The organism is Pseudomonas sp. ANT_J12 (genome assembly GCF_008370045.1).
GTDB lineage: Bacteria > Pseudomonadota > Gammaproteobacteria > Pseudomonadales > Pseudomonadaceae > Aquipseudomonas.
Genome location: NZ_VOBN01000012.1, coordinates 115,343 through 173,013, shown reverse-complemented (window position 1 = coordinate 173,013; position 57,671 = coordinate 115,343). Strand labels below are relative to the sequence as shown.

Below are 57,671 nucleotides of genomic sequence, written 5' to 3'. Positions count from 1 at the left end.
TGTTGGCGAGGTCGAAGGTCAGATCGAAGAGATCGGCACGGTTAAAACCACATTGCTGACCGACGAGGGTGAGCTAGTCTCTCTCTCCAATCGGATCCTCCTGGAGCAGCATGTGAGTAGCCGCTAACCCGGCAAACCCTGCTAATGTATGCCGCCGCAAAGTGCCCTGTAAGGGCTGCGGCGGACATTGACCTGACTGTCGGCCCGACTTGTTTTGAATAAAGCTCAATCGCTCTCCACGCGCTACGACCCCCGCGAGCTCTCTGATGAGGAGTTGGTCGCGCGCTCGCATACCGAGCTGTTTCACGTAACACGCGCCTATGAAGAACTGATGCGGCGTTACCAACGAACATTATTTAACGTCTGTGCGCGGTATCTTGGGAACGATCGCGACGCAGACGATGTCTGTCAGGAAGTGATGTTGAAGGTGTTGTACGGCCTGAAGAACTTCGAGGGGAAATCGAAGTTCAAGACGTGGCTCTACAGCATCACGTACAACGAATGCATCACACAGTATCGGAAAGAACGGCGAAAGCGTCGCTTGATGGACGCGTTGAGTCTGGACCCCCTCGAGGAAGCGTCTGAAGAAAAGGCGCCGAAACCCGAGGATAAGGGTGGACTTGATCGCTGGCTGGTGTATGTGAACCCGATTGACCGTGAAATTCTGGTGCTACGATTTGTCGCAGAGCTGGAGTTTCAGGAGATCGCAGACATCATGCATATGGGCTTGAGTGCGACAAAAATGCGTTACAAACGTGCTCTAGATAAATTGCGTGAGAAATTTGCGGGCGTTGCTGAAACTTAGTTCAGCGCAAATATCTCTTACGTGTAGGCAAGTTCTGATAGACTTGCCGCCGAGTTGTCCCCCGGTTTGCGGGACTGCTTCACAATCACCAGATGGGGATTTAACGGATGAAACTGAAAAACACCTTGGGCTTTGCCATTGGTTCTCTTATTGCCGCTACTTCGTTCGGCGCGCTGGCACAAGGCCAAGGCGCAGTTGAAATCGAAGGCTTCGCTAAGAAAGAACAATTCGACAGCGCTCGTAACTTCAAGAACAACGGCAACCTGTTCGGCGGTTCGGTTGGTTACTTCCTGACCGACGACGTTGAACTGCGTCTGGGCTACGACGAAGTGCACAACGTGCGTTCCGACGACGGCCGTAACATCAAGGGCGCCAACACCGCTCTGGACGCTCTGTACCACTTCAACAACCCGGGCGACATGCTGCGTCCGTACGTATCGGCTGGCTTCTCCGATCAGAGCATCGGTCAGAACGGCTCCGGCGGTCGTAACCGTTCCACCTTCGCCAACGTTGGCGGCGGTGCCAAGCTGTACTTCACTGACAACTTCTACGCTCGTGCCGGCGTTGAAGCTCAGTACAACATCGACCAGGGCGACACCGAGTGGGCTCCAAGCGTCGGTATCGGTGTGAACTTCGGTGGCGGCTCCAAGCCTGCTGCTGCTCCAGTTCCAGCACCAGCTGAAGTCTGCTCCGACAGCGACAACGATGGCGTTTGCGACAACGTTGACAAGTGCCCGGACACCCCAGCCAACGTAACTGTTGACGCTGACGGCTGCCCAGCAGTTGCTGAAGTTGTTCGTGTTGAGCTGGACGTGAAATTCGACTTCGACAAGTCGGTAGTCAAGCCTAACAGCTACGGCGACATCAAAAACCTCGCTGATTTCATGAAACAGTACCCATCCACCACCACTACTGTTGAAGGTCACACTGACTCCGTCGGTCCTGACGCTTACAACCAGAAACTGTCCGAGCGTCGTGCAAACGCCGTGAAACAAGTTCTGACCAACCAGTACGGTGTTGAATCGTCCCGCGTTCAGTCTGTTGGCTACGGCGAATCCCGCCCAGTTGCTGACAACAAAACTGAAGCTGGTCGCGCTGTAAACCGTCGCGTAGAAGCGCAGGTTGAAGCTAAAGCTAAGTAATTAGCCCGCAGCTCAGGAAAAGCCCGGCTTAGGCCGGGCTTTTCTTTGCCTGCGATTTGAGTTTCCGCTTGGGTTCGTCGTCGCTTTTAAAAGATCGCAGCCTGCGCCAGCTCCTACAGAGCGGTATGCCGAACCCATGCAGGAGCTGCCAAAGGCTGCGATCTTTTGATCTGATCACCGGCCGCCACCGCACCAATCACCAGTATCGCTGGGCTCTTGAGCTCGAAGCTGTGGGCATCCTCTTCCATGGCTGTCAGATCGCTCCGACATTCGCGCTGCTGTGGCAGTGAAGCGTTTTCAATCATCGCCACCGGCGTATCCGCTGCCATGCCACCGGCCAGCAGTTGCTCGCGGATCTCACTCAGCTTCGCCACGCCCATGTAAATCACCAGTGTCGTGCCACCCTGGGCCAAGGCTCGCCAGTTCAGGCTGCTGTCGTCCTGAGTGTGGGCGGTGACCAGTGTCACGCCGCGTGCCACGCCGCGCAGGGTCAAGGGGATATCACATTGCGTCGCCCCCGCCAGTCCGGCGGTGATGCCATTGACCAACTCGACCTCCACCCCGCGCTCGCGCAGCCACTGCGCTTCTTCGCCGCCGCGGCCAAAAATGCATGGATCACCGCCCTTGAGTCGCACCACGCACTTGCCGTGGCGGGCATAACGCAGCATCAACCGATGAATGAAGGCCTGAGGCGTCGAGCGACAGCCGCCGCGCTTGCCAACCGCAATGATCCGCGCACCCGGGCAGTGCTCCAGCACTGCTTCGTTGACCAGGTCATCGATCAGCACCACATCCGCTTCCCTCAAGGCCCGAACCGCTTTGAGGGTCAGTAATTCAGGGTCGCCGGGACCCGCACCCACCAGCCAGACTTTTGCGCTCATCGTATTTTCCTCACGAGATAACGGCGACTGGCTGCGCAGTGGCAGCCAGCAGACGCTTGATTTCCGGGACGCAGGAACCGCATTGCGTGCCACAGCCCAGTTCTTGTTTCAGGCCCTGCAGATCCAGGCCACGGCTGATGCCGGCGCAGACCGCGCTTTGGCTGACATTTTTGCAGTTGCACAGGGTTTTGTGGCCGGCGGCCGGCGCGTCGACGTTGCCCGGCGGCGCGCTCAATGGCGCCAGCAGCCAACGCCGCAATTGTTCGTCGGCCCGACCTTCGAGCCAGAGGCTTTGCAGCCAGTGCTGGGCGAGGGTTTCACCCGCCAGGCGAATCGCGGTGATCCGGCCGTTCTCGATGCGCACCCGTTTGCCGATGGCGCGCCGAGGATCGTCGTAAGCCAAAACAGGCCCGTCGTTAAGCCCAAGACACTGATCGATATCACGCAGCAATTGCGCATCGGGCGGCGTGGCGCTGGCAGCGCGTATCAGCAGCGCCGGGCGCTCACGGCCGGCCAGACTGAGGCTGACGTAGGAAAACGCCTCACAGAGGGGGCGTAGCGTCTCGAAATGTTGTTGAACATCGCCCTCGATCAAGGCGAAAAGGTGCCAGGGCAGTTGCACCGGTTCCAGGCGCACGCCGCTGTGTTTGAGTTCCGGTTGTTTCGACAAGGGGTCGAATGCCGGCTGAGTGATCCCGTTGACGCCACCCTTGAGAAAACGGTCGCCCCAATGCATGGGCAGAAACGCCTGCCCCGGACGCACGCTGTCGTCACTGCCGACGGCCACGATCACCGCGCCACGACGGCTTTTCAGGCTGACCAGATCACCGGGTTGCAGTCGATGCCGGCGCAGTTCATCCGGGTGCAGGCTCAACACGGCTTCGCTGACATGACCGAACAATTGCGCGGCGGTGCCGGTTCGGCTCATGCCGTGCCATTGATCGCGCAGGCGGCCGGTGATCAAGGTCAGCGGGAAACGCGCATCGCGCTGCTCCTTGGCGGCACGGTACGGGTCGGCGATGAACTGCGCACGACCGCTGGCGGTCGGGAATACCCCGTCCAGGTACAGCCGCGCCGTGCCTTCGCTGGCGCCGGTGGGGAAGGGCCATTGCTGCGGACCGAGCCGATCCAGCAGCGCGTGGCTGATGCCGGACAAGTCCAGATCCCGGCCTTGGGTCAGTTGCTTGTACTCATCGAATACCTGGGCCGCCGTATCAAAGGCAAACAGACCCGGTTGTGCAGGGCGCAGACGTTTCTCCAGGCGTTGTGCGAAATCCACTGTGATTGCCCAATCCGACCGCGCTTCACCGGGTGGGCGAATGGCCTGGCGGACGTGGGAAATTCGCCGCTCGGAATTGGTCACCGTGCCGTCCTTCTCCCCCCAGCTCGCGGCGGGCAGCAGCAGGTCGGCGAACGCCGCGGTTTCGGTGGTGCGAAAGGCTTCCTGCAACACCACGAACGGGCAGGCCTCCAACGCTGCGCGTACGGCAGTCTGGTCCGGCAAGGATTGCGCGGGGTTGGTGCAGGCGATCCACAGCGCCTTGATCTGGCCACTGCGCACCTGTTCGAACAACTCGATCGCCGTAAGCCCGGTGTTCTCGGGCAATTGTTCAACCCCCCAGTACGTCGCCACTTCGGCACGGTGCTCGGCATTGGCAGCTTCACGATGACCCGGCAGCAGGTTCGACAAGCTGCCGGTTTCCCGCCCGCCCATGGCATTCGGCTGACCGGTCAGGGAGAAAGGTCCTGCGCCGGGACGACCGATTTGCCCGGTGGCCAAGTGCAGATTGATCAGTGCGCTGTTCTTCGCGCTGCCAGCGGTGGATTGATTCAGCCCCATGCACCACAGCGACAGAAAGCTCGGCGAAGTGCCGACCCATTCGGCGCACTGCTGCAGTTGCTCAATGCCAATCCCGCACAGTTGCGAAACCATTTGCGGGGTGTAATCACGTACCAGGTTTTTCAGCTCCGCCAGGCCTTCGGTGTGGGCCTTGATGAAGTCGCGATCGACCCAGTCTTCCCACAACAGCAGGTGCAAAATCCCATGGAACAACGCGACATCGGTGCCCGGCAAAATCGCCAGGTGCAGGTCAGCCAGATCGCAAGTGTCGGTACGACGTGGGTCGATGACGATGACTTTCATCAGCGGGCGGCGGGATTTGGCTTCTTCCAGGCGTCGGAACAGGACCGGGTGGGCGTAGGCCATGTTACTGCCGACGATCATCACGCAATCGCTCAGCTCCAGGTCTTCGTAGCTGCACGGCGGCGCATCGGCGCCCAGGCTGCGCTTGTAGCCGACCACTGCCGACGACATGCACAGCCGTGAATTGCTATCGATGTTGTTAGTGCCCACCAGCGCCCGCGCCAGTTTGTTGAAGGCGTAGTAGTCCTCGGTCAGCAACTGCCCGGAAATGTAGAACGCCACGCTGTCCGGGCCGTGTTCGGCGATCGTTTCAGCAAACACTTGGGCGGCGTGATCGAGGGCGGTGTCCCAGTCGGTGCGGCCACGGGCCAGGCCTTTGCCCAGGCGCAGTTCCGGGTACAGCGCCCGGGCGGCGAGGTCGCCGGTCAGGTGCAGGGTGGAACCTTTGCTGCACAATTTGCCGAAGTTGGCCGGGTGCGCCGGATCGCCGCTGACGCCAAGGATACGCTCGCCGTCATGCTCGATCAGCACACCGCAACCGACCCCGCAGTAGCAGCAGGTCGAGGCGGTGATTTGGCGGTTCATCAGCCTGCATCCCGCAGCGACAGCAGCACCCGACCATTTTCCACCCGCGCCGGATGGTGATGGGCGCAGCCAACATCCGGCGCCTGGGCTTCACCGCTTTGCAGGTCGATCTGCCAGTTGTGTAACGGGCAGGCGACGCGTTTGCCGTAGATCAAGCCCTGGGACAACGGCCCGCCCTTGTGCGGGCAGCGGTCATCGAGTGCGAAAACCTCATCGTCGCTGGTACGAAAAATCGCGATGTCACCTTTCGGCCCGGCGATGATCCGCGAGCCGAGGGTATTGATCTCTTCCAGTGCGCAGATATCCAGCCAGTTCATGCCAGCACCTCCAGGTTTTTTACGGGGATGACGTCGAATTCCTTTTTCAGAAGCGGCTGTTCCAGGCGTTCTTTCCACGGGTCCTGTTCGAACGACAGGGAGAATTGCAGGCGATCATTCAGTGCCTTGCGCCGTTCCGGGTCTTCCAGCACGGCTTTCTTGATGTGTTCCATGCCGACTCGTTGCAGGTAGTGCACGGTGCGTTCGAGGTAGAAAGCTTCCTCCCGATACAGCTGTAGGAAAGCGCCGTTGTATTCGCGCACTTCTTCCGCGGTTTTCAGCTTGACGAAGAATTCGGCGACTTCGGTCTTGATCCCGCCGTTACCGCCGATGTACATCTCCCAGCCCGAGTCCACGCCGATAATTCCTACGTCCTTGATCCCCGCTTCCGAACAGTTGCGCGGGCAACCGGAGACGGCCAGTTTCACTTTGTGTGGCGACCACATGTTGAACAGGTCGTGCTCGAGTTCGATGCCCAGTTGCGTCGAATTCTGCGTACCGAAGCGGCAAAACTCACTGCCGACGCAGGTTTTCACGGTGCGGATGGATTTGCCGTAGGCGTGGCCGGACGGCATGTCCAGGTCTTTCCAGACCCCCGGCAGGTCCTGCTTCTTGATCCCCAGCAAGTCGATGCGCTGGCCGCCCGTGACCTTGACCATCGGCACGTTGTACTTGTCGGCGACGTCGGCAATCCGCCGTAACTCCGACGGATTGGTCACACCGCCCCACATCCGCGGGACCACCGAGTAGGTGCCGTCTTTCTGAATGTTGGCGTGGGCCCGTTCGTTGATCAGTCGCGATTGCGGGTCGTCCTTGGCTTCGCCTGGCCAGGTGGAAATCAGGTAATAGTTGAGCGCCGGGCGACAGGTGGCGCAGCCGTTGGGTGTGCGCCAGTTCAGGTAGCTCATGGTGGTGGCGATGGTCAGCAGATGTTGTTCGCGGATGGCCTGGCGAATCTGCCCGTGATTGAGGTCGCTGCAGCCGCAGATGGCTTTTTCGCTTTTCGGTTTGACGTCCGCTGCGCCGCCGACGGTGTTGATCAGGATCTGCTCGACGAGGCCAGCGCAGGAACCGCAGGAACTGGCAGCCTTGGTGTGTTTTTTTACGTCGTCGACGCTGAACAACCCATGTTCCTGAATCGCCTTGACGATGGTGCCTTTGCACACGCCGTTGCAGCCGCAGACTTCGGCGGTGTCGGCCATGCTCATGGCTTTGTCCTGGCCCTGATGTCCTACGTCGCCGAGTGCGTTTTCGCCAAACATCAGGTGATCGCGGATCTCACCGATGGCGTGATTCTCACGGATTTGTCGGAAATACCAACCGCCATCTGCCGTATCGCCGTACAGACAGGCGCCGACCAGCACGTCATCCTTGATCACCAGTTTTTTGTAGACCCCGCCGATCGGGTCGGACAGGGTGATGGTCTCGGTGCCTTCGCCGCCCATGAAGTCGCCGGCGGAGAACAGGTCGATGCCGGTGACTTTCAATTTGGTTGAGGTCACCGAGCCTTTGTAGGTGGCGAAGCCCAGCTGTGCGAGGTGGTTGGCGCAGACCTTGGCCTGTTCGAACAACGGCGCGACCAGGCCGTAGGCGATGCCACGGTGGCTGGCGCATTCACCGATCGCATAGATGCGCGGGTCGTAGGTTTGCAGGGTGTCGTTGACCAGAATGCCGCGGTTGCACGGGATGCCGGATTTTTCCGCGAGTTCGGTGTTGGGGCGAATCCCGGCGGCCATCACCACCAGGTCGGCGGGAATGATGTCGCCGTTCTTGAACTGCACCGAGCCGACCCGGCCATTGCCGGCATCGTGCAGGGCCTGGGTCTGTTCGCAGAGGCGAAAATGCAGGCCACGGACTTCGAGAGCGGTTTGCAGCAATTGGCCGCTGGTTTTGTCCAGTTGCCGTTCCATCAACCATTCGCCGATGTGCACCACGGTGACGTGCATGCCGCGCAACATCAGGCCATTGGCGGCTTCCAGGCCCAGCAGGCCGCCGCCGATCACCACGGCGTGCTTGTGGGTTTTCGCGGTGTTGATCATCGCCTGGGTGTCGGCGATGTCACGGTAGCCGATCACGCCGTGCAAGGTGTTGCCGGGGATCGGCAGGATGAACGGGGTCGAGCCGGTGGCGATCAGCAGGCGATCGTACTCGGCTTCGGTGCCGTCTTCGGCGATCACCCGGCGCTTGATCCGGTCGATCTCCACCACTTTGCGGTTGAGCAGCAATTTGATGTTGTTGCTCAGGTACCAGTCGAGATCGTTGAGCACGATCTCTTCGAAGGTCTGTTCACCAGCCAGCACCGGCGAGAGCAGGATGCGGTTGTAGTTGGTGTGGGGTTCGGCGCCGAAGACTGTGATGTCGTACAGCTCGTTGCTCAGCTTGAGCAGTTCCTCCAGGGTACGAACCCCGGCCATGCCGTTGCCGATCATCACCAGTTTTAGTTTTTTCATCAGGTTCTCCGGGAGCTCAGACTCGCCTCATCAGGGCTTTCAGGTCGTGCTCGACAAATTTCGCGCAAACAAAAAAAGGCGTCCCGCTAGTTGCCTAGCGAGGACGCCTTTGTCCTGGTCCCGTTCTCTCGGGAAGCACAACCTTCGTCGTTGAAGGCTGGGCTTTATGTATGGTGGGAAAGGTAATGCAGTGGTTGTGCCAAGTCGTTCAAGGCTTAGTTTGGCCGGGCTCATGATGGGGGGGCAGGATCAAAATCTATAGTTGTGCACCGATTCGAGGCGAATCGCCCGGTCCTGGGGCAAATGAAACGTGTGGCGAGGGATCGAGTCAGGATGAGTGCAATGCCAGAACCAGCAACAGCACATTCACCCCCAACGACATCAGCGCCAATGTCCGCCAAACCTTCAACGGCTCACGCTCCAGCAATGGCCGGGGACGCACACTCAAACTCCGCCGCTCCCCCTGTTCCAGCAACAACAACCATTCTTCCGCCGTTTCAAAACGCTGCTGCGGATCAACCGCGACCGACCGCTCCAGACTCAAAGCGATCCACTCCGGCAGGTCCGGCCGATAGCGACTGGCACTGACCGGCACACCAAAGCGCGGGCGCTGAAAGGCTTCGATTTCACCATAGGGATAATGCCCGGTCAGCAGGAAATACAGGGTCACGCCGACCGCATACAAATCCTGTTGCGGCGTTGGCGCAACCCCGTGAAACGCTTCCGGCGCGATATGGCTCGGCGTGCCCGGCAGGGCGGAGGGCTGGTCTTCGGACAGGCCAGGGCAGTAGGCGAGGCCGAAGTCCAGCAAGCGCAGCTCACCGTCGTCCCCCAGCAGCAAGTTCTCCGGCTTGATGTCGCGATGCAGGATCTGTCGTCGATGCAGCATCCCAACCGCCCGCAATAGGCGCTCGGCCACATCCAGCCACTGGGGCAGCGGCAAGGGGCCGACATCGGCGTACAACTGCGCCAATGTCGATCCGGAATATTCCCGCATCACGTAGTACAAATGCTGACGCTGACTGGCGGCATGGACTTCAGGAAAATGCCGCCCGGCCACCCGTTTGAGAAACCATTCCTCCGACAGCAATGCCTGCCCGGCCAGGTGATCGTCGTGCAAATGCCCGGGCAGGGTTTTCAGCAGCCAGGGTTGTTGTTGCCCGTCCCGCACCCGATACAGCAGCGATTGCTGGCTCTGCCCAAGAAGGCATTCCACCTGCCAGCCTTCAAAGGATTGCCCCGGTTTCAGCGCGGGCGGCAGGGGCCATTGCTGCAAATGAATCAGCGCATCGCCAATGCTCGTTTCACCGAGGGCATCGACCCGCACCAGCAAGGCGCTGGCGTTGTCCTGGCTGCCGGCCAGGTGCGCGGCGTTGACCAGGGTCTTGGCGGCGCTATCAAGATCGGGTTGGTCGCGCAGAATCGCCGCAATGGCGGTTTCACCCAGCACCGCCCAGACCCCATCGCTGAGCAGTACGAAACGCTCATCCAGACGAAGTTCGCCATCGAGAAAATCCAGTACCAGATGCTGATCCAGGCCGAGGGCGCGCTTGAGCACATGTTGCATGCCTTGCTGCTCCCAGACGTGATCCTCGCTGATCCGCTGCAACTGATCGGCGTGCCAGCGATACACCCGACAATCTCCCACATGAGCCAAGGTAAAACGCCTGCCGCGCATGACCAAAGCACTGACGGTGGTGAGCAGCGGCTGCCCACCGCCGTTAGCCTGTAACCAGCGATTCTGTGCGGATAACAGGCGATCCAATGCCTGGGCCACGCCCCAGGTTTCCGGGGTGGCGTAGTAGTCCAGCGCCAATGCCTGCAAGGTCGAACGGGCGGCGAGGCCGCCGTCGGCGCATTGGCTGACACCGTCGGCGATGGCAAACAGATAACCCTTGCTCGCCGCCAGCGCCGGGGCCGGCGTGACCAGGCGCAGGGCGTCTTGATTTTCCGCGCGGGGGCCGATGGCGCTGGCTTCGGCGAAGCTCAGTTGCAGGCTCATGGAAGCCTCAGACCCGCGCCGCCGTGACGGCGGCCGAACCCCAGGTGGTTCTCCAGCGGCGTTTCACACCGTACAAACCGAACCAGGCCAGCACGCCGAGGCTGGCGAACAACCACAAGGCCAGTTGATAGCTGCCGGTGCTCTGCTTGATTGCGCCCATGCCCGCCGCGAGGGCGAAGCCGCCGATGCCGCCGGCCATGCCGATCAACCCGGTCATCACGCCGATCTCCCGACGAAAACGCTGTGGCACCAGTTGGAACACCGCGCCGTTACCGGCCCCCAACCCGAGCATGGTGCAGACGAAAAGTGCCAATGCCGCGTAGGAACTCGGCAAATTGAACCCGACGGCCGCAATGCAGATCGCCGCCACCGTGTACATGCCCAGCAAGGTGCGAATGCCGCCAAAACGATCCGCCAAAGCGCCGCCTAATGGCCGCATCAAACTGCCGCCGAACACGCAGGCGGCGGTGTAGTAACCGGCGGTGACCGGGCTCAGGCCATATTGGTCGTTGAAATAGCCGGGCAGGGCGCTGGCCAGGCCAATGAAGCCACCGAAGGTCACGCTGTAGAAAAACATGAACCACCAACTGTCACGGTCGCCAAGGGCCTTGAGGTAGTCGGCCATGGACTTGGCTTTCGGCCGTTCCGGAGCGTTTTTCGCCAGCCATGCGAACACGATCAGGGTCAGGATCAACGGGATCAGGGCGAAGCCGAACACGTTGCTCCAGCCGAACGCGGCCGCCAGCACCGGGGCGATCAGCGCCGCGAGAACCGTGCCCGAGTTACCGGCCCCGGCGATGCCCATGGCCTTGCCTTGATGCTGCGGCGGATACCATTGCGACGCCAGCGGCAAGGCGACGGCGAAGGACGCCCCGGCCATGCCGAGGAACAGGCCGAGCACCAGCGCCTGTTCGTAGCTGTGGATCCCGAGTTTCCAGGCACCGAACAGTGCACAGATCACGATGACCTGGCCGATGATGCCGGCGGTTTTCGGTGACAGGCGATCCGCCAGCAGGCCCATCACAAAGCGCAACACCGCGCCGGCCAGAATTGGCGTGGCCACCACCATCCCGCGCTGTTGGGTGGTCAGGTGCAGGTCGGCGGCGATCTGCACCGCCAGTGGGCCGAGCAGGTACCAGACCATGAAGCTCAGGTCGAAATAGAGGAAGGCCGCAAACAATGTCGGGGTATGGCCGGATTTCCAGAAGCTTGAATTCATCGCGCACCTCAGCTGTTAAGCGTCTCGAGAAGGAGTCATGAGCTTGCAGGTGGGGCGCCGCCACGGCCGCACCACCGGCCCCGGTCTCTGGGGCCAAAACGAAAAAACGCCGCCACCGGATCCGCCATGGGCGAATGAGGTGAGCGACGTCTTTGTCGTAGGTGGGGCAACCGCCGTTGGTTACCTGTACAGATTACTTAGCGAGATCTGTGCCAACAGCCGGGACCGAGTCGCGGCCATTCGCGGGCAAGCCTCGGGCAAGCCTCGCTCCTACAGGACTTCGGCGAATTCAAATGCTGTGAACGACACAAACCCTGTAGGAGCGAGGCTTGCCCGCGAAGGCGTCCTTCAGCCGAGCAACTCACTCATGGCAATAATCTGCTCCGCCACCTGAATCAACTTCTGCTGGCGGCTCATGGCCTGGCGCCGCATCAGGGTGTAGGCCTCTTCCTCGCCGCAGTCCTTCATCTTCATCAACAAGCCTTTCGCCAGTTCAATGCGCTTACGCTCGGCCAGTTGCTGATCCCGTGCATGAAGCTGGGCGCGCAGGGCCTGGTCGCTTTCGAAACGGGCCATGGCCACGTCGAGAATCGGCTGCAAGCGTTGTGCGTGAATGCCTTCGACGATGTAGGCACTGACCCCGGACTTGATCGCCTGGCGCATCACACCGGGGTCGTGTTCGTCGGTGAACATCACGATGGGCCGGGGTTGATCACGCGTGACCAATACCACTTGCTCCATCACATCGCGGCTCGGTGACTCGGTATCGATCAGGATTACGTCCGGGCGCACCGTTTCGACGCGTGTGGGCAGGTCGATGGTCAGGCCGGATTCGTCGATCACCTCGAACCCGGCCTCGGTCAGGGCGGCTTTCAGTCGTCCGACTTTCTTGGCCGTGTCGTTGATCAGCAGGATACGCAACATATTCGCAGTCTCCCGTCAGCGGCTGGCGAGCAATGGCGAGCTGTCGCTCATGGCGTGCAGTGTGAAGCCTCGGGCATAGCCGGCCGGGTCTGAGCCGTCCCAGACTTTGCCGTCGATCAACTGACTGCTGCGCATCTCCTGACCCCAGGCCGCAACGCCGACTGCCGTCGCCGCCTCGCGATAGAGATCCAGTTGCTGGACCTTGCGCGCGACGCCGAGGTAATCCGGATCTTCACGCAGCAAACCCCAACGGCGGAACTGGGTCATGAACCACATGCCGTCGGACAGGTAAGGCAAATTGACCTCGCCGCCACCATGGAAGCGCAGAGCGTGCGGGTCTTGCCAGCGATGGCCCAGGCCATCGGCGTAATCCCCCAGCAGACGCGGTTCGATGCAATCCAGCGGCGCATCGAGGTACTCGGGCGCGCTCAACAATTGCGCAGTACTGCGGCGGTTTTCGGGGCTTTCCTCAATGAAACGGCTGGCTTCGAGGATCGCCATCACCAGCGCCCGGGCGGTGTTGGGGTATTGCTCGACAAAGGCGCGGGTGCAGCCGAGGACTTTTTCCGGGTGGTCGGGCCAAATGGTCTGGGTCGTCGAAATGGTAAACCCGAGATCCTGTTTAACCGCGCTGGCGCACCACGGCTCGCCGACGCAGAAACCGTCAATCCGCCCGGCTTGCAGGTGCGCGACCATTTGCGGCGGTGGCACCACCACGCTGTCGACATCCTGCAACGGATGAATGCCCTGGCTCGCCAGCCAGTAATACAGCCACATGGCATGGGTGCCGGTCGGGAAGGTCTGGGCGAACGTCAGTTTTGGACGAGTTTGGTGCACGTGCCGGTGCAGTGCTTCAGGACCGGTCACGCCCAGCGCTTGCAAGCCGTGGGACAGGTTGATGCTCTGGCCGTTCTGATTCAGGCCCATCAGCACGGCCATGTCGGTGGGGGCAACGCCGCCGATGCCCAGGTGCACGGCGTAGATCAGGCCGTAGAGGCTGTGGGCGGCGTCGAGTTCGCCGCTGACCAGTTTGTCCCGCAGGTTGGCCCAGGATGACTGGCGTTTGAGGTTGAGGGTCAGGCCATAGGGTTGGGCGAAACCCTGGGTGGCGGCGACCACTACCGAGGCGCAGTCGCTCAGGGCCATGAATCCTACGTTGATCGCGGATTTTTCCGGGGCATCGCTGCCGTTGACCCAGGCCAACGGGCCGACTGTGGTTTCATTCATCGCTAAACACCTTGCAAAAAAAAGCGTCGCCCCAGGCCCCCGCGTGAGCAGAACCGGGTGACGACGCCATCGTCTGTCGACTCATCCCGTCGTTGGCATGAGTGCTGATGCCTTTGTCGGTGCAAGGCATATGCCATCGAGCGTTGATTTGCGTGTGCGCCTCGCTTGCGACCCCGATGCCCGGCTATAATCGCCGCCTCATTTCGCCGCCATTCGAGTCAAACCCGCCCATGTACACCCTGGCCCGTCAGCTGTTGTTCAAACTTTCCCCGGAAACCTCCCACGATCTGTCCCTGGACCTGATCGGCGCGGGCGGGCGTTTGGGCCTCAACGGTTTGCTGTGCAAGGCGCCGGCGAAAGTGCCGGTGAAGGTCATGGGCCTGGAGTTCCCGAACCCGGTGGGTCTGGCGGCCGGCCTGGACAAGAACGGCGCGGCCATCGACGGTTTTGCCCAGTTGGGTTTCGGTTTTGTTGAAATCGGCACCATCACCCCGCGTGCGCAGCCGGGTAACCCGAAACCACGGATTTTCCGCCTGCCGGACGCCGAGGCGATCATCAACCGCATGGGGTTCAACAACCTCGGCGTCGATCACCTGCTGGCCCGTGTTGCCGCCGCCAAATACAAGGGCGTGCTGGGCATCAACATCGGCAAGAACTTCGATACGCCGGTTGAGCGTGCGGTTGACGACTACCTGATCTGCCTGGACAAGGTCTACGCCCACGCCAGCTATGTGACGGTCAACGTCAGCTCGCCGAACACCCCGGGCCTGCGCAGCCTGCAGTTCGGTGATTCGCTCAAGCAATTGCTCGCCGACCTGGCCCAGCGCCGGGCCGAACTGGCCTTGCGCCACGGCAAACATGTACCGCTGGCGATCAAGATCGCACCGGACATGACCGACGAAGAAACCGCGCAGGTGGCACAAGCGCTGATCGAAACCGGGATGGACGCGGTGATCGCCACCAACACCACCCTGAGCCGGGTTGGCGTCGAAGGCCTGGAGCATGGCGACGAGGCGGGCGGCCTGTCCGGCGCGCCGGTTCGCGACAAGAGCACCCATACCGTGAAGGTGTTGGCGGCAGAGTTGGCCGGCCGTTTGCCGATCATCGCCGTGGGTGGTATCACCGAAGGCAAGCACGCGGCTGAGAAAATCGCGGCGGGTGCGAGCCTGGTGCAGCTGTATTCGGGCTTCATCTATAAAGGCCCGGCGCTGATTCGTGAGTCGGTCGACGCCATTGCCGCTCTGCGCTGAACCTCGGTGGGAGCGGGCTTTTGTGGCGAGGGGGCTTGCTTGTGGCGAGGGAGCTTGCTCCCGCTGGGCTGCGCAGCAGCCCCAACCCGGTCAACGCGGTATGTCAGGCAAAACGCGGTGGCAGGGTTTACGACTGCTGCGCAGCCGAGCGGGAGCAAGCTCCCTCGCCACAAAAGCAGTTCGCAGCAATTTTGTGTATCAGGCAGGCATAAAAAAGGGCACCTCGAAGGTGCCCCTGGGCCGAAGCCCGCCGTCCGGATGGGACGTGCGTGGTTAAGGTGTTACGTAATCAGGTGATTGTGTTGCAGTGTCAGGCCCTTTGTTAGCCAACGGCGTGAAGTTCGTTGAGTCTATGGATTCCCGCAGTGCCGGTCATACCGTCCCAGTTGTCGCCGCGTCCTTCGCGCCAGCCGTTAATCCAGGCTTGGCGTACCGACGGTAGAGTAAATGGGCAAAGCTCACGGGATTTGCCACCAACGCCATATTGATATCCGCGCAAAAATGCTCTTTCCAACGGATCACGCTTAAGTCTTCTCATAGGGTGTTGCCCTCACTTGTTGACTGTATTTATCGCGTCGACCTCAATCGAGGTCTGGCAGAAATTCTCTGCCGTTGGCGGCTCGCTGCCGGCGTCGCGAGCCAAGGTGTTGACGCCGTTGCGACGTCAACCTGTGTTGAGTTCTAACCAATAGGTCACATCGAGGGAATGATCGTTTTGTCATAAGAACGTAACCATAAAGATGGTATGGCCATAAGTAACACGATGTTTGTCCCGTGTTTATTGGTCAAACCCCGGTATGATCAGCCCCGCGCTGTATGACGGGGTAATCCTTTAGTGAGAATGACCCACGTTTGCGCTGGGGTACTATTCGACGAAGGGTCGCTTTATGACATTTTGTTGCTTCAACTATTTTATCTGCCCTGACATCTAAGCTCTTTTAACCCGAGCAGTCAGGGTGGGACGGCACACCTTCGTGCCACGCGGGCGCTCTTTTAGAAAAGCGCCTGATTGAAAACCGGACCGGCAATGCGTTGTCGGTTCACTCAGCCAAAGGCTTTGAAATTCCAATGTCCGATCAATTCGAAATCTTCCTCACTTGCCCCAAAGGCCTTGAAGGCCTGCTCATCGAGGAAGCCGTCGGGCTTGGCCTTGAAGAAGCGCGTGAGCACACCTCGGCCGTGCGCGGCATGGCCACCATGGAAACCGCTTATCGCCTGTGCCTGTGGTCGCGTCTGGCGAACCGGGTGCTGCTGGTGCTCAAGCGGTTCCCGATGAAGGACGCCGAAGACCTGTACCACGGCGTGCTCGACATCGAGTGGCAAGACCACATGCTCAATGACGGCACCCTGGCCGTCGAGTTCAGCGGTCACGGCTCGGGCATCGACAACACCCACTTCGGCGCCTTGAAAGTCAAAGACGCCATCGTCGACAAACTGCGCACCCCGCAGGGCGACCGTCCGTCCATCGACAAGCTCAATCCGGACCTGCGCATTCACCTGCGCCTGGACCGTGGCGAAGCGATCCTGTCCCTCGACCTGTCCGGCCACAGCCTGCACCAGCGCGGCTATCGCTTGCAGCAGGGCGCGGCGCCGCTGAAGGAAAACCTCGCGGCGGCGATCCTGATCCGTTCCGGCTGGCCACGCATTGCGGCCGAAGGCGGCGCGCTGGCTGACCCGATGTGCGGTGTCGGCACGTTCCTGGTAGAAGCCGCCATGATCGCCGCCGATATGGCGCCGAACCTGCGCCGCGAGCAGTGGGGCTTCACCGCCTGGCTCGGCCACGTTCCGGCGCTGTGGAAAAAACTCCACGAAGAAGCCACCGAGCGTTGCGCCGCCGGCCTGGCCAAGCCTCCGCTGTGGATTCGCGGCTATGAAGCCGACCCACGCCTGATTCAACCGGGCCGCAACAACGTTGAGCGCGCCGGCCTCAGCGAGTGGATCAAGATCTACCAGGGCGAAGTCGGCACCTTCGAGCCGCGTCCGGACCAGAACCAGAAAGGCCTGGTCATCTGCAACCCGCCGTACGGCGAGCGTCTGGGTGACGAGGCGAGCCTGCTCTACCTCTACCAGAACCTTGGCGAGCGTCTGCGCCAGGCCTGCCTGAACTGGGAAGCCGCCGTGTTCACCGGCGCCCCGGACCTGGGCAAGCGCATGGGCATCCGCAGCCACAAGCAGTATTCGTTCTGGAACGGCGCGTTGCCGTGCAAGTTGCTGCTGATCAAGGTCACCCCGGATCAGTTCGTCACCGGCGAGCGCCGCACTCCGGAACAACGTCAGGTCGAGCGCGAGCAGGCTGAAGTCGAAGTCGCTGACAACGACGTGGCGCCGGGCAAGTACGAGAAGTACAACAAGAACGGCAACCCGATCAAACCGGCCCCGGTGGTGATCGAGCAACCGCGCTTGAGCGAAGGCGGGCAGATGTTTGCCAACCGCCTGCAAAAGAACCTCAAGGCTCTGGGCAAGTGGGTCAAGCGTGAAGGCATCGACTGCTATCGCGTGTATGACGCCGACATGCCGGAATACTCGATGGCCATCGACCTGTACCAGGATTGGGTCCACGTCCAGGAATACGCCGCGCCGAAGTCCATCGACCCGGAAAAAGCCTCGGCCCGGATGTTCGATGCCCTGGCCGCCATTCCTCAGGCCCTGAACATCGACAAGAGCCGCGTGGTGGTCAAGCGACGCGAGCGTCAGAGCGGCACCAAGCAGTACGAACGCCAAGCGGCACAGGGCAAGTTTGTCGAGGTCAACGAAGGTGGCGTGAAGCTGTTGGTCAACCTCACCGACTACCTCGACACCGGGCTGTTCCTCGACCACCGGCCAATGCGCATGCGTATCCAGAAAGAGGCGGCCGGCAAGCGTTTCCTCAATCTGTACAGCTACACCGCGACCGCCAGTGTGCATGCAGCCAAGGGTGGCGCGCGCAGCACCACTAGCGTCGACCTGTCGAAAACCTATCTGGACTGGGCGCGTCGCAACCTGTCGCTGAACGGTTTCTCCGACAAGAACCGTCTGGAGCAGGGCGACGTGATGGCCTGGCTCGATGCCTGCCGTGACGAGTTCGACCTGATCTTCATCGATCCGCCGACCTTCTCCAACTCCAAGCGCATGGAAGGCATCTTTGACGTGCAGCGTGACCAGGTGCAATTGATCGACCTGGCCATGGCGCGCCTGGCCCCGGGCGGGGTGTTGTACTTCTCCAACAACTTCCGCAAGTTCGTGCTGGAGGAGAACCTCACCACCCGTTATGCGGTCGAGGAAATCACCGACAAGACCATCGATCCGGACTTTGCCCGCAACGGTAAGATCCACCGCGCCTGGAAAATCACGGCCCGCTGACACCTGACCTGATTGGATCCACAGAGCCTTGATTTTTAAAGGCTCTTGGATTCTTTTCAGGGCTGGTCAAATTAGTGGCTAATAGCTATAACTCAACTCATGGCCAATGGGCTTTTCCGGCACCTGGCGTTTTGAGTTGCGTTTTATGTCGTTGCACGCCGTGCGCCCCAAGATCCTGGGCTTTATCAGCGAAGACGTCTCGGCCTGGTTGGTCGCGATGTTGGTATTGCTCGCTGGCGGGATTCTCACGGGGTTGCTGGCCTGGTCCACGCTGAATCTGTTTCATCATCAATTACGGCAACGCTTCCAACTGCTGGCCAGTGAGCGCTACAGCCGTATCGAAGAACGTTTCGAAGATCAGGAGCAGCGCCTCGATGGCCTGCGCCGGTTCTTTGCCAATTCCGAATCGGTGTCTCGCGCCGAATTTGACGGTTACACCCAACCTTTATTGCATCGCACCCAGGCGTACTCGTTTGCAAAACGGGTGTCCGGCGATGAACGTCCGGCGTTCGAGCAAGAGGTGCGCGCCCAGGGGCTGAGCGACTTCTCCATCCGTGAGCTCAATGTGGCGGGCGAACTGCAACTGGCGGCAGAACGCGATGAGTACGTGGTGGTGCTTTACAGCCAGACGCAAAGTCGACTCGGCTCGCCGCTGGGCTACGACTTGCTCGCCCAGCCGTTGCGCCGTGCCACCCTGGAACGGGCGGATGCGAGCGGTGGCATGGCGGTTTCGCAACCGATGCATTTAGTGAATGTTGAACCGGCCTATGCCCGCGGTGTGCTGCTGGTGGCGCCGGTGGTTCCACGTGAAGGCCTGCAAGCGCCGACGACCAAGCCGTTCGGCTACGTCATGGCAGTGATCAGCATGCGCCAGTTGCTGGCCGACGGATTACCGGAGGCCGGTCACGATTACCTGACGGTGCGCATTCTCGACCTGTCCACCAACGATCAACACGAAGTGCTGTACGAATCGGCGAAGCCTCCAGCCGTCAGTGACCTGTCCGCGAGCCGCTTGCTGCGCCTGGCCGACCACGACTATCAAGTGGACATCCAGCCCAGCGAAGCCTTTGTGCAGGCCAACCACTCTTCGGCGAGCAGCCTGGTGGTGCTCGGTGGTTTGCTCAGTCTGTTGCTCAGCGCCTTGCTCTACGTACTGGTCAGCCAGCGCCAACGGGCATTGAAAATGGTCGAGCAGCGCACCGAGGAACTGCGCGCCCGCGAGCAGGAATTGCGCGGCACCCACGGTCAGTTGCGCGGCGTGCTGAATGCCGCGACGCAGGTGGCGATCATTGCTACCGATCTGCGCGGAGTCATCAGCACCTTCAACGCCGGTGCCGAACACATGCTCGGTTACACCGCAACCGAGGTGGTGGGGCACATGACCCTGGAAAACCTGCACTTCCCCCGGGAGCTCGTAGCGCGCTCGGCGGAGCTGAGCGCGCGTTACGGCAAGTTGATCCCGACCTGCCAGGCGATGCTGGTCGAGGGCGGTGAAGAGGGCGGTCACGAAGCCCGGGAATGGACCCTGATGCGCAAGGATGGCAGCCACCTGACGGTGAACATGCTGGCGACGCCGGTGCTGGATGAGCAAGGGCTGTGGGTTGGGCACCTGGCGATCTGCATCGACATCACCGAACGCAAGCGTGTCCACGAAGCCCTGGCGGCGCGGGACTTGTTGCTGAAGAAACTCAGTGCCCATGTGCCCGGCGGCATCTACCAGTTCAAGATGGAATTCGACGGACGCTTCAGTGTGATCTATGCCAGTGATGGCATCCGCGACATCTATGAGCTGGAACCGGATGTGTTGCTGCTCAACGCCGAAGCGATCTTCACCCGGATTCATCCACAGGATTCGACCCGGGTCCGCGCCTCCATCCGCGCCTCGGCCGATACCCTCAGTCCGTGGCGCGAGGAATACCGCGTGCAACTGCCGGTGGGCGGATTGCGCTGGGTCCGTGGCGAGGCGACCCCGGAGGAACTGCCCGGCGGTGGTGTGCTGTGGCACGGCTACATCTCGGATATCTCCGATCTCAAGCGAGTGGAAGAAGAGCTGCGGGCGCTGTCGGTGACCGACTCTTTGACTGGCATTCACAACCGCCGCTACTTCCAGGAACGCCTGACCATGGAAATGGCCCGGGTCGAACGCGGCGGTGGCGAGTTGTCGGTGATCATGCTCGACATCGACCATTTCAAACGCATCAACGACCAGCACGGCCACGCCGTGGGGGATCGGGTGTTGCAGGCGGTGTGCGAGCGCATTGGCCATCGCCTGCGCCGCACCGACGTGTTCTGTCGCCTGGGCGGCGAGGAGTTCATGGTGCTGTGCCCGGACATCAATGGCGAACACGCCCATGTCCTGGCCTTGCAGTTGTGGCAAGCGTTGCGCAGCTCACCGATCGACGGCGTCGGCACGGTGACCGCCAGTTTCGGGATTGCCAGTTGGCAGGTCGGCGAGGGCGCGGATGCGCTGTTGCTGCGGGCGGACTCGGGGGTGTATGCGGCGAAGCAGGCGGGCAGGGATCGGGTTGAGAACCAGCGCTTGTAGGAGCAAGGCTTGTTGATGATCGTTCCCACGCTCTGCGTGGGAATGCCTCAATGGACGCTCTGCGTCCGCTTTGGGACGCGGAGCGTCCCTGGCTGCATTATCACGCAGAGCGTGGGAACGATCAGGTAGAGAGTTACAACACCGAAGCGGTCGCCGGGACTTTAGGCTGGCGATACAAATCCAGCAGCACCTGATCCAGCACCGAAGACGCGCCAAACGGTGCCTTGTCGTTGAGAATCGCCACCACCGCCCAAGTGTTGCCATTGATGTCGCGGCTGAAGCCGGAAATCGCCCGTACGGTATTCAGCGTGCCGGTCTTGATGTGGGCTTCGCCGCGCATCGCGGTGGTCTTCAGGCGTTTGCGCATGGTGCCGTCGGTGCCGGCAATCGGCAGCGAACTGATGAACTCGGCGGCGTACGGGCTGCGCCACGCGGCTTGCAGCATACCGGCCATCTCACGGGCACTCACCCGTTCGGCGCGGGACAGGCCGGAGCCGTTCTCCATCACCAAGTGTGGCGCGGTGATGCCTTTCTGGGCCAGCCACTGGCGCACCACCCGTTGGGCGGCTTTGGCATCGTCACCGTCGGCGTCGTTACGAAACCTCTGGCCCAGGCTCAGGAACAGTTGCTGGGCCATGGTGTTGTTGCTGTATTTGTTGATGTCGCGAATGACTTCCGCGAGATCCGGCGAGAAGGCCCGGGCCAGCACCTTGGCATCTTTTGGCGTCGATCCCAGCACATCCTTGCCCTGGATGCTGCCGCCCAGTTCTTTCCAGATGGCCCGCACCGCACCGGCGGTGTAGGTCGCGTGGTCGAGCAGCGACAGGTAAGTCTGCGAGCTGCAACCTTCGCCCAACTGGCCGCCAACGGTCACGGTCACGCTGCCATCGGGCTGGGTCACCGGGTTGTAGCGCACGCCACCGGTGCATTGTTTGGAGTTGATCGCCTTGACCTGATTGTCGATGTTAATCGTCGCAATCGGCGGCTCCACCGACACCAGCACCTTGCCATTGTCGTTGCGCGCCACAAAACGCAGGGCCTTGAGGTTGACCATCAGCGAGTCAGGCTTGACCAGGAACGGCTTGTTCTCGTCATTGCCATCGTCATTGAACTCGGGCAGTTGCGGCTGCATGAAGAAGCCGCGATCGAGCACCAGATTGCCGGTGACCTGGGTCACGCCATTGGCCCGCAGGTCGCGCATCAGCAGCCAGAGTTTTTCCATGTTCAGCTTCGGATCACCGCCACCCTTGAGGTAGAGGTTGCCGTTGAGGATGCCGCCGCTCAGGGTGCCGTCGGTGTAGAACTCGGTTTTCCACTGGTGGTTGGGGCCGAGCATTTCCAGGGCCGCGTACGTGGTGACCAGTTTCATGGTCGAAGCCGGGTTGACCGAGACGTCGGCGTTGAAAATGGTCGGGGTGCCGGGGCCGTTCAGCGGGAGCATCACCAGGGACAGGGCGTTGTCCTGCAACTTGCTGGCCTTGAGGGCCTTTTCAACGTTGGGTGACAGCGCGGTATTGATCGGAGCGGCAGAAATCGGGAGCGCCAGAGGCAGGAGAAGACCGGCGAGTAGCAGTGGGCGTAAAGATTTGATCATGTGAAATAAAACCCTGCAGTCGAGGGGAAAAAAGGTGAGGGCATGAAGATAAAATCCCCCGGTGGTCATGAAAGTGTCGGCATTATGCCCCAAGGTGTAACGGCTTGTGCCGTGCTCGGACCTTCTAATCCGCTATTTTTTTACCGACGGTAGGTTGGCCACTACCGTGGAACGGGCAATTGGCGCCTTAAACTGCTAAAGTGCCGCCCGTTATTACTTATGAGGATTGTTCCAATGGCGACTAACCGTTCCCAGCGTCTGCGCAAAAAACTGTGCGTCGATGAATTTCAAGAGCTGGGTTTCGAACTGAACCTGGATTTCAAAGAAGATTTGGCTGATGAAGCCATTGATGCTTTCCTCAACGCGTTCCTGAAAGAAGCGATGGAAGCCAACGGTCTGGGTTATGTTGGCGGCGACGACTTCGGTCTGGTTTGCCTGCAGAAGCGCGGCTCGGTGTCCGAAGAGCAGCGCGTTGCAGTTGAAGCCTGGCTCAAAGGCCGCAGCGAACTGACTGAAGTCACCGTCAGCCCGCTGCTGGACGTCTGGTACCCGGAAAAGCCGATCAATCCGGTAGCTTGATGTCATGAAAAACGGCGACCCACGGGTCGCCGTTTTTTTACGCCTGCGATTTGTAGGTGTATGGCTTGGGCTGGGATGTTGATCATGGGAATGCCTTCGCGGGCAAGCCTCGCTCCTACAAGGGATCACGCCGAACCTGTAGGAGCGAGGCTTGCCCGCGAAGAGGCCCTCAAGCCTTACGCCAATTCAAAATCACCAACGTCAACACCCCCGCCACAATCCCCCAAAATGCTGACCCGATGGAAAACAGCGTCAGCCCCGACGCCGTCACCATAAACGTCACCAACGCCGCTTCCCGCTCCTTCACTTCGCTCATGGCGATGCTCAAGCCATTGATGATCGAGCCGAACAACGCCAGCGCCGCAATCGACAGCACCAGTTCTTTCGGCAACGCGGCAAACAACGCCGCCAGCGTCGCGCCGAACACCCCGGCAATCCCGTAGAAAATCCCGCACCAGACCGCAGCGGTGTAGCGCTTGTTGCGATCTTCATGGGCGTGCGGGCCGGTGCAGATTGCCGCGCTGATCGCCGCCAGGTTGATGCCGTGGGAGCCGAACGGTGCCAGCAGCAACGAAGCGATGCCGGTGGTGGTGATCAGCGGCGAGGCGGGTACGTCATAGCCGTCGGCGCGCAACACCGCGATGCCGGGCATGTTCTGCGAGGTCATGGCCACCACGAACAGCGGGATGCCGATGCTGATGGTCGCCGCCAGGGAGAAGTGCGGCGTGGTCCAGACCGGCGTCGCCAATTCCAGATGGAAACCGCTGAAATCCAGCAACCCCATGAACCCGGACAGTGCGGTGCCGATCAACAGCGCGGCAAGCACGGCGTAGCGGGGCGACAGGCGCTTGACCACCAGATACGTGAAGAACATTCCCAGCACGAGGGCAGTGCGGTGCTGGGCGGCGACGAAAATCTCGCTGCCGATCTTGAACAGAATCCCCGCCAGCAACGCCGCCGCCAGCGAGGCCGGGATCTTTTTCACCAGCCGTTCGAAACTGCCGGTCAAACCGCAAATGATCACCAGTAGCGCGCAGGTAACGTAGGCACCGATGGCTTCGCCGTAGGTCACACCGCCCAGGCTGGTGATCAGCAACGCCGCGCCGGGGGTCGACCAGGCGATGGTGATCGGCGTGCGGTAGCGCAGGGACAGGCCGATCGAACACACCGCCATGCCGATGGAGATCGCCCAGATCCACGAGGAAATCTGCCCGCTGCTCAGGCCCGCTGCTTGTCCGGCCTGGAACATCAGGACCAGGGAGCTGGTGTAGCCGGTCATCATGGCGATGAAACCGGCGACGATGGCCGAGGGTGACGTGTCGGCCAGGGGGCGCAGTTGCGTTTGCGTGGCGTCGTTCATGACAGCGGTGTTCCTTGTTCTGATAAAAAAGCCCGGAACAACGCGATCCCTGTAGGAGCGAGGTTTGCCCGCGAAGGCGTCGTGTCAGTCGATATCAATGTTGAATGAGACGACGCCTTCGCGGGCAAGCCTCGCTCCTACAAAGGATGGCGTTCAGGCGGATTCTGCGTTCAAGCCTAAACTCAAATGTAACGCACCGTTGCAATACAGCCGAGGCCGCAAACAGCCATACAGTCGTGTTGCCACCATCCATTGTGTACAATCGCGGTGTTTTTTACGCGATACTTGCCAGCGACCCACTGTGCCGTATTACAGTCACGGTCTATTCGCCGCAGTTCTCCCGACTCGAGTGCCCATGAACGAACAGTTGCAGCCCCTAAAGAAACAACCGCGAGCAGGCAAAGCCGGCCGCAGTGGTACCCAGGACGATATTGTCTACGCGCATATCTTCGAGGCCATCCTCGAACAGCGCCTGGCGCCCGGCACCAAGTTGAGCGAAGAAGCGCTGGGGGAAATTTTCGGGGTCAGCCGCACCATCATTCGCCGCGCGCTGTCGCGCCTGGCCCATGAAGGCGTGGTTTTACTGCGACCGAACCGTGGCGCGGTCGTCGCCAGCCCGAGCGTCGAAGAGGCCCGTCAGGTGTTCCTCGCCCGTCGCCTGGTCGAACGAGCGATCACTGAACTGGCCGTGCAGCACGCCACCACCGAGCAAATCGCCGAGTTGCGGCAGATGGTCAACGACGAACGCGACAGCTTCTCCCGTGGCGATCGCGGCGCCGGTATCCGTCTGTCGGGTGAATTCCACCTGAAACTGGCCGAAGCGGCGAAGAATGCGCCGCTGATCAGCTTCCAGCGCAGCCTGGTGTCCCAGACTTCGTTGATCATCGCCCAGTACGAAAGCGGCAACCGCTCGCACTGTTCCTACGATGAACACACCCAGTTGATCGACGCGATCGAAGCGCGCAACGGTGAGTTGGCGGTGGATTTGATGATGCATCACATGGATCACATCGACAGCAAACTCAACCTCGACGAAGAAAGCGCGTCGGATGATTTGCATGCGGTGTTCTCGCATTTGTTGCAGACCAAGAAGCCGGGGCGGTCGACCGCCAAGCTCTGATAGACCGAGGCGCGGCCTTCGCGGGCAAGCCTCGCTCCTACAGATTCAGCGTGATCCGTGTAGGAGCGAGGCTTGCCCGCGAAGGCGTCCTCAAAGACACAAAAAATCCCCCGCAACCATCGATTGCGGGGGATTGATCGTTCCCATGCTCCGCGTGGGAATGCCTCTAGGGACGCTCCGCGTCCAGTGACGCGGAGCGTCACGGGCTGCATTCCCACGCAGAGCGTGGGAACGATCGGTACGAACAAACCTTACCGCTGATGCACCAATTTCCCCGCCGCATACGTCTGCAACACCGTCCGGTCATCCCCCAGCGTCATCAACACAAACAACGTCTCGGCAATGTTATTGGCCTGCTTCAAGCGATAGCTGAGCAACGGCGTGGCGTTGTAGTCCAGCACCAGGAAGTCCGCATCGGTGCCGGCATGCAACGTGCCGATCTTGTCTTCCAGCCGCAGCGCCCGCGCACCGCCCAGGGTCGCCAGGTACAGCGACTTGAACGGGCTCAACCGCGCGCCCTGCAACTGCATGACCTTGTACGCTTCGTTCAAGGTTTGCAGCAGCGAGAAACTGGTACCGCCGCCCACATCCGTACCCAAACCGACATTCAACTTGTGCTTCTCAGCCATCGGTAAATTGAACAAACCGCTGCCGAGGAAAAAGTTCGACGTCGGGCAGAAGGCGATCGCCGAGCCGGTTTCCGCCAACCGCGCACACTCGTCGTCGCACAGGTGCACGCCGTGGGCAAACACCGAACGCTCGCCCAGCAGTTGGTAGTGGTCATAGACATCCAGGTAGCCCTTGCGCTCCGGGAACAGTTCCTTGACCCATTCGACTTCTTTCAGGTTTTCACTGATGTGGGTCTGCATATACAGGTCTGGATATTCGCCGAGCAACTGGCCGGCGAGGGTCAGTTGTTCCGGAGTGCTGGTCGGGGCGAAACGTGGGGTGACCGCGTAGTGCAAGCGGCCCTTGCCGTGCCAGCGCTCGATCAACGCCTTGCTTTCGACATAGCTGGATTCGGCGGTGTCGGTCAGGTAGTCCGGCGCGTTGCGGTCCATCATCACCTTGCCGGCGATCATCCGCAGGTCAAGTTGCTCGGCGGCTTCGAAGAACGAGTTCACCGATTGCGGATGCACGCTGCCGAACACCAGCGCGGTGGTGGTGCCGTTGCGCAGCAGTTCCTTGATGAAAATGTCCGCCACTTCATGGGCGTGGGCCTTGTCGGCGAACTGGCTTTCGCACGGGAAGGTGTAGGTGTTGAGCCAGTCCAGCAGTTGCTCGCCATAAGCGCCGACCATCCCGGTTTGCGGCAAATGGATGTGGGTGTCGATCAGGCCCGGGGTGATCAGCGCGTCCTGGTAATGGGTGATCTCGATGTCCGCCGGCAGGGTCGACAACAATTCGGTGGCATGGCCAATGGCGCTGATCTTGCCGTTTTCGACCACCAGCAAACCGTCTTCGAAATACTCATACGACGCTTCGATCCCCACTTCGGCAGGGTCGGCGATGCTGTGCAGGATGGCGGCGCGGTAGGCTTTGCGAGTCAAAGGCATGTTCGTTCTCAGTTTGTGGCTTGGCTGCGCCGTGAAGCCGGCAGCAGTTTGGCAATCGATGATCCGGCGCTGGCGGTTTGCTGGCCGAAATTCGCGTTATAGGTGGCGATGATTTCGCCGGCGATGGAGATGGCGATTTCCACAGGCAACTTGCCTTTGACTTCGCCGATGCCCATCGGGCAGCGCATGCGTTGCAGCACGCTGCTGTCAAAACCGCGGTCGCGCAGGCGATGTTCGAACTTCACCCGTTTGGTCTTCGAGCCGATCAGGCCGAAGTAGGCGAAGTCGTTGCGCTTGAGGATCGCGGCGGTGAGTTCGAGGTCGAGCTGGTGGTTGTGGGTCATGACGATGCAGTAGCTGCCGACGGGCAGGTCATCGATTTCATCCACAGGCTCTTCGGCGACTATTTTACGCACGCCGTGGGGGATCTGTTCCGGGAACTCCGCTTCCCGGGAGTCGATCCAGCGCACCCGGCAGGGCAGGCTGGCGAGCAGCGGCACCAGCGCGCGGCCGACATGACCGGCGCCGAACACGGCGATTTGCGCCTGGACCTGGCCCATCGGTTCGAACAGCAACACCGTCGCGCCGCCACAGCACTGGCCGAGGCTGGCGCCGAGGCTGAAGCGCTCCAGGTGCGTGTCCTGCTTGCCGCTGGCGAGCATCTCGCGGCCGATCTGCATGGCCTTGTATTCCAGATGCCCGCCACCGATGGTGTCGAAGGTCTGGGTGGCGCTGATGACCATCTTCGAACCGGCATTGCGCGGTGTCGAGCCGAGCTCTTCGATGATGGTCACCAACACGCAGGGTTCACCCTGGGATTGCAGGTCGGCGAGGGCGTCGATCCAGTTGTACATATTCACCTCGACATCTGTGTTGTCTGTTCGGGCCTCTTCGCGGGCAAGCCTCGCTCCTACGGGAATGGTGATGTTCGCAAGATCACCGTAAACCTGTAGGAGCGAGGCTTGCCCGCGAAGGCCACGCCTCGGTCCTTAAAGCGAAGCCAACTCCGCCGGCTCAGCCTCGACAGCCTTCGCCGCTTTCAACTGCCGCATCTGCTCACACCCCCACAACACCCGCTCCGGGGTCGCCGGCGCATCGATCTTCGGTTGATGCTTGTAGTCGCCCAGACTGGCGACGGCGTCCTTGATCGCACACCACGAGGCGATGCCGAGCATGAACGGCGGCTCGCCCACAGCCTTGGAATGGAACACCGTGTCTTCAGGGTTCTTGCGGTTCTCCACCAGCTTCACCCGCAGGTCCAGCGGCATGTCCGCCACGGCCGGGATCTTGTAGCTCGCCGGGCCGTTGGTCATCAGTTTGCCTTTGTTGTTCCACACCAGTTCTTCCATGGTCAGCCACCCCATGCCCTGGATGAAACCGCCCTCGACCTGGCCGATGTCGATGGCCGGGTTCAGCGAGGCGCCGACGTCGTGCAGGATGTCGGTGCGCAGCATTTTGTATTCGCCGGTCAGGGTGTCGACGATCACCTCGCAGCACGCCGCGCCGAAGGCGTAGTAGTAGAACGGGCGCCCCCGGGCCTGGCTGCGGTCGTAGAAGATTTTCGGGGTCTTGTAGAACCCGGTGCTGGACAACGACACCTGGGCGAAATACGCCTGCTGGATCAGCGCTTCGAAGGTCAGGATGTGATCGCGAACGCGTACATGGCCGTTGTGGAACTCCACGTCTTCTTCGCTGACCTTGTACTGGCGGGCAGCGAATTCGACCAGGCGTTTCTTGATGATTTCAGCGGCGTTCTGTGCGGCTTTACCGTTGAGGTCGGCACCGCTGGAGGCGGCGGTCGGCGAGGTGTTCGGCACCTTGTCGGTGTTGGTCGCGGTGATCTGCACGCGGTCCATTTCCACCTGGAACACTTCGGCCACGACCTGCGCGACTTTGGTGTTCAAACCCTGGCCCATTTCGGTGCCACCGTGGTTCAAATGGATGCTGCCGTCGGTGTAGACGTGCACCAGCGCACCGGCCTGGTTGAGGAAACTCGCAGTGAAGGAAATACCGAATTTCACCGGGGTCAGCGCCAGGCCTTTTTTCAGGATCGGGCTGTTGGCGTTGTAGCGACGGATCGCTTCGCGGCGCTCGGCGTACTGGCTGCTTTCTTCCAGTTCGGCGGTCATCTCTTCGAGCATGTTGTGCTCGACGGTCTGGTAGTAATGGGTGACGTTGCGCTCGGTCTTGCCGTAGTAGTTGGCCTTGCGTACCGACAGCGGATCGAGGCCCAGATGCCGGGCAATCGCGTCCATCACTTCTTCGATGGCAACCATGCCTTGCGGGCCGCCGAAGCCACGGTAAGCGGTGTTCGACGCGGTGTTGGTCTTGCAGCGATGACCGTTGATGGTCGCATCGCCCAGGTAATAAGAGTTGTCTGCGTGGAACATCGCACGGTCGACAATCGACGCCGACAAGTCCGGCGAGCAGCCGCAGTTGCCGGCCAGTTCCAGGGCGATGCCGTGCAGGCGACCGGTGCTGTCGAAGCCGACGTCGTACTCGACGTAGAACGGGTGACGCTTGCCGGTCATCAACATGTCTTCGACCCGCGGCAGGCGCATCTTGGTCGGCTGGCCGGTGAGGTGCGCGATCACTGCGCACAGGCACGCCGGGCTCGCGGCCTGGGTTTCCTTGCCGCCAAAACCACCGCCCATGCGGCGCATGTCGACGACGATTTTGTTCATCGACACGTCCAGTACTTCGGCGACCAGTTTCTGCACTTCGGTCGGGTTCTGGGTCGAGCAGTAGACGATCATCCCGCCGTCTTCAGTGGGCATCACCGACGAGATCTGGGTTTCGAGGTAGAAGTGTTCCTGGCCGCCGATGTGCAGCGTGCCCTGGATGCGATGTTCAGCACTGGCCAACGCGCCGGCCGAATCACCGCGTTGGTGAGTGTGGCTGTCGAGCACGAAGTGGCGCTTTCTTAACGCTTCAACCACGTCCAGAACCGGTTCCAGATCTTCGTATTCGATGATCGCGGCCATCGCGGCTTTGCGTGCGGTTTCCAGGTCTTTGGCCGCGACGGCAATCACCGGTTGGCCAACGAATTCCACCGTGTCGATGGCCAGCAATGGATCTCCCGGCAGCAACGGCCCGATGTCTTTCAGGCCCGGCACATCTTCGTGGGTGATGGCGATGCGCACGCCTTCAAAGGCGTAGCAGGGCTTCGTATCAATGCTGATGATTTTCGCGTGGGCGCGGTCCGACAGGCGTGCATACACGTGCAGCTGATTCGGAAATTCCAGGCGGTCATCGATGTACTGCGCTTCACCGGACACATGCTTGGCGGCGCTGTCGTGCTTGACGCTGCGGCCGACACCGGTGGTCAAGTCCTTGGCGAACAGTTCAGCCAGTTCGGCTTGGGTCTTCTCTACAGCGTGATGATTAGACATAAGCGGTCACCCGAGTCTCGATGTGCGGTGTTTGCAGTTCGATGAAGTATTTTCGCAGCAGGTTTTGCGCGCTGAGCAGGCGGTATTCCTTGCTGGCGCGGAAGTCCGAGAGCGGCGTGAAGTCTTCGGCCAGGGCGGCGCAGGCACGTTCGACCGTGGCATGGTTGAACGGCGCACCGAGCAGGACGGTTTCGCAGTTTTTTGCGCGTTTCGGGATGGCCGCCATGCCGCCGAACGCGACGCGGGCATCGGCGATAACACCGTTGTCGATGCGCAGGTTGAACGCGGCGCAGACAGCGGAAATGTCATCGTCCAGGCGCTTGGAGACCTTGTAGGCGCGGAACAGTTGTTCGGCACTGGCCCGGGGCACAATGATCTTTTCGATGAACTCGCTTTCCTGACGCGCAGTGACCCGGTAATCAATGAAGTAATCTTCCAGCGCCATCGTGCGGCGGGTCTCGCCTTTGCACAAAACGATCTGCGCGCCCAGGGCAATCAGCAGCGGTGGCGAGTCACCGATCGGCGAGGCGTTGCCGATGTTGCCGCCCAGGGTGCCCTGGTTGCGGATCTGCAACGAGGCGAAGCGTTGCAGCAATTCGCCGAAGTCCGGGTATTCGCTTTTCAGCGCGTCGTAGCAATCGGAGAGGGCAGTCGCGGCGCCGATTTCCAGGCGATCGTCGAAGCGTTCGATGCGCTTCATCTCCGCGACGTTGCCGACGTAGATCATCACCGGCAGGGTGCGGTGGAACTGCGTGACTTCCAGCGCCAGGTCCGTACCGCCGGCCAGCAGCCGGGCCTGTGGATAAGCGTCGTAGAGGTCGGCCAGATCGGCGACGGTCAGCGGCACCAGGCAGCGCTTGTCGCCACTGTTGAGTTCGCCGATGTCGGTGGGGGCGATGGCTTTGAGGCGGGCGATGGTGTCGGCCTCGCGCGCGTCGAACTGGTCCGGTTGCTTGCCGCAGCAGGATTGTTCGGCGGCTTGCAGGATTGGCCGATAGCCGGTGCAACGGCAAAGGTTGCCGGCCAGCGCTTCGTGGGCTTTATGGGCGTTCGGTTCGTCGCTGTTCTTTTGCAGGGCGAACAACGACATTACGAAGCCGGGGGTGCAGAAGCCGCATTGCGAGCCGTGGCACTCGACCATGGCTTTTTGCACGCTGTGCAGTTCGCCCTGGTGCTTGAGGTCTTCGACGCTGATCAGTTGTTTGCCGTGCAGTGACGAAACAAACGTCAGGCATGAGTTGAGACTGCGATAGCGAATGTGTTCGCGGCCGTCGTCATCCGTCTGCAATTCGCCGACCACCACGGTGCACGCGCCGCAGTCACCGCTGGCGCAGCCTTCTTTGGTGCCGGGTTTGCCCACATGGTCGCGCAAGTAATTGAGCACGGTCAGGTTCGGGTCCAGGGCGTGCTCGCTACGGAGTTCCTGGTTTAGTAAAAACTGGATCACGGAAGGCCTCGCAGACTCATTATTGTTGTTAACCGATTTGAACCGAATTTATCAGGTCTGACTTTTCGGTCAATGATTTTCTGACTTAAAGGTCAGGAAAAACCGTTTTGTCGATCAACAGCGCGTTTCAACAGTATTGACCCTCACGCGCTAGCCTGCTTTTTGCTTAATTCGTGCCAAAAACCGCCGGGTGGGCACTCCGCCATGACGTACCAATTGCGCTACACTGCGCCGCTTGTGCAGATCGAAGAGTTTGAAGGACAACCATGACGTTCAAGGCGCCGGACAGCCTCGCCGAGCAAATTGCTCACCACCTCGCCGAACGCATCATTCGCGGCGAAATGAAGCCGGGAGAGCGCATCCAGGAACAGAAGGTCACGCTGGCCCTCAATGTCAGCCGCGGTTCAGTCCGTGAGGCTTTGCTGATCCTCGAGCGTCGCCACCTGATCGCGATCCTGCCGCGACGGGGCGCCCATGTCACCGAACTCACCGCGCACAAGGTCCAGAGCCTGTGCACGCTGATGAGCGAACTCTATATCTTGCTCGGCAACGCCGTGGCCAACGGCTGGCAAGTCCAGGCCGACCTCGCGCCGTTCGTGCAGATCCAGCAGCGCCTGGCCGCCAGTTACGAACGCCAGGACATCCGCACCTTTGTCGACGACAGCTTCAGCGTGATGCGCGCTGCATACCCGTTCGCCAACAACCCGTACTTGCAGGAAACCGTCGAGAATCTGCAGCCGGCCATGAGCCGCGCGTATTTCCTCGCCCTGGAACAGCGCAAGGCCGAGATGAGCGAATTCCTGGAGCTGTTCGAGCGCCTGCTCGCCGCCGTGATCGCCCGTGACTATCCGCAGATTCGTGAAGTGCTGACGGCGTATGCCCAGCGCAGCTGCGATCTGGTGGTTTCCGCCCTGACGGTCGCTTAAGCGTGCGGCTCAAGTGCATCAAACTGGCGGGGTTCAAATCCTTCGTCGACCCGACCACGGTGAACTTCCCCAGTAACATGGCGGCGGTGGTCGGGCCCAATGGTTGCGGCAAGTCGAACATCATCGATGCCGTGCGTTGGGTGATGGGCGAGAGCTCGGCCAAGAACCTGCGCGGCGAGTCGATGACCGACGTCATCTTCAACGGCTCCACCAGTCGCAAACCGGTGAGCCAGGCGAGCATCGAACTGGTCTTCGACAACTCCGACGGCACCCTGGTTGGCGAATACGCCGCCTATGCGGAAATCTCGATTCGCCGCAAAGTGACGCGCGACAGCCAGAACAGTTACTTCCTCAACGGCACCAAATGCCGTCGTCGTGACATCACCGACATCTTCCTCGGCACCGGCCTGGGCCCGCGCAGCTACTCGATCATCGAGCAGGGCATGATCTCCAAGCTGATCGAAGCCAAGCCCGAAGACCTGCGTAACTTTATTGAAGAAGCGGCGGGGATCTCCAAGTACAAGGAGCGCCGGCGCGAGACTGAAAACCGCATCCGCCGTACCCACGAAAACCTCGCCCGCCTGACCGACCTGCGCGACGAGCTTGAGCGTCAACTTGAGCGCCTGCATCGCCAGGCCGAGTCGGCGAAGAAGTATCAGGAATATAAAGGCGAAGAACGTCAGCTCAAGGCGCAACTGTCGGCCCTGCGCTGGCAGGCGTTGAACGAGCAGGTGGGTCAGCGCGAAGCGATCATCGGCACCCAGGAAATTACTTTCGAAGCCTTGGTCGCCGAACAGCGCAACGCCGATGCGGCGATTGAACGCCTGCGCGATGGTCACCATGACCTCTCCGAGCGCTTCAATCTGGTGCAGGGGCGCTTCTATTCGGTCGGCGGCGACATCGCCCGGGTCGAGCAGAGCATTCAGCACGGCCAGCAGCGTTTGCGCCAGTTGCAGGATGATCTGAAAGAAGCCGAGCGCGCGCGCCTGGAAACCGAGTCGCACCTGGGCCACGACCGCACCTTGCTGCTGACCCTCGGCGAAGAGCTGGACCAGCTCACGCCGGAACAGGAAGTCACCAGCGCCGCCGCCGAAGAAGCCGCCGCCGCGCTGGAAGAATCCGAAACCACCATGCACGGCTGGCAGGAGCAGTGGGACACCTTCAACCTCACGGCCGCCGAGCCCCGTCGTCAATCGGAAGTGCAGCAGTCGCGGATCCAGCAGCTGGAAACCAGCATGGAGCGTCTGGCCGATCGGCAGAAGCGTCTGGGCGAGGAGCGCGCGTTGCTCTCGGCGGACCCGGAAGATGCGGCGATCATGGAACTCAGCGAGCAGCTCGCTGAATCCGAAGCGACGCTTGAGGATTTGCAGACCAGTGAACAGGCTCAGGTCGAACGGCTTGAACAACTGCGTCAAGAATTGCAGCACGCGCTGACGGCGCAGCAACAGGCCCAGGGTGATTTGCAGCGGCTCAACGGACGTCTGGCGTCCCTTGAAGCCTTGCAACAAGCCGCACTCGATCCGGGCACCGGCACCGCCGAATGGCTACGTGAACAGAATCTGGCGGATCGTCCGCGCCTGGCCGAAGGCCTGAAGGTTGAAGCGGGTTGGGAGCTGGCGGTGGAAACCGTGCTGGGCGCCGACCTGCAAGCGGTGCTGGTGGATGACTTCGGCGATTTCGATCTGGCCGGGTTTGCCCAGGGCGATTTGCGTTTGCTCAGCCCCGCCAGTGATGGCGTGCGCGTGGCGGGCAGCTTGCTCGATAAAGTCGAGGCGCAGATTGATCTGTCGCCATGGCTGGGGCAGGTCAAACCGGTCGAAAGTCTCGAACAGGCCTTGGCTTTACGCGGTCAATTGGCGCCCGGCGAAAGCCTGATCAGCCGCGACGGTTACTGGGTCGGCCGGCACTTTCTACGGGTGCGTCGCGCCAGCGAAGCGGAAAGTGGTGTACTCGCCCGAGGTCAGGAAATCCAGAATCTGGGCATCGAGCGCGAAGAGCGCGAAGCCACGGTCGAAACACTGGAAACCGAACTGCAAAACCTGCGGGCGCAACAGCGTCAGCAGGAGAGCGGTCGCGAACATTTGCGCCGTTTGCTGCAAGACGAAGCCCGTCAGCAAGGCGAATTGAAAGCCCAGTTGTCCGCCGGTAAAGCCAAGGCCGAACAACTGACCCTGCGCCGTACCCGTCTCGATGAAGAACTCACCGAGCTGGGCGAGCAGCGGGCGCTGGAACACGAAAACATCGGCGAAGCGCGCCTGCAATTGCAGGAAGCCCTCGATGCCATGGCGCTGGATACCGAGCAACGGGAGTTGCTGCTGGCCCAGCGTGACAGCCTGCGCGAACGTCTTGATCGGGTGCGCCAGGAAGCCCGGCAGCATAAGGATCACGCCCATCAATTGGCGGTGCGCCTGGGTTCGCTCAAGGCGCAGCACGATTCCACGCGTCAGGCGTTGGAGCGGTTGGAGATGCAGTCCGAACGCCTGACCGAGAAGCGCGAGCAACTCAGTCTGAATCTGGAGGAGGGCGAGGCACCGCTGGAAGAACTGCGCCTGAAACTCGAAGAGTTGCTCGACAAGCGCATGACCGTCGACGAAGAACTCAAGACCGCGCAAATGGCCATGGAAGATGCCGACCGTGAATTGCGTGACGCCGAGAAGCGTCGTAATCAGGCCGAGCAGCAATCGCAATTGATCCGCGGCCAACTCGAACACCAGCGCATGGAATGGCAAGCCCTGACCGTGCGCCGCAAAACCCTGGAAGATCAGTTGCTGGAGGACGGCTACGACCTCCACGGCGTGATCGCGACCCTGGTGGCCGAGGCCAACGAGAAAGAGGCCGAGGAAGAGCTGGAGCGCATCGCCGCGCGCATTGCGCGTCTGGGCGCGATCAACTTGGCGGCCATCGACGAATACACGCAACAATCCGAGCGTAAACGTTATCTGGATGCGCAGAACGACGATTTGGTGGAGGCGCTGGACACGTTGGAAAACGTGATTCGCAAGATCGACAAGGAAACCCGCAACCGCTTCAAAGATACCTTTGATCAGATCAATGCCGGAATTCAGGCACTTTTCCCAAAAGTTTTCGGTGGAGGCAGCGCGTATTTGGAACTGACGGGCGAAGATCTACTCGATACAGGGGTAACGATCATGGCGCGGCCGCCAGGAAAGAAGAACAGCACCATCCATTTGCTCTCCGGTGGCGAAAAAGCCCTGACCGCATTGGCCCTGGTTTTTGCGATCTTCAAGTTGAACCCGGCGCCGTTCTGCATGCTTGATGAAGTGGACGCGCCACTGGATGACGCTAACGTTGGACGCTACGCACGGCTGGTCAAAGAGATGTCGCAGACGGTGCAGTTCATCTACATCACCCACAACAAGATCGCCATGGAAATGGCCGATCAACTGATGGGGGTGACGATGCACGAACCGGGTTGCTCACGCTTGGTGGCAGTGGATGTCGAGGAGGCGATGGCGATGGTGGAGGCCTAGCGGCCAGCCGCAAGTTGCAAGCTTTAAGCTGCAAGTTGACACGGCTTGCCCCTTGGAGCTTAAAGCTTGTAGCTGCGAAGGCTTTGGTCGTGCTAGTTTAATGTCAATTTTTCGTATACGTGGGCAAAACGCCTGTCAGAACATAGAGTTGGCGCCACGTTTTAAAGCGGTTTGCACAGTGTAAACCCCTTATTTTTCAGCATTTTTTATAGAGGCACGGGATTACATGGAAATCGGTCTGCGCGAGTGGCTGATCGTCATCGGCATTATTGTCATTGCCGGTATTCTTTTCGATGGCTGGCGTCGCATGCGCGGCGGCAAGGGAAAACTTAAATTCCGTCTTGACCGAAGTCTGTCCAACCTGCCGGACGAGGACACCAGCGCCGAGCTGTTGGGCCCGCCTCGGGTGCTGGATACCCATAAAGAGCCGCAACTGGACGAGCACGATCTGCCGTCGGTGAGCATGCCGGCCCGGGAGCCCCGTGAGTCGGGTTCCAAGCGCGGCAAGCGTGGCCATAACGAACCGTCCCAGGGCGACATGAACCTGAGCCTGGACCTGGACGGCGGCCCGAGCTTCAGCAGCCGTGACGACGACTTCCCGGATGACACCAAGTCCTCGCCTTCGGTCAGTGACAAGGAACAACCGCAAGCCGAAGAAGTGCTGGTGATCAGCGTGATCTGCCGCGACGCTGCCGGCTTCAAGGGCCCGGCGCTGTTGCAGAACATCCTGGAAAGCGGCCTGCGTTTCGGCGAGATGGATATTTTCCATCGCCACGAAAGCATGGCCGGCAACGGCGAAGTGCTGTTCTCCATGGCCAATGCGGTCAAGCCGGGCATTTTTGATCTGGACGACATCGACCATTTCAGCACCCCGGCGGTGAGCTTCTTCCTCGGACTGCCAGGCCCGCGCCATCCGAAGCAAGCCTTCGACGTGATGGTGGCCGCGGCACGCAAGCTGTCCCAGGAGCTGAACGGCGAACTGAAAGACGATCAGCGCAGCGTGCTGACTGCCCAGACCATCGAGCATTACCGTCAGCGCATCGTCGAGTTCGAACGTCGCGCATTGACCCAAAAACGCTAAACCGGAAGGGTGGAACACATTTTGTGGCGAGGGAGCTTGCTCCCGCTGGGCTGCGAAGCAGCCCCAAAACCATCCGACGCGTTGCAGCGGTGCAGGATTTACGGCTGCTTCGCAGCCGAGCGGGAGCAAGCTCCCTCGCCACAGTGTCCATAGCTTTAAGCTACTGTATTTAGAAGATTGAGCAGCCTCGGCTGTTCTTTTGCTTTATGAGAGAACACCCATGACCGCCGCCAAAAACCGCATTCTAGAGCTGCGCGCTGAGCTGGATCAGCACAACTATCGTTATCACGTGATGGACGAGCCGAGCATTCCGGACGCCGAATACGACCGATTGTTCCACGAGCTCAAAGCCCTCGAAGCCGCCAATCCCGAGCTGATCACCAGCGACTCGCCGACCCAGCGTGTCGGCAGCGCGGCGCTGTCGGCGTTTACCCAGGTGCGCCACGAGGTGCCGATGCTCAGCCTCGGCAATGCCTTCGAAGAAACCGACATGCGCGAGTTCGATCGCCGGGTGACCGAAGGCCTGGACCTGCCGGCCGGTGACCTGTTCGGTGGCGGCGCGGCGGTGGAATACAGCTGCGAACCCAAGCTCGATGGCCTGGCGGTCAGCCTGTTGTATCAGGACGGCGTGCTGGTGCGCGGCGCCACCCGCGGCGACGGTACTACCGGCGAAGACATCAGCGTCAACGTGCGCACTGTGCGTAACATCCCGCTCAAGCTGCACGGCACTGGCTGGCCGGCGACCCTTGAAGTGCGCGGCGAAGTGTTCATGTCCAAGGCCGGTTTCGAACGGCTTAACGCCACGCAACTGGAGGTCGGCGGCAAGACCTTCGCCAACCCGCGCAACGCCGCGGCCGGCAGCTTGCGTCAGCTGGATTCGAAGATCACCGCCAACCGCCCGCTGGAATTCTGCTGCTACGGCATCGGCCAGATTTCCGCTGACATTGCCGACACCCACATCGGCAATCTCAAGCAGCTGCAGGTTTGGGGCATGCCGATCAGCCATGAAATGAAACTGGCCCATGGCATCGATGAATGCCTGGATTACTACCGCGATATCGGCGAGCGCCGTAATGCGCTGGGCTATGAAATCGATGGCGTGGTGTTCAAGGTCAACAGCATTGCCTCGCAACGTGAGCTGGGTTTCCGCGCGCGCGAGCCGCGTTGGGCGATTGCTCACAAATTCCCGGCAATGGAAGAACTCACCGAGTTGCTCGACGTGGAGTTCCAGGTCGGCCGCACCGGTGCCGTTACGCCAGTGGCGCGCTTGAAACCGGTGAAGGTCGCGGGCGTGACCGTGGCCAATGCCACGTTGCACAACATGGATGAAGTCGCACGTCTGGGCTTGATGATCGGCGATACGGTGATCATCCGCCGCGCCGGCGATGTGATTCCGCAAGTGGTGCAAGTGGTGCTTGAGCGCCGTCCGGAGAATGCGCGGCCGGTACAGATTCCTGAAAAGTGCCCGGTGTGCGGCTCCCATGTCGAGCGCACGCAACTGGTCAAGCGCAGCAAGGGCCGCGAGACCGTCAGCGAAGGCGCGGTATATCGCTGCGTCGGTCGCCTGGCCTGCGGCGCACAACTCAAGCAAGCGATCATCCATTTCGTGTCCCGTCGCGCCATGGACATCGAAGGCCTGGGCGACAAGAGCGTCGAGCAACTGGTCGACGAAGGCCTGGTAAGTTCACCGGCCGATCTGTATGCCCTGAAGTTCGAAGACATCGTCGACCTGGAAGGCTTCGCCGAGCTGTCGAGCAAGAAACTGCTCGGCGCCATCGAAGACAGCAAGCAGCCGAGCCTGGCCCGCTTCATCTACGCCCTCGGCATCCCTGATGTCGGCGAAGAGACGGCCAAGGTGCTGGCGCGCTCTCTGGGCTCGCTGGAGCGGGTTCAGCAGGCGTTGCCGCAAGTGCTGACGTACTTGCCGGATGTCGGGCTGGAAGTGGCTTATGAGATTCACAGCTTCTTTGAAGATGCGCACAACCAGCAGGTGATCGCGCAACTGCTCAAGCACGGTCTGCAGATTCAGGATCAGGGCGAGTTGGGCGCGGAGTTCTCCGCGAGCACCACCCTCGGCGGGTTCCTCGACAAATTGCACATCCCGTCGGTCGGGCCGGGCGGGGCGCAGAAGCTGGCGGACAAGTTTGGTTCGCTGGAAGGCGTGTTCGAAGCGGATTGGCTGGACATGCGTCAGGCATTACCGGAGAAACAGGCGAATTCGGTTCGCGAGTTTTTCGCGGTCGCAGAAAATCGCCAGATTGCTCAAGCCGCCGAGAAGCAATTGCGTGATTTCGGCATGCACTGGCTGAGCGAGAAGAAAGTCGTCGAAGGCCTGCCGCTGGCCGGGCAAACCTGGGTGCTGACCGGATCGCTTGAACTGATGAGCCGCGATGTGGCCAAGGACAAGCTCGAAAGCCTGGGGGCCAAGGTGGCGGGTTCGGTATCGGCCAAGACCCATTGCGTGGTCGCGGGGCCGGGGGCGGGTTCCAAGTTGGCCAAGGCCAATGAGTTGGGGTTGAAGGTGCTGGATGAAGAGGCGTTTGTCGAGTTCTTGAAGAAGCACGGTATTCCAATCTGACACCGGACCTGTGGCGAGGGAGCTTGCTCCCGCTGGAGCGCGAAGCGGTCCCCTCGATGCTGGCGCCTGCTGCGCAGTCGAACGGGGGAAAGCTCCTTCGCCACAGGTAAGCCTCTGCCCCCAATTATGGGAGCGATCGGCTAGCTGAAATGATCTAGTCTTGGCACCCCTCAGGGAGAGTTCGCCATGTACCGTTTCTTCGAACAGCTCAGTTCCCGCATCGCCGCGCCCTTCATCGGCGAGAGCTCGCGCAACAGCAAGGTCTGGCAGTGTCGCTGCGGGCAGTCGCTGTTCTTTCGCAACAGCCAGTGCCTGGCCTGCTCGGCGGCGCTGGGCTATCAGCCGGAGCAGAGTCGCTTGTCGTCGCTGCAACCCGGCCCGCAAGCGGATACCTGGCTGCTGGACGCCGATCCCGAGGCGGGTGTGTTTCGCCGCTGCGCCAATCTGGATTCCCCGGCCGCCTGCAACTGGCTGCTGTCGGCCAACGATCACGATGCGTTGTGCATCGCGTGCAGCCTGAACCACACCATCCCCGATCTATCGATCCCCGAAAACCCTGAACGCTGGCGCAAGGTCGAGACGGCCAAGCGCCGCTTGGTCGCGCAACTGGTCAGCCTCGGTTTGCAGGTGATCCCGAAAACCGTGGACGAAGAAACCGGCCTGGCCTTCGATTTCATCGGCGTCGACCTCGACGGCAAACCGCCAACCACCGGCCACGCCAATGGCCTAATCACTCTGGACATCAAGGAAGCCGACGATGCTCACCGCGAGCAGGTGCGGGTGCAGATGCACGAACCGTATCGCACGCTGCTCGGGCACTTTCGTCACGAAGTCGGGCACTACTATTGGGATCGGTTGATCGCCAACAGTCATTGGCTGGAACCGTTTCGTGGCTTGTTCGGCGATGAATGCGCCAGCTATGCCGATGCGCTTGAGCGCCACTACCAACAAGGTGCGCCGCTGGACTGGCAGCAACATGCTGTCAGCGCTTACGCGACCATGCACCCCTGGGAAGACTGGGCTGAAACCTGGGCGCATTACCTGCACATGATGGACGCCGTGGACACCGCCCTGGGCTTTGGCATGAGCGCCCGGGAGATGGACTTCGATTACCAGCCATTTCCCTCCAGCACCCTCTACGACCCGCAGCATCCCGGTGGCGCGGCGTTCCTGTCGTTCGTCAATGCGTGGATCGAACTGGCCGGCATGCTTAATGAGTTATCGCGCAGCATGGGGCAGCCGGATTTTTATCCGTTCGTCCTGCCGCCAGCGGTGATCGCCAAACTGCACTTTATCCACCTGGTGATCCAGGAGGAGGGCGGCAAGGCGGATGAGGTGTTGGTGCAATAAGATCAAAAGATCGCAGCCTGCGGCAGCTCCTGCATGGATCCGTGTAGGTCCGCAGGCTGCGATCTTTTCGGGCGCACCGCATGTCCTTGAACCGACTCATATTTTTTAATCCATGTGAACGGTTGTAACTTCGTCTCAGATAGGTACAATGGCGCCGTTCGCCGTCAAGGTGAATGTCGTTATGGTGACTCCATCGGTCCCCCCGCAACGATTACCCGTGAACCTGGTCAGATCCGGAAGGAAGCAGCCACAGCGGGAACATTGTGTGCCGGGGTGTGGCTGGTGGGGTTGCCTCCATAACGCCAAGTCCTCCGATTCGAGGCTGGCGCGCGCAATACCCTTCGATACACCTCTTGTTCAAATCCTTTTGTTGCTGATCGTCTGCTGCGCTGTCCTGTAGCGGTTTTGTCATGCCTGTCGTTTGTGCATCCCGCGCTGCCGGCGTCACCCGGCAGCCCAGAAGGACAATAGCTTTAAGCTTTGTTGCGACTGAACAGCTTGCGCACAAAGCCAGCGATCACCACCAAACCTACGATCACAAACTTTTTCGCCGCCAGCAGGAAGATGCCGATCTTGGCAAACAACCCGGCCTTGGCCGCCAGGCCGCCACCCACCAGTGCCGCCAGGCCATAAGAGGCCAGTTTGTCGGTGCCAGGGCTGTAGTCGGTGTAGAGGTTGCCATCGGTGAAGTTGGTGAAAGCGATGACTTTCGGCAATTCCTGCTTGATCATCGGCAGGTCCGCCATGGCAGCGACCGCGTTCAATTCCAGGACGCCTTTGCGGCCCAGCACCCGAATGCTGTAGTTCAGCGTGCTGTCCTCGGCGTCGTCAGCTTTCAGTTCCCGGGCCCAGTACATTTTGTGGCTGGCTTCGTCGTAATGCGGTTGCTCGGCCCAGCCCAACAGGTGCAGCCCGGCATAGCCTTGTTTCTGGCGCTCCTTGTTGTCTTCCTCGTCTTCTTCCTGCATTTGCTTGAGCAGGTCGGCGTAGTCGATTTTGGCCGCGTCTTCGTCGGAAATATGCCCGTCGTCCTTGTAGCTGACGATCACACCCCAGCCGCTGGCGGTCAGTGGGTTAACGGCTTTTGGAATGATCATGCCCAACGTCTTGTGGCCGGGCGGGTTGCCCCAGCCTTCAGTCAGCAAGCGCTCGGTGTCTTTCGGATCGAGGTAGTAAAACTCGTCGTTGAGTTTCATCGTGGCGATGCCGGAGGGCAGGGTGATGGTGCCGTGCTGCTGCTTCAGGGTGGCGAGAAACTGTGCGGGGGTTTGTTCGACCTGTGGCGCTTCGACGGGGGCTGGCTGGGCAGCTTTGGCCGCTTGTGCGGGGTTGTGCAGTGCGCACAGCAGTGCGGCCATCAGGAATGGGCGGAGGTGTTTCATCGTAGTCCCTTACATTTTGAATTAATTTCGCGCAAGGATATCGGATGGCCATTATTGGCGCACGCTATTCGAGACGAATCCTGATGTCTGGATAAGCAAAAGGCAGGTCTGTCGTTATCGACATACCTGCCTTTTCTATTACTGGCACTAAGGCTTGGACAAGGCCTGGTCAACCGCTGCGATCAGCTTTCCCAGATCCTTCGGGGTGGCTTTATGTATGACGCTGAACAGGTACGCCCGCTGTTCGTCTTCATCGCCTAAATCTGCGAAAAACGCTTTCAGCTTCACACCCAGCACATCGGCAAGCAGGAACAATGCTTCCACGCTGGGGGTATAGGTGCCGGTTTCGAAGCGGCTGATGGTTTTGGGGTCAAAACCGGTTTTTTCGCCGAGTTCAGCCTGAGTAAGCCCCGCGACCTTGCGATAGCGTCGGATGGCTGGACCCAAACTTGAAATTTGCATCGCTCAATTCCCATTTAGAATCAAGAACTTAACGATAGATTTTTGCATTAGACAACTGCATGATCCATCACCTTGCTTTGCAAAATGTGATGTATTTCGTAGAATCGCCGCTCAAAGGGGGCATTTGGTGACCTGCTTTCAGAAGTTGAGGCGATAGGGAACAGCCTGCATTGCGTTCCAATGTCGGCTGTGCGCAGAAGCCAAGCGTGGCTCGGATGCCCTGCAAAACGTTACCTGGGTCGCTGTTTCCAGCTTGTCCGAGGTCTTTTAGCCTAGTTGATCTTCTGCTGTCCCGGGGCCATCAACTGCTGTCCATGGAGTGATTACGTGTCTCTGCGCAGTCCGTCTCAAAACATCTCTTCCGGGCATTGTGCGCTGGTCGAGCGGTACCACCGCTAGCGACAACGAGCACCCCTCATGGACGAGAAATACCGCAGGGCCGTGGATGCCGCCGCCATCTTTTCCGAGACGGATCTGAGCGGCCGTATCACGTACGTCAATGACCAGTTCTGCACCATCTCCGGCTATAGCCGCGAGGAGCTGATCGGGCAGAACCATCGGCTGCTGAATTCCGGCCTGCACTCCGCCGAGTTCTTCGCCGGCCTGTGGCGCACCATCGCCCTGGGCAGCGTCTGGAAAGGCGAGATCTGCAATCGGGCCAAGGATGGCAGCCTGTACTGGGTCGAGAGCACCATGGTGCCGGTGCTCAATGACGATACCGGGCGAGTTGACCGCTACTTGTCGATCCGCTTCGACATCAGCGAAAAACGCCAACTGCTGCATTCCCTGCAATGGCGAGTCGGGCATGACGTGCTCACGGGCCTGCCCAATCGCGCATTCCTCTCGGACCTGCTGGATCAGGCGCTGGAGTTCTCGCGCCAGGAAAACATCCCGCTGGCGGTGTGCATGCTCGACCTTGATGGCTTCAAGGCGGTCAACGATGGCTACGGTCACGCCAGCGGCGATCTGCTGTTGGTGGAAGTGGCCAAGCGATTGCGCACGATCGTGCGCGGCGAGGACGTGGTGGCGCGGCTGGCCGGTGATGAGTTCGTTCTGGTGTTGCGTTACGTGCGCGATCTACCGGAGTTACGCGCGGCGCTGAATCGGGTGCTGGGTGCGATTTCCGCGCCGTACTCGTTGCATGGCAAGGACATCAACGTGTTCGCCAGCATCGGCGTCACCCTGTTTCCTTACGACAACGAAGATGCCGAAACCCTGTTGCGCCATGCCGATCAGGCGATGTACGTGGCCAAGCAGCGCGGGCGCAACCGTTTTCATCTGTTCGATGTCTCCCGCGATCAGGAAGTCAAAGCCACGCACCAGACGGTCGAGCGGGTTCGGCAGGCCCTGGCCGCCGGCGAGTTGCGCCTGCATTTTCAGCCCAAGGTGAACATGCGTCGTGGCGAGGTCGTCGGTTTCGAGGCGCTGTTGCGCTGGGAGCATCCGCAAAACGGCCTGGTGCTGCCGCGGGATTTCCTGCCGCTGGTGGAGGAGACGGACCTGATCATCGACATTGGTGAATGGGTGATGGATCAGGTCCTGGCGCAACTGCACCGTTGGCAGCAAGCGGGGCAGGGCTGGCCGATCAGCATTAATATTGCGGCAAGGCATTTCCAGCGGGCGGATTTCGTCGAGCGGCTCAGGCAGGTGCTCGCCCGGCATGCCCAGGTCGCCCCGCAATTGCTGGATCTGGAAATCGTTGAGTCGGTGGCTGTCGAGAATATCCAGCATGTCAGCGCCTGTTTGCAGGCTTGCCAAGCGCTCGGGGTGCAGTTTTCGCTGGGGGATTTCGGCACCGGTTATTCGTCCCTGAGCTACCTCAAGCGCTTGCGTACGCAAACCATCAAGATTGATAAATCCTTTGTCCGCGACATTCTTCACGACCGTGACGACCTGGCCCTGACCACCGCAGTGATCGGCCTGGCCCGGGCATTTGGCCGACAGGTGATTGCCGAGGGCCTGGAGAGTATCGAGCATGGTCTACTGTTGTTGCAGCTCGGCTGTGAAGTGGCCCAGGGCTATTTCATTGCCCGGCCGATGCCGCCTGCCGAGGTGCCGGATTGGGTCGCGGGGTTTGTTGCTCCGACGCAGTGGCAGACGCTGGATCAGGTGGGCTGACGCTCAAGGCGTTGCGGGCTCGTTGCCGATGTAGAGCCCGATAATGTCATCGATCTCCCCGGACATTTTCATTCGCAGCAGCGTGCGCAAAATCCGCTGCACCGGCACTTTCGGGTCGTTACGCACATAGCAGCCGACATTCTGTTCCTGCAGCACCGCCACGGCTTGCAGTTGCCGACCGGGCATCAGGCGCTGGTTGAACCAGTCCAGGGTCCATTGGTTGCTGACGGCGTAGCGCGAGCGTCCGGCCAGGAGTTTATCCAGCACTTGTTCCTGATTACGCGCGTCTTCGCGTTGCAACTGGCCGGAGTCGAACAGCGGTTGCAGCGTCGGGTAAATGTAGCCCAGCACGGTGCCGATGGTTTCGTGCCGCAGATCCGCGGGGTTGATCAACGTGGGCGAGCCATTGCGACTGACCAGCAGGTCCCGTTGCAGAAACAGCGGAATGCTCCAGATATAGTCCCCGGACTGGTTCGGCAGCCACGTTTGCGCGGCATAACAGCGCACATCGACCTCGCCGTGCTCCATGGCGTTCTGCACCCGAGCCCGCGGCAACACATGAAACTCCGCCGGCACACCGACCTGGGTCGAGAGGCTGAGCATGACGTCATAAAGGATGCCCTGGGTCGGGCGGCCGCGCTCCAGTTGTACCATCGACATCGCCCAACTGTCGGCCATCACGTAGCGCACAGGCGCGTCAGCGGCCGTGACGTTCAGGCTGATTACCAACAATGCCCCCAAGGCCAACCGCATAAACGCTCCGGTACTGATCAATCCTGAACCGATAAATAGCCCCCCAAAATGCAGCTTAGCCAGATTAGACGAGCGCACCGGATGCAATTTCGGGCCTGCTCCGCTAGCATTAGCCGCTTCTGCTTCCCAGTGGCGATGGTTTTCGATGAGTTATCAGGTTCTTGCACGTAAATGGCGTCCGCGCTCGTTCCGCGAAATGGTCGGCCAGACCCATGTGCTCAAGGCTCTGATCAATGCCTTGGACAGCCAGCGACTGCACCACGCCTACCTGTTTACCGGGACGCGCGGTGTCGGCAAGACCACCATCGCACGAATCATTGCCAAATGCCTGAACTGTGAAACAGGTATCACTTCAACGCCCTGTGGCGAGTGCTCGGTGTGCCGCGAGATCGATGAAGGGCGCTTTGTCGACCTGATCGAGATCGACGCCGCGAGCCGGACCAAGGTCGAGGACACTCGCGAGCTGCTCGACAACGTGCAGTACGCCCCGAGCCGTGGGCGCTTCAAGGTCTACCTGATCGACGAAGTGCACATGCTCTCCAGCCATTCCTTCAATGCGCTGTTGAAAACCCTCGAAGAGCCGCCGCCCTACGTCAAGTTCATCCTGGCGACCACCGATCCGCAGAAACTTCCGGCAACGATACTTTCGCGGTGCCTGCAATTTTCGCTGAAGAACATGACCCCGGAACGGGTGGTCGAGCATTTGACCCACGTGCTGGGCGTCGAGCAGGTGCCGTTCGAAGACGACGCGCTGTGGCTGCTGGGCCGCGCCGCCGACGGATCGATGCGTGACGCCATGAGCCTGACCGACCAGGCCATCGCCTTCGGTGAAGGCAAGGTCATGGCCGCTGACGTGCGGGCGATGCTGGGCACGCTGGATCACGGTCAGGTATTCGATGTCCTGCATTCGTTGATCGAAGGCGACGCCAAGGCGTTGCTCGAAGCCGTTCGTCACCTGGCCGAACAAGGCCCGGACTGGAACGGCGTGCTCTCGGAAATTCTCAACGTGCTGCACCGTGTCGCCATCGCCCAGGCCTTGCCCGAAGGCGTCGACAACGGCCACGGCGACCGTGATCGGGTGCTGGCGCTGGCCCAGGCGTTGCCGGCCGAAGACGTACAGTTTTACTACCAGATGGGCCTGATCGGCCGTCGCGACTTGCCGCTGGCGCCCGACCCGCGCGGTGGCTTCGAAATGGTCCTGCTGCGCATGTTGGCGTTCAGGCCGGCGGATACGGCGGACGCCCCGAGGCAACCGCTAAAGCCAGTGGGGATCAGCCAGGCCACAGTTGATTCCGCCAATTCAGTGGCTGCCGCGCCTAAAGCTGCGCCGGTAGTCCCTGCGGCAGTTGCCCTGGTTGTGCCTGCGCCGGTCGCAGCGGTCGTTGCACCGGTCCCGGCGCCTGAACCGGTTGCGCCAGTTATCGTGCCCGATCCTGTGGTTGAGGCGGTCGCCCCCGTAGTCGATCTGCCATGGAACGACCCGGTCGAACCCGAAGTGGTCCAGCAACCCGACATCGAGCCGGTACTGGAAACCGCCAGCGAGCAACCCGAATTGCCGCCGATGCCCATGCCCACGCCGGACAGCGTGGTGCCGGACGCACCGGAATGGGCCGCTGCGCCGATCCCGGAACCGTCCGTGGCTGAGGTCGATGCCGCTACTCCGGGCGCCGATCAGGATGACGAGCCGCCGCTGGACGAGGATTACATTGAGCCGGACATCGATTCGGCTTACAGCTATCTCGATGAACTGGCCAGCGAGCACACCGCCGAGCCGGCGCCGGAACCCGAGCCAGAGCCCGCCGCAGCACCGGCCACCGGTCTGGCGCTGCAATGGCTGGAGCTGTTCCCGAAACTGCCGATCTCCGGCATGACCGGCAGCATCGCCGCCAACTGCACGCTGATCGCCGTTGATGGCGACAACTGGCTGTTGCACCTGGACCCGGCCCACAGCGCCTTGTTCAATGCGACCCAGCAACGTCGTCTCAACGATGCGCTGAACCAGTTCCACGGGCGTACGCTGAGCCTGAGCATGGAACTGATCAAGCCCGAGCAGGAAACCCCGGCCCAGGCCGCGTCCCGCCGGCGGGTGAACCGTCAGCGCGAGGCCGAGGAGTCGATTCACGGCGATCCGTTCATCCAGCAAATGATGCAGCAGTTCGGTGCGGTGATCCGTAACGATACTATTGAACCTGTCGAAGCCCTGGTCAGTCAGGGCTAATAACTGAAGGCGTTTGGCCGCATGGGCCGGGCGCTGTTTTTATCCAAGTACTTTGAGGTGATTACCATGATGAAAGGTGGCATGGCCGGCCTGATGAAGCAGGCACAGCAGATGCAGGAAAAAATGGCCAAGATGCAGGAAGAACTGGCCAACGCCGAAGTCACCGGTAAGGCCGGCGGCGATATGGTCACCGTGGTGATGACCGGTCGTCACGACGTCAAGCGCGTGACCATCGACCCAAGCCTGGTGGAAGGCCTGAGCGAAGACGACAAAGAGATGCTGGAGGCCGTGTTCGCCGCCGCCGTCAACGATGCCGTGCGCAAGATCGAAGCCAACAGCCAGGACAAAATGTCCGGCGTGACCGCTGGCATGCAACTGCCACCGGGTATGAAACTGCCATTCTGATTCGCCAACGCGCCTCGGATGAGCTAAAAAATGCCAGGCATTGCGCCTGGCATTTTTGTTTCCGGCGCACACAGATCGTTCCCACGCTTTTGTGGCGAGGGGGCTTGCCCCCGTTGGACTGCGAAGCAGTCGCTTAACTGACAACTAGGATTTACCTGATACAACGCGTTGGCAGTTTTTGGGAGCGCTTCGCACTCCAACGGGGGCAAGCCCCCTCGCCACAGAGGCAAAACATCGAACGCACCCTGTTCACAACGGTCTGCACCCTATACCGCAAAATTCATCGATCAAAGGAGACGCTCACATGCCACAAGCATTGACCCTCAACCAACGTATCGTCCTGGTGTCCCGCCCGGTAGGCGCGCCGACCCCGGAGAATTTTCGCCTGGAGCGCGTCGCGCTGCCGGACCTGGCCGACGGTCAGGTGTTGCTCAAGACCCTTTACCTATCCCTCGATCCCTACATGCGCGGACGCATGAGTGACGCGCCGTCCTACGCCGCGCCGGTAGAAATCGACGAAGTGATGACCGGTGGCGCTGTCAGCCGTGTCGAACGTTCGCTCAATCCCAAATTCCAGGAAGGTGACCTGGTAGTCGGCTCTACCGGCTGGCAGAGCCACAGCATCAGTGATGGGCGCAACATCATTCCGATCCCGTCCGGGCTGCCGAGCCCGTCGATGGCACTGGGTGTGCTGGGCATGCCGGGCATGACGGCCTATATGGGCCTGATGGACATCGGCCAGCCCAAGGCCGGCGAAACCCTGGTGGTCGCCGCCGCGTCCGGCGCGGTGGGTTCAGTGGTTGGCCAGGTGGCGAAGATCAAAGGCCTGCGCGTGGTCGGTGTGGCCGGCGGTGCGGATAAGTGCCGCTACGTGGTCGAGGAACTGGGCTTCGACGCCTGCATCGACCACAAGAGCCCGGACTTTGCCCAGGAGCTGGCGCTGGCATGTCCCAAAGGCGTCGATATCTATTACGAGAACGTTGGCGGCAAAGTCTTCGATGCGATCGTGCCGCTGCTCAACGCCAAGGCGCGGATTCCGCTGTGTGGTCTGATCGCCGGTTACAACGCCCATGAAGCGCCGAGCGGGCCGGATCGCCTGCCGCAATTGCAGCGCACCTTGCTGACCAAGCGCGTGCGTATCCAGGGCTTTATCGTCTTTGATGACTACGGTGATCGCCAGCCGGAATTCGTCAGTGCCATGGCGCCGTGGGTGCGCGACGGCAAGGTCAAGTTCCGCGAGGACATCGTCGATGGCCTGGAGCAAGCGCCCGAGGCGTTCATCGGTCTGCTGGAGGGACGCAACTTCGGCAAACTGGTCGTGCGGGTCGCCCAGGACTGAGTATTTGACGCTGGCCAGAGGCGCGGGTATAAACCGCGTCTCGTTGTTTTGTCGGACTTTTCCCCAATGAGCTTCAGCCCTCTGATTCGCCAACTGATCGATGCCCTGCGAACGTTGCCGGGCGTGGGCCAGAAAACCGCCCAGCGCATGGCGTTGCAACTGCTCGAGCGTGATCGCAGCGGCGGCTCTCGCCTGGCGCTGGCCCTGAGCCAGGCCATGGAAGGGGTCGGTCACTGCCGCTTGTGCCGCACGCTGACCGAAGACGACCTGTGCCCACAATGCGCCGACAACCGCCGCGACGACACCTTGCTGTGCGTGGTGGAAGGGCCGATGGATGTCTACGCCGTGGAGCAGACCGGTTTCCGTGGTCGTTACTTCGTGCTCAAGGGCCATTTGTCGCCACTCGACGGTCTCGGGCCGGAAGCCATCGGCATTCCGCAATTGCTGGCGCGGATTGAAGAGGCGGGCACCTTTACCGAAGTCATCCTGGCTACCAACCCGACGGTAGAAGGCGAAGCCACGGCGCATTACATTGCCCAGTTGCTCAGCAACAAGGGCTTGATCGCCTCGCGCATCGCCCATGGGGTGCCGTTGGGTGGCGAGCTGGAATTGGTGGATGGCGGGACGTTGGCGCATTCGTTTGCTGGGCGCAAGCCGATCGCGTTGTAGTGCCTGGGCGGGCCTCATCGCGGGCAAGCCTCGCTCCTACAGGTAGCGCGGCGTCTTTGCTTTTGTAGGAGCAAGGCTTGCCCGCGAAGGACGCACCTCGGTCCCTCTGATTCACACAATCCTGTTGAAAACCAAGCAAGCGCTCGGTTAACTTCGCTGAACCCTTCAGCGGAGCTCGCCGATGCCTGCCTTTCAGGAATACTTCGACCCCAGCCACCAATTGGTCCGCGACAGCGTCAGGCGTTTCGTCGAGCGCGAGATCCTGCCGGACATCGATCAGTGGGAGGAAGCCGAAAGCTTTCCCCGGGAGCTGTACCTCAAGGCCGGTGCCGCGGGGATTCTCGGCATCGGATACCCCGAATCCCTGGGTGGCAGCCATGAAGGTGATCTGTTCGCCAAGGTCGCCGCCAGCGAAGAGCTGATGCGTTGCGGCTCCGGCGGTTTGGTCGCCGGCCTCGGTTCGCTGGACATCGGTCTGCCGCCGATCCTCAAGTGGGCCCGCCCCGAGGTTCGTGATCGAGTGGTGCCGCAAGTGTTGTCCGGCAAGAAAATCAGCGCCTTGGCCATCACCGAACCCAGTGGCGGCTCCGATGTGGCCAACCTGCAAACCCGTGCCGTGCGAGACGGCGACTGCTACCGGGTCAGCGGCAGCAAGACCTTTATCACGAGCGGTGTGCGTGCCGATTTCTACACGGTGGCGGTGCGCACCGGCGCGCCGGGTTTCGGCGGGATCAGCCTGTTGTTGATCGAGAAGGGCACGCCCGGGTTCACCGTCGGTCGGCAGTTGAAGAAAATGGGTTGGTGGGCGTCGGACACGGCCGAATTGTTCTTCGACAATTGCCAGGTGCCTGTAGGAAACCTGATCGGTGCCGAAAACATGGGCTTCGCCTGCATCATGGGTAATTTCCAGAGCGAACGCCTGGCCCTGGCGCTGATGGCCAACATGACCGCGCAACTGGCGCTGGAGGAGAGCTTGAAATGGGCGCGTCAGCGTGAGGCCTTTGGTAAGCCGATCGGCAAGTTCCAGGTGCTCAAGCACCGCCTCGCCGAAATGGCCACGGCCCTGGAAGTGTCACGGGAATTCACCTACCGCCAGGCAGCGAAAATGGCGGCGGGGCAGAGCGTGATCAAGGAAATTTCCATGGCCAAGAATTTCGCCACCGACATGGCGGATCGCATCACCACGGATGCCGTGCAGATTCTGGGAGGGCTGGGGTATATGCGGGACAGTCTGGTGGAACGGCTGTATCGCGACAATCGGATTCTGTCGATTGGCGGTGGGACGCGGGAAGTGATGAACGAGATCATCAGTAAGCAGATGGGGCTTTAACGTCAACGTCCGATCGTTCCCACGCGGAGCGTGGGAACGATCGAGCGGTGGCCGCTTACTGTTCGCTCAACGCAAACTGCGTCAGGCAAAACGTAGGAATACCCATGTCTTCCAGGCGCTGCGACCCACCCAACTCTGGCAAATCAATAATCGCCGCCGCTTCATGCACCCGCGCACCCATGCGCCGAATCAGGTTCGCCGCCGCGATCAAGGTGCCGCCGGTCGCAATCAGGTCATCGAACATCACCACCGAATCACCCTCGCACAGGCTGTCGGCGTGCACTTCTAGTAAGGCTTCGCCGTATTCGGTCGCATAACCCTCGGCCAGCACGTCCGCCGGCAATTTGCCTTGCTTGCGGAACAGCACCAGCGGCTTGTTCAACTGATACGCCAGCACCGAGCCGATCAGGAAGCCACGCGCATCCATCGCGCCGATATGGGTGAAGTCGGCCTCGACGTAACGGTGGGCGAAAGTGTCCATCACCAGGCGCAGGGCCGTGGGCGATTGGAACAGCGGGGTGATGTCGCGAAAGATCACGCCCGGCTTGGGAAAGTCGATCACGGGGCGGATCAGGGATTTGATGTCGAAGGAGTCGAAGACCATCGTCGAGTTGTCCTGGCAGGCTGCAAACGACGCAGTATAACGGCGGCTGAACCGTTTCGCTCAGCCGCAATTGCACTAGTCAGTCGAGCGAGCCGCCGGCCAGGGCGCAGAGCTGGATCGGGTCGAGGATATGGATTTCCTTGCCCTCGGCGGCGATCAGTTCGTTTTGCTGGAAGCGGGTGAATACCCGGGACACGGTTTCCACCGCCAGGCCCAGGTAGTTGCCGATTTCGTTGCGCGACATGCTCAGGCGGAACTGGTTGGCCGAGAAGCCGCGAGCGCGGAAGCGCGCGGAGAGGTTGACCAGGAACGTGGCGATGCGCTCGTCGGCGGTTTTCTTCGACAGCAGCAACATCATTTGCTGGTCGTCGCGAATCTCCCGGCTCATTACCCGCATCAACTGACGACGCAGTTGCGGCAGTTGAATGGACAGTTCGTCGAGGCGTTCGAAAGGGATTTCGCAGACTGAGGTGGTTTCCAGTGCCTGGGCCGACACCGGGTGTTTTTCCGTGTCCATGCCCGACAGGCCGACCAGTTCGCTCGGCAAGTGGAAACCGGTGAGCTGTTCTTCGCCGCCATCGCTGAGGCTGAAGGTCTTCAGGGCGCCGGAGCGAACTGCATAAACGGAATCGAACGTGTCGCCCTGGCGGAACAGGAACTCGCCTTTCTTCAGCGGGCGACCACGTTTAACGATTTCGTCCAGCGCATCCATGTCTTCCAGATTCAAAGAAAGTGGCAAGCAGAGGGGAGCCAGGCTGCAATCCTTGCAATGGGCCTGGCTGTGAGCGCGCAGTTTAACTGGCTCAGACATTTCTTTAATCCTTGTGGGAAAACACACATAAGCCGTAAGGGTAACTCACGGGAGGACATTCAGGCCAGCGCACGGCGAATTTGCCGCAGGCGCGTAAAGCCTGCGGACGGACGGCCGATAACCTGTCTACTGATCGCTTTCGAGGAACTGTATTCATGTCCGCCATTGGCACGTTGAATCCCGGTAACGGCGGTGTCTCGTCGTTGCTCGATACCTCGAAAATCCCGTCGGTCAATGAATCGGACGTCACCGTGACGCCCGTCGAAACCCCCGCCAAAGTCGAAGGCATCAAAGTCTCGCTGTCCGGTGCCGGAATTGAAAAAGCCGCCGGGGCCCAGGGTGATGACAGCGACATCGAAGAAAGCGGCTTGCCGGAAAACATTCAGCAGATCCTGAAGATGATTCGCAAATTGCAGCAGCAGATCGCCGAAAAACTGGCCGAAATGCAGGCGGTCATGAGGGATAAACGTCTGAGTCCGGAAGAAATCAAAGCCAAGCTCGGTGCCTTGCAAGCGTTTATCAACAACCTCAACGGTGGCCTGATCACCGCCAACACCGCGCTCGGAAAAGCCATGAAGCAGGCGGGCCTGACGCCGGAGCAAATCCTCAAGGCGGCGTCGCTGCTCATGAAGTCCTAAATCACTCGGGAAAAACGCTGCCGATTCTGCTGCTCCAGATACGCATCGAAGACCATGCACACCGAGCGCACCAGCAGTCGCCCGGCGGGCAGTACGCTGATTCGTTCGCTGTCCAGCTCGATCAAGCCGTCCCTGGCCATCTCTTCCAACTGCGGCCAAAGTTCGCTGAAGTAACCACGAAAGTCGATGTTGAAAGTCTTCTCGATAGCGGCGAATTCCAGGCTGAAACTGCAGATCAATTGCTGAATCACCGCTCGTCGCACACGGTCGTCGGCGTTGCACAGCAGGCCGCGATTGGTAGCCAATTGCGCCGAGGCCAGGGTGTTTTGGTACAGATTCAGGTCGCTGGTGTTCTGGCAGTACAGGTCGCCGATCTGGCTGATGGCCGAGACGCCGAGGCCGATCAAGTCGCAATGTCCGTGGGTGGTGTAGCCCTGGAAGTTGCGTTGCAGGGTTGATTCTTCCTGGGCAATCGCCAGTTCATCGTCGGGCAGGGCGAAGTGGTCCATGCCGATGTAGCGATAGCCGGCCTTGGTCAGCTGTTCGATGGTGCCCTGGAGCATTTCCAGTTTTTGTGCCGGCGTCGGCAGTTCGTTGCTGTTGATCCGCCGTTGCGGCAAGAAGCGTTCCGGCAGGTGGGCGTAGTTGAACACCGAGAGCCGGTCCGGTTGCAGGGCGATGACTTCATCGACCGTGCGGGCGAAATTTTCGGGAGTCTGGCGCGGCAGGCCGTAGATCAGGTCAATGTTGATCGAGCGAAACTGCAAGGTCCGCGCGGCATCGATCACGGCGCGGGTTTCTTCCAGGCTTTGCAGGCGATTGACCGCGCGTTGCACCGCCGGATCGAGGTCCTGCAAGCCGATGCTCACGCGGTTGAAGCCCAGCTCCCGCAGCAGGCCCATAGTTGACCAGTCGGCTTCCCGGGGATCGATCTCGATGCCGTAGTCGCCGGAGTCATCGTCCAGCAAATTGAAGGACTTGCGCAGCTGCGCCATCAACTGGCGCAGTTCGTCGTGGCTGAGAAAGGTCGGGGTGCCGCCGCCGAAATGCAGTTGCTCGACTTTCTGGGCCGGGTCCAGGTGACAGGCGATCAGCTGGATCTCCTGCTCCAGACGCTGCAAATAGGGCAGTGCGCGGCCGCGGTCCTTGGTGATGACTTTGTTGCAGGCGCAGTAGTAGCAAATGTTCGCGCAGAATGGCACATGCACATACAACGACAGCGGGCGCAGCGCTTTGCGGCTGTCGCGCAGGGCATGGAACAGGTCGAACGTGCCAACCTGGCTGTTGAATTGGACGGCGGTCGGGTACGAGGTGTAGCGCGGCCCCGACAGGTCGTAACGGCGAATCAGATCGGTGTCCCAACGAATGGCGTCGAGCATGCGGGCGTTCCCCCGGATAGGCTTGCAGTGTCAGCGAGTCTATGGGGGGCGGCGTTGGGGCATCTTGATTTGCGTCAACGGCGATGGGTGGCCATGGTCGGCTTTTGTGGCGAGGGGGCAAGCCCCCTCGCCACAGGGTCAGTGGCCCATCAACCAATGCTGATGCGGCCCCGGTAATGTCCAGATCCCGAACAACATCACCAGCACCCCGCCACTCATCCGCACACTGCGTTTGCGCAGCAACGCCGTCACGCGCTCGGCTGCCAGGCCTGTAGCCAATAAAACCGGCCATGTCCCCAGCCCGAACGCCAACATCAACAAAGCACTATCCAGCGCATTGCCCTGACTCGCCGCCCACAACAACGTGCTGTAAACCAGCCCGCACGGCAGCCAGCCCCAGAGCGCGCCCAGCAGCAGGGCGCGGGGCAGGCTCGACACCGGCAGCAATTTGTTGGCAACCGGCTGGATATGCCGCCACAGGCCGCGACCGAGGCTTTCGATGCGGGTCAGGCCGCTCCACCAGCCAGCCAGGTACAGGCCCATGGCAATCAGCAGCAGGCCGGCGATGATGCGCATGAACATCGCCGCCGGGCTGTTGGCCACTGCCCAGCCGGCGAGCCCGATCAACAGGCCCGCCGTGGCGTAGCTGAGAATTCGGCCCAGGTTGTAGGCCAGCAACAATCTGAAGCGGCGGCTGCGTTGTTCCTTGGGAATCGCCAGGGTCAGCGCGCCCATCAAGCCGCCGCACATGCCCAGGCAATGACCGCCGCCGAGCAGGCCGAGGATCACCGCAGACACCAGCAGGGGTGCCAACTCAAGCATGGGGTGGCGCCTTGTCGTGGGGTTTGGCCGGATGACCGCTGGCCTCATCGACCGCAGCGGTGTGGTTCGGGTCCTGGTCGTCGAACAGAATGCTGTGGGCCGGGCCGTCGAGGTCATCGTACTGACCGCTGTCCACCGCCCAGAAGAAGATATAGACGGCGATGGCCACGATCAGCAGCGCGGCCGGGATCATCACGTAAAGAGCTGGCATGGGTCACTCCATGCCCGCGCGGCTCAGGCCGGCAGCGGGCGGGTTTCTGGCGTGGCGCTGGCCTTGGGCGTGCTCGGCATCCGAGTCAGGCGCAGGGCGTTGAGCACCACGGTCAACGAACTGATCGACATGCCGACCGCGGCCCACACTGGAGTGATCCAGCCGAGGGCGGCGAACGGCAACATGAGGCCATTGTACAGCCCGGCCCACAGCAGGTTTTCGATGATTATCCGGCGGGTGCGCCGCGCCAGGCTGAAGGCTTGCACCAGGGCGTCGAGGCGGTTGGACAGCAGCACCGCGTCGGCGCTGGTTTTCGCCAGGTCGGTGGCCGAGCCCATGGCCACGCTGATATCGGCGGCGGCCAGCACCGGCACATCATTGACCCCGTCGCCGAGCATCAATACCTTGCGCCCTTCCTTGTGCAGCTGTTGCAGCACTTGCAACTTGTCATCGGGACGCAGGCCGCCACGGGCCTCGTCGATACCCAATTCGGCTGCGACGCTGGCGACCATCGGCGAACTGTCGCCGGACAGCAACAGTGTGCGCCAGCCGCGAGCCTTGCAGGCCGCGAGCAGGGCGGGCGCATCGGTGCGCAAACGGTCGTCGAGGACAAACCACGCCAGCGGCCCGAAGCTGTCGCCCAGCAGCAGCCATTGGCCCGCTTCTTCCGGCATCAGCGGCACGCTGGCGCCACTGAGTTCGCAGACAAACCCCGGTTGGCCGATGCGCAGGCGCTGTTCGCCGACCAATCCTTCAAGCCCCAGCCCTGGCGTACTGAGGACTTCTTCGGCGGCCAGTGGCGCACGGCCAAAGGCGCGGGCAATCGGGTGTTCGGAGCGGTTCTCCAGGGCGGCTGCGAGCCCCAGGCACTCATCGCTGCCGAGTGAGCCGAGGGGGCGAATCGAGCGCAGGGCCAGGCGACCTTCGGTCAGCGTACCGGTCTTGTCGAAAATCACCGTGTCGATCTGGTTCAGGCCTTCCAGTACATGGCCTCGGGTCAGCAGCAAGCCGAGTTTATGCAGCGTACCGGTGGCGGCGGTCAGCGCGGTCGGCGTTGCGAGGGACAGGGCGCATGGGCAGGTCGCCACGAGCATGGCGAGCACGATCCAGAACGCCCGCGACGAATCCAGTTCCCACCACAGCAAGCCAATAGCGGCGACGGCAATCAGCGACAGCAACAGGAACCACTGGGCGGCGCGGTCGGCGATTTCCGCCAGGCGCGGTTTC

General features: G+C 61.0%; 44 protein-coding genes and 1 other RNA gene (2 of these 45 running past the window's edge). 21 read left to right on the top strand and 24 right to left on the bottom strand.

Going from position 1 to position 57,671, the window contains the following annotated elements; all coding sequences use genetic code 11:
• The 3 genes from FQ192_RS22935 to FQ192_RS22925 all read left to right on the top strand — a co-directional run.
• On the top strand, positions 1–127 hold the 3' end of the coding sequence (locus FQ192_RS22935) for a mechanosensitive ion channel domain-containing protein (protein WP_149660582.1). 698 nt of this gene lie to the left of the window's left edge; only the last 127 of its 825 coding nucleotides appear in the window; the start codon falls outside the window, past its left edge; its stop codon occupies positions 125–127.
• 87 nt (positions 128–214) lie between these two features.
• Complete coding sequence (gene sigX / locus FQ192_RS22930; protein WP_054054007.1) at positions 215–805, top strand: RNA polymerase sigma factor SigX; 591 nt, start codon at positions 215–217, stop codon at positions 803–805.
• 107 nt (positions 806–912) lie between these two features.
• Entirely contained in the window at positions 913–1,947 is a 1,035-nt protein-coding gene (locus tag FQ192_RS22925) for an OmpA family protein (protein ID WP_149660581.1), read from the top strand.
• A gap of 113 nt (positions 1,948–2,060) precedes the next feature.
• Here FQ192_RS22925 and cobA read toward each other — a convergent pair whose 3' ends face one another.
• The 8 genes from cobA to FQ192_RS22880 form a co-directional block, all read right to left on the bottom strand.
• Positions 2,061–2,828 (bottom strand): uroporphyrinogen-III C-methyltransferase, encoded by a 768-nt coding sequence (gene cobA, locus FQ192_RS22920; RefSeq protein WP_149660580.1) that lies wholly within the window; start codon positions 2,826–2,828, stop codon positions 2,061–2,063.
• A 10-nt stretch (positions 2,829–2,838) separates the two neighbouring features.
• Positions 2,839–5,556 (bottom strand): nitrate reductase, encoded by a 2,718-nt coding sequence (locus FQ192_RS22915; RefSeq protein ID WP_149660579.1) that lies wholly within the window; start codon positions 5,554–5,556, stop codon positions 2,839–2,841.
• On the bottom strand, positions 5,556–5,873 hold the full coding sequence (gene nirD, locus FQ192_RS22910) for a nitrite reductase small subunit NirD (RefSeq protein ID WP_149660578.1): 318 nt from the start codon (positions 5,871–5,873) through the stop codon (positions 5,556–5,558). The genes FQ192_RS22915 and nirD overlap by 1 nt, the downstream gene beginning before the upstream one ends.
• Positions 5,870–8,323, bottom strand: coding sequence for a nitrite reductase large subunit NirB (nirB, locus tag FQ192_RS22905; protein ID WP_149660577.1), 2,454 nt, complete (start codon positions 8,321–8,323; stop codon positions 5,870–5,872). Before nirB ends, nirD begins: the two co-directional genes overlap by 4 nt.
• Positions 8,324–8,651: 328 nt before the next feature.
• Complete coding sequence (locus FQ192_RS22900) at positions 8,652–10,325, bottom strand: bifunctional protein-serine/threonine kinase/phosphatase (RefSeq protein ID WP_149660576.1); 1,674 nt, start codon at positions 10,323–10,325, stop codon at positions 8,652–8,654.
• Between the two features lie 7 nt (positions 10,326–10,332).
• A complete protein-coding gene (locus tag FQ192_RS22895; RefSeq protein WP_149660575.1) occupies positions 10,333–11,544 on the bottom strand; it encodes a NarK/NasA family nitrate transporter in 1,212 nt (403 codons plus the stop codon).
• A 348-nt stretch (positions 11,545–11,892) separates the two neighbouring features.
• A complete protein-coding gene (locus FQ192_RS22885) occupies positions 11,893–12,468 on the bottom strand; it encodes an ANTAR domain-containing response regulator (RefSeq protein WP_149660573.1) in 576 nt (191 codons plus the stop codon).
• A 15-nt stretch (positions 12,469–12,483) separates the two neighbouring features.
• Entirely contained in the window at positions 12,484–13,695 is a 1,212-nt protein-coding gene (locus FQ192_RS22880; protein ID WP_149660572.1) for a CmpA/NrtA family ABC transporter substrate-binding protein, read from the bottom strand.
• 230 nt (positions 13,696–13,925) lie between these two features.
• On the opposite strand from FQ192_RS22880, the gene FQ192_RS22875 reads away from it, so the two are divergent.
• Positions 13,926–14,945: a quinone-dependent dihydroorotate dehydrogenase gene (locus FQ192_RS22875; RefSeq protein ID WP_149660571.1), complete on the top strand. Its 1,020-nt coding sequence runs from the start codon at positions 13,926–13,928 to the stop codon at positions 14,943–14,945.
• A gap of 322 nt (positions 14,946–15,267) precedes the next feature.
• Here the strand turns inward: FQ192_RS22875 and rmf are convergent, their stop codons facing one another.
• Positions 15,268–15,483, bottom strand: coding sequence for a ribosome modulation factor (rmf, locus tag FQ192_RS22865; protein WP_003223300.1), 216 nt, complete (start codon positions 15,481–15,483; stop codon positions 15,268–15,270).
• A gap of 530 nt (positions 15,484–16,013) precedes the next feature.
• Here rmf and rlmKL point away from each other — a divergent pair.
• Together rlmKL and FQ192_RS22855 are read left to right on the top strand one after the other, a co-directional pair.
• Positions 16,014–18,284, top strand: coding sequence for a bifunctional 23S rRNA (guanine(2069)-N(7))-methyltransferase RlmK/23S rRNA (guanine(2445)-N(2))-methyltransferase RlmL (gene rlmKL / locus FQ192_RS22860; RefSeq protein WP_133836708.1), 2,271 nt, complete (start codon positions 16,014–16,016; stop codon positions 18,282–18,284).
• 145 nt (positions 18,285–18,429) lie between these two features.
• A complete protein-coding gene (locus FQ192_RS22855; RefSeq protein WP_149660569.1) occupies positions 18,430–20,829 on the top strand; it encodes a diguanylate cyclase in 2,400 nt (799 codons plus the stop codon).
• Between the two features lie 133 nt (positions 20,830–20,962).
• Here FQ192_RS22855 and dacB read toward each other — a convergent pair whose 3' ends face one another.
• Positions 20,963–22,423: a D-alanyl-D-alanine carboxypeptidase/D-alanyl-D-alanine-endopeptidase gene (gene dacB, locus FQ192_RS22850; RefSeq protein ID WP_149660568.1), complete on the bottom strand. Its 1,461-nt coding sequence runs from the start codon at positions 22,421–22,423 to the stop codon at positions 20,963–20,965.
• 234 nt (positions 22,424–22,657) lie between these two features.
• Here dacB and FQ192_RS22845 point away from each other — a divergent pair, with 234 nt between their 5' ends.
• Positions 22,658–23,002 (top strand): YggL family protein, encoded by a 345-nt coding sequence (locus FQ192_RS22845; protein ID WP_133836711.1) that lies wholly within the window; start codon positions 22,658–22,660, stop codon positions 23,000–23,002.
• Positions 23,003–23,171: 169 nt separating this feature from the next.
• Here FQ192_RS22845 and FQ192_RS22840 read toward each other — a convergent pair whose 3' ends face one another.
• Positions 23,172–24,362 carry a benzoate/H(+) symporter BenE family transporter gene (locus tag FQ192_RS22840; RefSeq protein ID WP_149660567.1) on the bottom strand — a complete coding sequence of 397 codons (1,191 nt, stop codon included), beginning with the start codon at positions 24,360–24,362 and terminating at the stop codon, positions 23,172–23,174.
• A 355-nt stretch (positions 24,363–24,717) separates the two neighbouring features.
• Here FQ192_RS22840 and FQ192_RS22835 point away from each other — a divergent pair, with 355 nt between their 5' ends.
• On the top strand, positions 24,718–25,482 hold the full coding sequence (locus tag FQ192_RS22835) for a GntR family transcriptional regulator (RefSeq protein ID WP_149660566.1): 765 nt from the start codon (positions 24,718–24,720) through the stop codon (positions 25,480–25,482).
• 251 nt (positions 25,483–25,733) lie between these two features.
• Here FQ192_RS22835 and guaD read toward each other — a convergent pair whose 3' ends face one another.
• The 4 genes from guaD to xdhA all read right to left on the bottom strand — a co-directional run bounded on the left by guaD (position 25,734) and on the right by xdhA (position 31,877).
• Positions 25,734–27,038 carry a guanine deaminase gene (guaD, locus tag FQ192_RS22825; RefSeq protein WP_149660564.1) on the bottom strand — a complete coding sequence of 435 codons (1,305 nt, stop codon included), beginning with the start codon at positions 27,036–27,038 and terminating at the stop codon, positions 25,734–25,736.
• A gap of 8 nt (positions 27,039–27,046) precedes the next feature.
• Positions 27,047–27,892: a xanthine dehydrogenase accessory protein XdhC gene (gene xdhC / locus FQ192_RS22820; RefSeq protein ID WP_149660563.1), complete on the bottom strand. Its 846-nt coding sequence runs from the start codon at positions 27,890–27,892 to the stop codon at positions 27,047–27,049.
• A gap of 135 nt (positions 27,893–28,027) precedes the next feature.
• Positions 28,028–30,430 carry a xanthine dehydrogenase molybdopterin binding subunit gene (gene xdhB, locus FQ192_RS22815; RefSeq protein WP_149660562.1) on the bottom strand — a complete coding sequence of 801 codons (2,403 nt, stop codon included), beginning with the start codon at positions 30,428–30,430 and terminating at the stop codon, positions 28,028–28,030.
• Positions 30,423–31,877 carry a xanthine dehydrogenase small subunit gene (gene xdhA, locus FQ192_RS22810; protein ID WP_149660561.1) on the bottom strand — a complete coding sequence of 485 codons (1,455 nt, stop codon included), beginning with the start codon at positions 31,875–31,877 and terminating at the stop codon, positions 30,423–30,425. The genes xdhB and xdhA overlap by 8 nt, the downstream gene beginning before the upstream one ends.
• A 266-nt stretch (positions 31,878–32,143) precedes the next feature.
• On the opposite strand from xdhA, the gene FQ192_RS22805 reads away from it, so the two are divergent.
• From FQ192_RS22805 to ffs, 6 genes are all read left to right on the top strand, one after another.
• Positions 32,144–32,803, top strand: coding sequence for a GntR family transcriptional regulator (locus tag FQ192_RS22805; protein ID WP_149660560.1), 660 nt, complete (start codon positions 32,144–32,146; stop codon positions 32,801–32,803).
• A 2-nt stretch (positions 32,804–32,805) separates the two neighbouring features.
• Positions 32,806–36,294 carry a chromosome segregation protein SMC gene (gene smc / locus FQ192_RS22800; protein WP_149660559.1) on the top strand — a complete coding sequence of 1,163 codons (3,489 nt, stop codon included), beginning with the start codon at positions 32,806–32,808 and terminating at the stop codon, positions 36,292–36,294.
• A gap of 226 nt (positions 36,295–36,520) precedes the next feature.
• The gene (gene zipA, locus FQ192_RS22795; RefSeq protein ID WP_149660558.1) at positions 36,521–37,375 is read left to right on the top strand and encodes a cell division protein ZipA; all 855 of its coding nucleotides are present in this window, start codon (positions 36,521–36,523) and stop codon (positions 37,373–37,375) included.
• Positions 37,376–37,595: 220 nt separating this feature from the next.
• Positions 37,596–39,953 (top strand): NAD-dependent DNA ligase LigA, encoded by a 2,358-nt coding sequence (ligA, locus tag FQ192_RS22790; protein ID WP_149660557.1) that lies wholly within the window; start codon positions 37,596–37,598, stop codon positions 39,951–39,953.
• A gap of 186 nt (positions 39,954–40,139) precedes the next feature.
• Entirely contained in the window at positions 40,140–41,303 is a 1,164-nt protein-coding gene (locus tag FQ192_RS22785) for a putative zinc-binding metallopeptidase (RefSeq protein WP_149660556.1), read from the top strand.
• Between the two features lie 191 nt (positions 41,304–41,494).
• An RNA gene (gene ffs / locus FQ192_RS22780) (signal recognition particle sRNA small type) lies at positions 41,495–41,591 on the top strand.
• Positions 41,592–41,776: 185 nt separating this feature from the next.
• Here the strand turns inward: ffs and FQ192_RS22775 are convergent.
• Both FQ192_RS22775 and FQ192_RS22770 read right to left on the bottom strand, forming a co-directional pair.
• Complete coding sequence (locus FQ192_RS22775) at positions 41,777–42,685, bottom strand: DUF2167 domain-containing protein (protein ID WP_149660555.1); 909 nt, start codon at positions 42,683–42,685, stop codon at positions 41,777–41,779.
• Positions 42,686–42,832: 147 nt separating this feature from the next.
• Positions 42,833–43,147, bottom strand: coding sequence for a helix-turn-helix domain-containing protein (locus FQ192_RS22770; RefSeq protein ID WP_007933342.1), 315 nt, complete (start codon positions 43,145–43,147; stop codon positions 42,833–42,835).
• Positions 43,148–43,564: 417 nt separating this feature from the next.
• Here FQ192_RS22770 and FQ192_RS22765 point away from each other — a divergent pair, with 417 nt between their 5' ends.
• Entirely contained in the window at positions 43,565–45,265 is a 1,701-nt protein-coding gene (locus FQ192_RS22765; RefSeq protein ID WP_149660554.1) for a bifunctional diguanylate cyclase/phosphodiesterase, read from the top strand.
• Between the two features lie 3 nt (positions 45,266–45,268).
• Here FQ192_RS22765 and FQ192_RS22760 read toward each other — a convergent pair whose 3' ends face one another.
• Positions 45,269–46,018: an ABC transporter substrate-binding protein gene (locus tag FQ192_RS22760; protein WP_149660553.1), complete on the bottom strand. Its 750-nt coding sequence runs from the start codon at positions 46,016–46,018 to the stop codon at positions 45,269–45,271.
• A gap of 145 nt (positions 46,019–46,163) precedes the next feature.
• On the opposite strand from FQ192_RS22760, the gene dnaX reads away from it, so the two are divergent.
• From dnaX to FQ192_RS22735, 5 genes are all read left to right on the top strand, one after another.
• A complete protein-coding gene (gene dnaX / locus FQ192_RS22755) occupies positions 46,164–48,236 on the top strand; it encodes a DNA polymerase III subunit gamma/tau (protein ID WP_149660552.1) in 2,073 nt (690 codons plus the stop codon).
• Positions 48,237–48,302: 66 nt separating this feature from the next.
• On the top strand, positions 48,303–48,641 hold the full coding sequence (locus FQ192_RS22750) for a YbaB/EbfC family nucleoid-associated protein (protein ID WP_007905413.1): 339 nt from the start codon (positions 48,303–48,305) through the stop codon (positions 48,639–48,641).
• Between the two features lie 304 nt (positions 48,642–48,945).
• Positions 48,946–49,980, top strand: a complete 1,035-nt coding sequence (locus tag FQ192_RS22745; RefSeq protein WP_149660551.1) for an NADP-dependent oxidoreductase — start codon at positions 48,946–48,948, stop codon at positions 49,978–49,980.
• Positions 49,981–50,046: 66 nt separating this feature from the next.
• Positions 50,047–50,649, top strand: a complete 603-nt coding sequence (recR, locus tag FQ192_RS22740) for a recombination mediator RecR (protein WP_133836727.1) — start codon at positions 50,047–50,049, stop codon at positions 50,647–50,649.
• Positions 50,650–50,830: 181 nt separating this feature from the next.
• Positions 50,831–51,979 (top strand): acyl-CoA dehydrogenase family protein, encoded by a 1,149-nt coding sequence (locus FQ192_RS22735; protein WP_149660550.1) that lies wholly within the window; start codon positions 50,831–50,833, stop codon positions 51,977–51,979.
• Between the two features lie 55 nt (positions 51,980–52,034).
• Here the strand turns inward: FQ192_RS22735 and FQ192_RS22730 are convergent, their stop codons facing one another.
• Together FQ192_RS22730 and fnr are read right to left on the bottom strand one after the other, a co-directional pair.
• Positions 52,035–52,583 carry an adenine phosphoribosyltransferase gene (locus FQ192_RS22730; protein ID WP_123599371.1) on the bottom strand — a complete coding sequence of 183 codons (549 nt, stop codon included), beginning with the start codon at positions 52,581–52,583 and terminating at the stop codon, positions 52,035–52,037.
• A gap of 79 nt (positions 52,584–52,662) precedes the next feature.
• Positions 52,663–53,394, bottom strand: coding sequence for a fumarate/nitrate reduction transcriptional regulator Fnr (gene fnr, locus FQ192_RS22725; protein ID WP_054615628.1), 732 nt, complete (start codon positions 53,392–53,394; stop codon positions 52,663–52,665).
• Positions 53,395–53,549: 155 nt separating this feature from the next.
• Between fnr and FQ192_RS22720 the strand changes: the two genes are divergently transcribed.
• On the top strand, positions 53,550–54,032 hold the full coding sequence (locus tag FQ192_RS22720; RefSeq protein ID WP_149660549.1) for a hypothetical protein: 483 nt from the start codon (positions 53,550–53,552) through the stop codon (positions 54,030–54,032).
• Here the strand turns inward: FQ192_RS22720 and hemN are convergent.
• The 4 genes from hemN to FQ192_RS22700 all read right to left on the bottom strand — a co-directional run.
• On the bottom strand, positions 54,029–55,411 hold the full coding sequence (hemN, locus tag FQ192_RS22715; RefSeq protein WP_149660548.1) for an oxygen-independent coproporphyrinogen III oxidase: 1,383 nt from the start codon (positions 55,409–55,411) through the stop codon (positions 54,029–54,031). The genes FQ192_RS22720 and hemN overlap by 4 nt on opposite strands.
• Positions 55,412–55,549: 138 nt before the next feature.
• Positions 55,550–56,233 (bottom strand): sulfite exporter TauE/SafE family protein, encoded by a 684-nt coding sequence (locus FQ192_RS22710; protein WP_149660547.1) that lies wholly within the window; start codon positions 56,231–56,233, stop codon positions 55,550–55,552.
• Entirely contained in the window at positions 56,226–56,444 is a 219-nt protein-coding gene (gene ccoS, locus FQ192_RS22705) for a cbb3-type cytochrome oxidase assembly protein CcoS (RefSeq protein ID WP_149660546.1), read from the bottom strand. The genes FQ192_RS22710 and ccoS overlap by 8 nt, the downstream gene beginning before the upstream one ends.
• Positions 56,445–56,467: 23 nt before the next feature.
• On the bottom strand, positions 56,468–57,671 hold the 3' portion of the coding sequence (locus FQ192_RS22700; RefSeq protein ID WP_149660545.1) for a heavy metal translocating P-type ATPase. 1,247 nt of this gene lie beyond the right edge of the window; the window shows 1,204 of its 2,451 coding nt (coding positions 1,248–2,451); its start codon lies off the right edge, out of view; the stop codon is at positions 56,468–56,470.

What these genes read in the sequence shown, in the direction of transcription:
- fnr (WP_054615628.1), bottom strand. Translation starts at nt 53,394, where the DNA reads ATGTCTGAGCCAGTTAAACTGCGCGCTCACAGCCAGGCCCATTGCAAG.
- FQ192_RS22760 (WP_149660553.1), bottom strand. Translation starts at nt 46,018, where the DNA reads ATGCGGTTGGCCTTGGGGGCATTGTTGGTAATCAGCCTGAACGTCACG.
- cobA (WP_149660580.1), bottom strand. Translation starts at nt 2,828, where the DNA reads ATGAGCGCAAAAGTCTGGCTGGTGGGTGCGGGTCCCGGCGACCCTGAA.
- FQ192_RS22895 (WP_149660575.1), bottom strand. Translation starts at nt 11,544, where the DNA reads ATGAATTCAAGCTTCTGGAAATCCGGCCATACCCCGACATTGTTTGCG.
- FQ192_RS22885 (WP_149660573.1), bottom strand. Translation starts at nt 12,468, where the DNA reads ATGTTGCGTATCCTGCTGATCAACGACACGGCCAAGAAAGTCGGACGA.
- xdhC (WP_149660563.1), bottom strand. Translation starts at nt 27,892, where the DNA reads ATGTACAACTGGATCGACGCCCTCGCCGACCTGCAATCCCAGGGTGAA.
- FQ192_RS22805 (WP_149660560.1), top strand. Translation starts at nt 32,144, where the DNA reads ATGACGTTCAAGGCGCCGGACAGCCTCGCCGAGCAAATTGCTCACCAC.
- FQ192_RS22900 (WP_149660576.1), bottom strand. Translation starts at nt 10,325, where the DNA reads ATGAGCCTGCAACTGAGCTTCGCCGAAGCCAGCGCCATCGGCCCCCGC.
- nirB (WP_149660577.1), bottom strand. Translation starts at nt 8,323, where the DNA reads ATGAAAAAACTAAAACTGGTGATGATCGGCAACGGCATGGCCGGGGTT.
- FQ192_RS22875 (WP_149660571.1), top strand. Translation starts at nt 13,926, where the DNA reads ATGTACACCCTGGCCCGTCAGCTGTTGTTCAAACTTTCCCCGGAAACC.
- FQ192_RS22925 (WP_149660581.1), top strand. Translation starts at nt 913, where the DNA reads ATGAAACTGAAAAACACCTTGGGCTTTGCCATTGGTTCTCTTATTGCC.
- recR (WP_133836727.1), top strand. Translation starts at nt 50,047, where the DNA reads ATGAGCTTCAGCCCTCTGATTCGCCAACTGATCGATGCCCTGCGAACG.
- FQ192_RS22785 (WP_149660556.1), top strand. Translation starts at nt 40,140, where the DNA reads ATGTACCGTTTCTTCGAACAGCTCAGTTCCCGCATCGCCGCGCCCTTC.
- FQ192_RS22735 (WP_149660550.1), top strand. Translation starts at nt 50,831, where the DNA reads ATGCCTGCCTTTCAGGAATACTTCGACCCCAGCCACCAATTGGTCCGC.
- FQ192_RS22845 (WP_133836711.1), top strand. Translation starts at nt 22,658, where the DNA reads ATGGCGACTAACCGTTCCCAGCGTCTGCGCAAAAAACTGTGCGTCGAT.
- xdhB (WP_149660562.1), bottom strand. Translation starts at nt 30,430, where the DNA reads ATGTCTAATCATCACGCTGTAGAGAAGACCCAAGCCGAACTGGCTGAA.
- rlmKL (WP_133836708.1), top strand. Translation starts at nt 16,014, where the DNA reads ATGTCCGATCAATTCGAAATCTTCCTCACTTGCCCCAAAGGCCTTGAA.
- FQ192_RS22775 (WP_149660555.1), bottom strand. Translation starts at nt 42,685, where the DNA reads ATGAAACACCTCCGCCCATTCCTGATGGCCGCACTGCTGTGCGCACTG.
- ccoS (WP_149660546.1), bottom strand. Translation starts at nt 56,444, where the DNA reads ATGCCAGCTCTTTACGTGATGATCCCGGCCGCGCTGCTGATCGTGGCC.
- FQ192_RS22915 (WP_149660579.1), bottom strand. Translation starts at nt 5,556, where the DNA reads ATGAACCGCCAAATCACCGCCTCGACCTGCTGCTACTGCGGGGTCGGT.
- FQ192_RS22730 (WP_123599371.1), bottom strand. Translation starts at nt 52,583, where the DNA reads ATGGTCTTCGACTCCTTCGACATCAAATCCCTGATCCGCCCCGTGATC.
- FQ192_RS22880 (WP_149660572.1), bottom strand. Translation starts at nt 13,695, where the DNA reads ATGAATGAAACCACAGTCGGCCCGTTGGCCTGGGTCAACGGCAGCGAT.
- FQ192_RS22710 (WP_149660547.1), bottom strand. Translation starts at nt 56,233, where the DNA reads ATGCTTGAGTTGGCACCCCTGCTGGTGTCTGCGGTGATCCTCGGCCTG.
- hemN (WP_149660548.1), bottom strand. Translation starts at nt 55,411, where the DNA reads ATGCTCGACGCCATTCGTTGGGACACCGATCTGATTCGCCGTTACGAC.
- ligA (WP_149660557.1), top strand. Translation starts at nt 37,596, where the DNA reads ATGACCGCCGCCAAAAACCGCATTCTAGAGCTGCGCGCTGAGCTGGAT.
- FQ192_RS22745 (WP_149660551.1), top strand. Translation starts at nt 48,946, where the DNA reads ATGCCACAAGCATTGACCCTCAACCAACGTATCGTCCTGGTGTCCCGC.
- zipA (WP_149660558.1), top strand. Translation starts at nt 36,521, where the DNA reads ATGGAAATCGGTCTGCGCGAGTGGCTGATCGTCATCGGCATTATTGTC.
- FQ192_RS22835 (WP_149660566.1), top strand. Translation starts at nt 24,718, where the DNA reads ATGAACGAACAGTTGCAGCCCCTAAAGAAACAACCGCGAGCAGGCAAA.
- nirD (WP_149660578.1), bottom strand. Translation starts at nt 5,873, where the DNA reads ATGAACTGGCTGGATATCTGCGCACTGGAAGAGATCAATACCCTCGGC.
- guaD (WP_149660564.1), bottom strand. Translation starts at nt 27,038, where the DNA reads ATGCCTTTGACTCGCAAAGCCTACCGCGCCGCCATCCTGCACAGCATC.
- dacB (WP_149660568.1), bottom strand. Translation starts at nt 22,423, where the DNA reads ATGATCAAATCTTTACGCCCACTGCTACTCGCCGGTCTTCTCCTGCCT.
- FQ192_RS22840 (WP_149660567.1), bottom strand. Translation starts at nt 24,362, where the DNA reads ATGAACGACGCCACGCAAACGCAACTGCGCCCCCTGGCCGACACGTCA.
- dnaX (WP_149660552.1), top strand. Translation starts at nt 46,164, where the DNA reads ATGAGTTATCAGGTTCTTGCACGTAAATGGCGTCCGCGCTCGTTCCGC.
- FQ192_RS22720 (WP_149660549.1), top strand. Translation starts at nt 53,550, where the DNA reads ATGTCCGCCATTGGCACGTTGAATCCCGGTAACGGCGGTGTCTCGTCG.
- FQ192_RS22855 (WP_149660569.1), top strand. Translation starts at nt 18,430, where the DNA reads ATGTCGTTGCACGCCGTGCGCCCCAAGATCCTGGGCTTTATCAGCGAA.
- FQ192_RS22765 (WP_149660554.1), top strand. Translation starts at nt 43,565, where the DNA reads ATGGACGAGAAATACCGCAGGGCCGTGGATGCCGCCGCCATCTTTTCC.
- rmf (WP_003223300.1), bottom strand. Translation starts at nt 15,483, where the DNA reads ATGAGAAGACTTAAGCGTGATCCGTTGGAAAGAGCATTTTTGCGCGGA.
- FQ192_RS22750 (WP_007905413.1), top strand. Translation starts at nt 48,303, where the DNA reads ATGATGAAAGGTGGCATGGCCGGCCTGATGAAGCAGGCACAGCAGATG.
- FQ192_RS22770 (WP_007933342.1), bottom strand. Translation starts at nt 43,147, where the DNA reads ATGCAAATTTCAAGTTTGGGTCCAGCCATCCGACGCTATCGCAAGGTC.